This is a genomic window from Shimia aestuarii (assembly GCF_022814865.1).
In the GTDB taxonomy this organism is placed as follows: domain Bacteria; phylum Pseudomonadota; class Alphaproteobacteria; order Rhodobacterales; family Rhodobacteraceae; genus Shimia; species Shimia aestuarii_A.
This window is the reverse complement of the sequence record NZ_JAKVRD010000020.1, coordinates 1-56,491: the sequence shown is the minus strand read 5'-3', so window position 1 is coordinate 56,491 and position 56,491 is coordinate 1. Positions and strand designations below refer to the sequence as shown.

At 56.8% G+C, this 56,491-nt stretch carries 57 protein-coding genes and 2 pseudogenes (1 of these 59 cut by a window edge); 28 read left to right on the top strand and 31 right to left on the bottom strand.

Annotated elements, in window-relative coordinates; all coding sequences use genetic code 11:
* From MK745_RS16250 to MK745_RS16225, 6 genes are all read right to left on the bottom strand, one after another.
* Window positions 1-675: the start of a DUF3483 domain-containing protein gene (locus tag MK745_RS16250; protein WP_243614286.1), read on the bottom strand. 1,179 nt of this gene lie to the left of the window's left edge; 675 of the gene's 1,854 nt are visible here — the first part of the coding sequence; the start codon lies at window positions 673-675; its stop codon lies beyond the left edge, outside the window.
* Window positions 676-2,727 (bottom strand): FAD-dependent oxidoreductase, encoded by a 2,052-nt coding sequence (locus tag MK745_RS16245; RefSeq protein ID WP_243614285.1) that lies wholly within the window; start codon window positions 2,725-2,727, stop codon window positions 676-678.
* Window positions 2,728-2,814: 87 nt separating this feature from the next.
* Window positions 2,815-3,522 carry a GntR family transcriptional regulator gene (locus MK745_RS16240; RefSeq protein WP_243614284.1) on the bottom strand — a complete coding sequence of 236 codons (708 nt, stop codon included), beginning with the start codon at window positions 3,520-3,522 and terminating at the stop codon, window positions 2,815-2,817.
* Between the two features lie 744 nt (window positions 3,523-4,266).
* Window positions 4,267-5,196, bottom strand: a complete 930-nt coding sequence (locus MK745_RS16235) for a proline dehydrogenase family protein (protein WP_243614283.1) — start codon at window positions 5,194-5,196, stop codon at window positions 4,267-4,269.
* Window positions 5,197-5,482: 286 nt separating this feature from the next.
* On the bottom strand, window positions 5,483-5,947 hold the full coding sequence (locus tag MK745_RS16230; RefSeq protein ID WP_243614282.1) for a PaaI family thioesterase: 465 nt from the start codon (window positions 5,945-5,947) through the stop codon (window positions 5,483-5,485).
* A gap of 95 nt (window positions 5,948-6,042) precedes the next feature.
* Window positions 6,043-6,516 carry a DUF2000 domain-containing protein gene (locus tag MK745_RS16225; protein ID WP_243614281.1) on the bottom strand — a complete coding sequence of 158 codons (474 nt, stop codon included), beginning with the start codon at window positions 6,514-6,516 and terminating at the stop codon, window positions 6,043-6,045.
* 160 nt (window positions 6,517-6,676) lie between these two features.
* On the opposite strand from MK745_RS16225, the gene MK745_RS16220 reads away from it, so the two are divergent.
* Complete coding sequence (locus MK745_RS16220; protein ID WP_243614280.1) at window positions 6,677-7,156, top strand: Lrp/AsnC family transcriptional regulator; 480 nt, start codon at window positions 6,677-6,679, stop codon at window positions 7,154-7,156.
* A 79-nt stretch (window positions 7,157-7,235) separates the two neighbouring features.
* On the opposite strand, the gene MK745_RS16215 is transcribed toward MK745_RS16220, so the two are convergent.
* From MK745_RS16215 to MK745_RS16195, 5 genes are all read right to left on the bottom strand, one after another.
* Window positions 7,236-8,117 (bottom strand): helix-turn-helix domain-containing protein, encoded by an 882-nt coding sequence (locus MK745_RS16215; RefSeq protein ID WP_243614279.1) that lies wholly within the window; start codon window positions 8,115-8,117, stop codon window positions 7,236-7,238.
* A 70-nt stretch (window positions 8,118-8,187) separates the two neighbouring features.
* Complete coding sequence (locus MK745_RS16210) at window positions 8,188-9,372, bottom strand: CaiB/BaiF CoA transferase family protein (RefSeq protein WP_243614278.1); 1,185 nt, start codon at window positions 9,370-9,372, stop codon at window positions 8,188-8,190.
* Entirely contained in the window at window positions 9,372-10,526 is a 1,155-nt protein-coding gene (locus MK745_RS16205) for an iron-containing alcohol dehydrogenase (protein WP_243614277.1), read from the bottom strand. Before MK745_RS16205 ends, MK745_RS16210 begins: the two co-directional genes overlap by 1 nt.
* Window positions 10,527-10,543: 17 nt before the next feature.
* Window positions 10,544-11,704: an acyl-CoA dehydrogenase family protein gene (locus tag MK745_RS16200; RefSeq protein WP_243614276.1), complete on the bottom strand. Its 1,161-nt coding sequence runs from the start codon at window positions 11,702-11,704 to the stop codon at window positions 10,544-10,546.
* Between the two features lie 16 nt (window positions 11,705-11,720).
* Window positions 11,721-12,461 carry an IclR family transcriptional regulator gene (locus MK745_RS16195; RefSeq protein ID WP_243614275.1) on the bottom strand — a complete coding sequence of 247 codons (741 nt, stop codon included), beginning with the start codon at window positions 12,459-12,461 and terminating at the stop codon, window positions 11,721-11,723.
* Between the two features lie 234 nt (window positions 12,462-12,695).
* Between MK745_RS16195 and MK745_RS16190 the strand changes: the two genes are divergently transcribed.
* The 9 genes from MK745_RS16190 to MK745_RS16150 all read left to right on the top strand — a co-directional run bounded on the left by MK745_RS16190 (window position 12,696) and on the right by MK745_RS16150 (window position 23,750).
* A complete protein-coding gene (locus tag MK745_RS16190) occupies window positions 12,696-14,141 on the top strand; it encodes an NAD-dependent succinate-semialdehyde dehydrogenase (protein WP_243614274.1) in 1,446 nt (481 codons plus the stop codon).
* A gap of 8 nt (window positions 14,142-14,149) precedes the next feature.
* Window positions 14,150-16,192, top strand: a complete 2,043-nt coding sequence (locus tag MK745_RS16185) for an FAD-dependent oxidoreductase (RefSeq protein WP_243614273.1) — start codon at window positions 14,150-14,152, stop codon at window positions 16,190-16,192.
* A gap of 242 nt (window positions 16,193-16,434) precedes the next feature.
* Entirely contained in the window at window positions 16,435-17,337 is a 903-nt protein-coding gene (locus MK745_RS16180) for an alpha/beta hydrolase (RefSeq protein WP_243614272.1), read from the top strand.
* A gap of 112 nt (window positions 17,338-17,449) precedes the next feature.
* Entirely contained in the window at window positions 17,450-19,087 is a 1,638-nt protein-coding gene (locus tag MK745_RS16175; protein ID WP_243614271.1) for a flavin-containing monooxygenase, read from the top strand.
* A gap of 68 nt (window positions 19,088-19,155) precedes the next feature.
* The gene (locus MK745_RS16170) at window positions 19,156-19,911 is read left to right on the top strand and encodes an SDR family NAD(P)-dependent oxidoreductase (protein ID WP_243614270.1); all 756 of its coding nucleotides are present in this window, start codon (window positions 19,156-19,158) and stop codon (window positions 19,909-19,911) included.
* Between the two features lie 141 nt (window positions 19,912-20,052).
* On the top strand, window positions 20,053-21,252 hold the full coding sequence (gene pcaF / locus MK745_RS16165; RefSeq protein WP_243614269.1) for a 3-oxoadipyl-CoA thiolase: 1,200 nt from the start codon (window positions 20,053-20,055) through the stop codon (window positions 21,250-21,252).
* Between the two features lie 424 nt (window positions 21,253-21,676).
* Window positions 21,677-22,435 (top strand): electron transfer flavoprotein subunit beta/FixA family protein, encoded by a 759-nt coding sequence (locus MK745_RS16160; protein WP_243614268.1) that lies wholly within the window; start codon window positions 21,677-21,679, stop codon window positions 22,433-22,435.
* Window positions 22,435-23,361 (top strand): electron transfer flavoprotein subunit alpha/FixB family protein, encoded by a 927-nt coding sequence (locus tag MK745_RS16155; protein WP_243614267.1) that lies wholly within the window; start codon window positions 22,435-22,437, stop codon window positions 23,359-23,361. Before MK745_RS16160 ends, MK745_RS16155 begins: the two co-directional genes overlap by 1 nt.
* Before the next feature lie 176 nt (window positions 23,362-23,537).
* Complete coding sequence (locus tag MK745_RS16150; RefSeq protein WP_243614266.1) at window positions 23,538-23,750, top strand: helix-turn-helix domain-containing protein; 213 nt, start codon at window positions 23,538-23,540, stop codon at window positions 23,748-23,750.
* Between the two features lie 266 nt (window positions 23,751-24,016).
* Here the strand turns inward: MK745_RS16150 and MK745_RS16145 are convergent, their stop codons facing one another.
* A complete protein-coding gene (locus tag MK745_RS16145) occupies window positions 24,017-24,595 on the bottom strand; it encodes a hypothetical protein (RefSeq protein WP_243614265.1) in 579 nt (192 codons plus the stop codon).
* Window positions 24,596-24,752: 157 nt separating this feature from the next.
* Here MK745_RS16145 and MK745_RS16140 point away from each other — a divergent pair, with 157 nt between their 5' ends.
* From MK745_RS16140 to MK745_RS16080, 13 genes are all read left to right on the top strand, one after another.
* On the top strand, window positions 24,753-25,085 hold the full coding sequence (locus tag MK745_RS16140; protein WP_243614264.1) for a hypothetical protein: 333 nt from the start codon (window positions 24,753-24,755) through the stop codon (window positions 25,083-25,085).
* Complete coding sequence (locus MK745_RS16135; protein WP_243614263.1) at window positions 25,057-25,671, top strand: lytic transglycosylase domain-containing protein; 615 nt, start codon at window positions 25,057-25,059, stop codon at window positions 25,669-25,671. The genes MK745_RS16140 and MK745_RS16135 overlap by 29 nt, the downstream gene beginning before the upstream one ends.
* Before the next feature lie 20 nt (window positions 25,672-25,691).
* Window positions 25,692-25,973 (top strand): TrbC/VirB2 family protein, encoded by a 282-nt coding sequence (locus MK745_RS16130; protein ID WP_243614262.1) that lies wholly within the window; start codon window positions 25,692-25,694, stop codon window positions 25,971-25,973.
* A gap of 15 nt (window positions 25,974-25,988) precedes the next feature.
* Window positions 25,989-26,267: a type IV secretion system protein VirB3 gene (locus MK745_RS16125; RefSeq protein ID WP_243614261.1), complete on the top strand. Its 279-nt coding sequence runs from the start codon at window positions 25,989-25,991 to the stop codon at window positions 26,265-26,267.
* On the top strand, window positions 26,242-28,644 hold the full coding sequence (locus MK745_RS16120; protein WP_243614260.1) for a type IV secretion system protein B4: 2,403 nt from the start codon (window positions 26,242-26,244) through the stop codon (window positions 28,642-28,644). The genes MK745_RS16125 and MK745_RS16120 overlap by 26 nt, the downstream gene beginning before the upstream one ends.
* A 190-nt stretch (window positions 28,645-28,834) precedes the next feature.
* The gene (locus MK745_RS16115; protein WP_243614259.1) at window positions 28,835-29,941 is read left to right on the top strand and encodes a lytic transglycosylase domain-containing protein; all 1,107 of its coding nucleotides are present in this window, start codon (window positions 28,835-28,837) and stop codon (window positions 29,939-29,941) included.
* Window positions 29,938-30,717 carry a type IV secretion system protein gene (locus tag MK745_RS16110; protein ID WP_243614258.1) on the top strand — a complete coding sequence of 260 codons (780 nt, stop codon included), beginning with the start codon at window positions 29,938-29,940 and terminating at the stop codon, window positions 30,715-30,717. Before MK745_RS16115 ends, MK745_RS16110 begins: the two co-directional genes overlap by 4 nt.
* 119 nt (window positions 30,718-30,836) lie before the next feature.
* The gene (locus tag MK745_RS16105; RefSeq protein WP_243614257.1) at window positions 30,837-31,136 is read left to right on the top strand and encodes a hypothetical protein; all 300 of its coding nucleotides are present in this window, start codon (window positions 30,837-30,839) and stop codon (window positions 31,134-31,136) included.
* Window positions 31,136-32,161, top strand: a complete 1,026-nt coding sequence (locus MK745_RS16100; protein WP_243614256.1) for a type IV secretion system protein — start codon at window positions 31,136-31,138, stop codon at window positions 32,159-32,161. The genes MK745_RS16105 and MK745_RS16100 overlap by 1 nt, the downstream gene beginning before the upstream one ends.
* A gap of 3 nt (window positions 32,162-32,164) precedes the next feature.
* The gene (locus tag MK745_RS16095) at window positions 32,165-32,821 is read left to right on the top strand and encodes a virB8 family protein (RefSeq protein ID WP_243614255.1); all 657 of its coding nucleotides are present in this window, start codon (window positions 32,165-32,167) and stop codon (window positions 32,819-32,821) included.
* Between the two features lie 5 nt (window positions 32,822-32,826).
* Window positions 32,827-33,546, top strand: a complete 720-nt coding sequence (locus tag MK745_RS16090) for a TrbG/VirB9 family P-type conjugative transfer protein (RefSeq protein WP_243614254.1) — start codon at window positions 32,827-32,829, stop codon at window positions 33,544-33,546.
* Window positions 33,547-33,548: 2 nt separating this feature from the next.
* Entirely contained in the window at window positions 33,549-34,958 is a 1,410-nt protein-coding gene (locus MK745_RS16085; protein WP_243614253.1) for a TrbI/VirB10 family protein, read from the top strand.
* The gene (locus MK745_RS16080) at window positions 34,955-35,935 is read left to right on the top strand and encodes an ATPase, T2SS/T4P/T4SS family (RefSeq protein WP_243614252.1); all 981 of its coding nucleotides are present in this window, start codon (window positions 34,955-34,957) and stop codon (window positions 35,933-35,935) included. The genes MK745_RS16085 and MK745_RS16080 overlap by 4 nt, the downstream gene beginning before the upstream one ends.
* A gap of 5 nt (window positions 35,936-35,940) precedes the next feature.
* Here the strand turns inward: MK745_RS16080 and MK745_RS16075 are convergent, their stop codons facing one another.
* The 7 genes from MK745_RS16075 to MK745_RS16045 all read right to left on the bottom strand — a co-directional run bounded on the left by MK745_RS16075 (window position 35,941) and on the right by MK745_RS16045 (window position 42,052).
* Window positions 35,941-37,836, bottom strand: coding sequence for a type IV secretory system conjugative DNA transfer family protein (locus tag MK745_RS16075; protein WP_243614251.1), 1,896 nt, complete (start codon window positions 37,834-37,836; stop codon window positions 35,941-35,943).
* A 14-nt stretch (window positions 37,837-37,850) separates the two neighbouring features.
* Window positions 37,851-39,779: a relaxase/mobilization nuclease domain-containing protein gene (locus MK745_RS16070; protein WP_243614250.1), complete on the bottom strand. Its 1,929-nt coding sequence runs from the start codon at window positions 39,777-39,779 to the stop codon at window positions 37,851-37,853.
* Entirely contained in the window at window positions 39,772-40,356 is a 585-nt protein-coding gene (locus MK745_RS16065; protein WP_243614249.1) for a hypothetical protein, read from the bottom strand. Before MK745_RS16065 ends, MK745_RS16070 begins: the two co-directional genes overlap by 8 nt.
* 323 nt (window positions 40,357-40,679) lie before the next feature.
* A complete protein-coding gene (locus MK745_RS16060) occupies window positions 40,680-40,907 on the bottom strand; it encodes a hypothetical protein (RefSeq protein WP_243614248.1) in 228 nt (75 codons plus the stop codon).
* Window positions 40,904-41,263: a DUF2958 domain-containing protein gene (locus tag MK745_RS16055; protein ID WP_243614247.1), complete on the bottom strand. Its 360-nt coding sequence runs from the start codon at window positions 41,261-41,263 to the stop codon at window positions 40,904-40,906. Before MK745_RS16055 ends, MK745_RS16060 begins: the two co-directional genes overlap by 4 nt.
* Before the next feature lie 68 nt (window positions 41,264-41,331).
* Window positions 41,332-41,532, bottom strand: a complete 201-nt coding sequence (locus MK745_RS16050) for a hypothetical protein (RefSeq protein WP_243614246.1) — start codon at window positions 41,530-41,532, stop codon at window positions 41,332-41,334.
* A 172-nt stretch (window positions 41,533-41,704) separates the two neighbouring features.
* Entirely contained in the window at window positions 41,705-42,052 is a 348-nt protein-coding gene (locus tag MK745_RS16045) for a hypothetical protein (RefSeq protein WP_243614245.1), read from the bottom strand.
* Between the two features lie 65 nt (window positions 42,053-42,117).
* On the opposite strand from MK745_RS16045, the gene MK745_RS16040 reads away from it, so the two are divergent.
* Window positions 42,118-43,122 carry a DUF4917 family protein gene (locus tag MK745_RS16040; RefSeq protein WP_243614244.1) on the top strand — a complete coding sequence of 335 codons (1,005 nt, stop codon included), beginning with the start codon at window positions 42,118-42,120 and terminating at the stop codon, window positions 43,120-43,122.
* A gap of 173 nt (window positions 43,123-43,295) precedes the next feature.
* Here the strand turns inward: MK745_RS16040 and MK745_RS16035 are convergent, their stop codons facing one another.
* From MK745_RS16035 to MK745_RS16015, 5 genes are all read right to left on the bottom strand, one after another.
* Window positions 43,296-44,192, bottom strand: a complete 897-nt coding sequence (locus MK745_RS16035; protein ID WP_243614243.1) for an ArdC family protein — start codon at window positions 44,190-44,192, stop codon at window positions 43,296-43,298.
* Between the two features lie 251 nt (window positions 44,193-44,443).
* Window positions 44,444-44,992, bottom strand: coding sequence for a GNAT family N-acetyltransferase (locus tag MK745_RS16030; RefSeq protein ID WP_243614242.1), 549 nt, complete (start codon window positions 44,990-44,992; stop codon window positions 44,444-44,446).
* Complete coding sequence (locus MK745_RS16025) at window positions 44,982-45,296, bottom strand: DUF1778 domain-containing protein (protein ID WP_243614241.1); 315 nt, start codon at window positions 45,294-45,296, stop codon at window positions 44,982-44,984. Before MK745_RS16025 ends, MK745_RS16030 begins: the two co-directional genes overlap by 11 nt.
* Before the next feature lie 154 nt (window positions 45,297-45,450).
* Window positions 45,451-45,666 carry a hypothetical protein gene (locus MK745_RS16020; RefSeq protein WP_243614240.1) on the bottom strand — a complete coding sequence of 72 codons (216 nt, stop codon included), beginning with the start codon at window positions 45,664-45,666 and terminating at the stop codon, window positions 45,451-45,453.
* A 14-nt stretch (window positions 45,667-45,680) separates the two neighbouring features.
* Window positions 45,681-46,565 (bottom strand): hypothetical protein, encoded by an 885-nt coding sequence (locus MK745_RS16015; RefSeq protein WP_243614239.1) that lies wholly within the window; start codon window positions 46,563-46,565, stop codon window positions 45,681-45,683.
* A gap of 476 nt (window positions 46,566-47,041) precedes the next feature.
* On the opposite strand from MK745_RS16015, the gene MK745_RS16010 reads away from it, so the two are divergent.
* Complete coding sequence (locus tag MK745_RS16010; RefSeq protein WP_243614238.1) at window positions 47,042-47,605, top strand: ImmA/IrrE family metallo-endopeptidase; 564 nt, start codon at window positions 47,042-47,044, stop codon at window positions 47,603-47,605.
* Between the two features lie 33 nt (window positions 47,606-47,638).
* Here the strand turns inward: MK745_RS16010 and scpB are convergent, their stop codons facing one another.
* On the bottom strand, window positions 47,639-48,232 hold the full coding sequence (gene scpB / locus MK745_RS16005; RefSeq protein WP_243614237.1) for an SMC-Scp complex subunit ScpB: 594 nt from the start codon (window positions 48,230-48,232) through the stop codon (window positions 47,639-47,641).
* Between the two features lie 3 nt (window positions 48,233-48,235).
* Window positions 48,236-49,114: a DUF1403 family protein gene (locus tag MK745_RS16000; RefSeq protein ID WP_243614236.1), complete on the bottom strand. Its 879-nt coding sequence runs from the start codon at window positions 49,112-49,114 to the stop codon at window positions 48,236-48,238.
* Between the two features lie 113 nt (window positions 49,115-49,227).
* On the opposite strand from MK745_RS16000, the gene MK745_RS15995 reads away from it, so the two are divergent.
* Entirely contained in the window at window positions 49,228-50,391 is a 1,164-nt protein-coding gene (locus MK745_RS15995; RefSeq protein ID WP_243614235.1) for a tyrosine-type recombinase/integrase, read from the top strand.
* A gap of 72 nt (window positions 50,392-50,463) precedes the next feature.
* On the opposite strand, the gene MK745_RS15990 is transcribed toward MK745_RS15995, so the two are convergent.
* Window positions 50,464-51,597 (bottom strand): ParB/RepB/Spo0J family partition protein, encoded by a 1,134-nt coding sequence (locus tag MK745_RS15990; protein ID WP_243614234.1) that lies wholly within the window; start codon window positions 51,595-51,597, stop codon window positions 50,464-50,466.
* A gap of 10 nt (window positions 51,598-51,607) precedes the next feature.
* On the bottom strand, window positions 51,608-52,903 hold the full coding sequence (locus MK745_RS15985) for an AAA family ATPase (protein WP_243614233.1): 1,296 nt from the start codon (window positions 52,901-52,903) through the stop codon (window positions 51,608-51,610).
* 515 nt (window positions 52,904-53,418) lie between these two features.
* Here MK745_RS15985 and MK745_RS15980 point away from each other — a divergent pair.
* Window positions 53,419-54,105 (top strand): DnaA N-terminal domain-containing protein, encoded by a 687-nt coding sequence (locus MK745_RS15980; protein ID WP_243614232.1) that lies wholly within the window; start codon window positions 53,419-53,421, stop codon window positions 54,103-54,105.
* A gap of 265 nt (window positions 54,106-54,370) precedes the next feature.
* On the opposite strand, the pseudogene MK745_RS15975 reads toward MK745_RS15980, so the two are convergent.
* Window positions 54,371-54,487, bottom strand: a pseudogene (locus MK745_RS15975) (IS6 family transposase); the annotation flags it as partial.
* 49 nt (window positions 54,488-54,536) lie between these two features.
* Here MK745_RS15975 and MK745_RS15970 point away from each other — a divergent pair.
* Window positions 54,537-54,950 (top strand): nucleotidyl transferase AbiEii/AbiGii toxin family protein, encoded by a 414-nt coding sequence (locus tag MK745_RS15970; RefSeq protein ID WP_243614231.1) that lies wholly within the window; start codon window positions 54,537-54,539, stop codon window positions 54,948-54,950.
* Window positions 54,951-55,017: 67 nt separating this feature from the next.
* Here MK745_RS15970 and MK745_RS15965 read toward each other — a convergent pair whose 3' ends face one another.
* Window positions 55,018-55,614, bottom strand: a complete 597-nt coding sequence (locus MK745_RS15965) for a DUF6088 family protein (protein WP_243614230.1) — start codon at window positions 55,612-55,614, stop codon at window positions 55,018-55,020.
* 567 nt (window positions 55,615-56,181) lie between these two features.
* A pseudogene (locus tag MK745_RS15955) lies at window positions 56,182-56,358 on the bottom strand (DDE-type integrase/transposase/recombinase); the annotation flags it as partial.
* Window positions 56,359-56,491: the final 133 nt, after the last annotated feature.

Sequence of the window (56,491 nt, the reverse complement as noted above, 5' to 3'; positions counted from 1 at the left end):
GACTCCGTACGATGCCTCCCGCTGTGGCAACAATGACCCGACGGACGCTTTGCTGTCAAACCGGTCTGGGCGCGTATGTAAGGAAACATGCAAGGCTCCAAGCACTGCATGTCTGAACGGGCCGTGAAAGCAGCCAACGAACAACATTGCATGAACTGCGATGCCAAAGGCCAAAACCGCAAGGCCAAACGGGCTTTTCCAAGACGAAAGAGAAGAAATCTGAAGCTCAGGCAGAATAGCGACAGCGTGAAAGACACTATAAGCGATCAACAGATACGGCATTTGAGCGTATCCGCCTCCAGCCAAGCGCCGTTTCTCAGCGGCGCGACGCAAAATGTCCAATATCGCACCGATCATGCAGATGCATAGAAAAGACAGCAAGATCATGACACTTGGCAATCCATGCAATCCCATGTGCACCGCGATCGCAGCGGGAACCGAACCTAGAAATCCCCCTGCCCCCATCGCGTGCATTCGCGCTGCTATTGGTCGCCGTGCAACCACATGGTGTACATCTACAAGATACCGGCGCGGAAAGGCCACGAAACCGCGCAGTAGGCTAAATAGGCTAGGATAGTGGGGATCCGACCTCCCGCGCAACCATACGCGCGAACGCCACAATACACCCACAACTGCGACGGTGGTAAAAAAACCAAACAACAGAAGAACAGGCATTTACAAGTCCTTGCACAGACGAAGAGCGTCAAAGATAGCTGCGTGAATATTGCGGCCACTTACTGCATCCCCGATGCGAAATAGTTTGAACTCGCCCTTCTCGTTGACCGCGATGTTCTGCGGAGTACCCTGAACCAGCGCACCGAGATCAACGGCGCCCAAATTGGTCGAACTTGACTTCAAATCAAAATACAATTGGTCGTTGGGCCGGGTTCCGTAATCAACGACAACACCAGACAACTGCTGTGTTTCTAGCGAACCATTGTATTCGTTCTCGATTGTCACTTTGAGGGCGTTACCCTGTGATACAATGCGCTTCAGGCGTTGGTTGGTATGGAACTCAACTCCGTGATCATACAACCTCCGGAAAAAGGTCGGTCTGGTAGTCCGCTCCAATCGGACTCCAGGCGTGGGATCTGCGGTCACGAAATGCACCTTAGCGCCTGACTTGGCCAGAGCCTCAGCCGCAGACAGCGCTTGTTCGCCACCGTTGTCATCGAATACCATCACCGGATCAGACCCGAAATCCGTGGCACCATTCATCAGGATATCCCACGGAGTCGTCGCCAAGGATACACCTGGAATTGGAGCTTCATCGTTGTCACGACCGCCAGTGGCTACGATAACTAGATCCGGGTTCAGAGATAAAATCTCTTCGACGGTTGCAGTCGTGCTCAATCGAATGTCGATTCCAATTTCCCTGACCCGGGCCTCGAGCCAGTCCGTAATCGCGAGCAAAGGCGAGCGCCACGAAAGCGCGGCGGCAAGACGCACTTGTCCCCCTGTTTGATCCTTTTTTTCAAAGAGCGTGACATTGTGACCGCGTAACCCAAGAACCCGCGCCGCTTCCAAGCCGGCTGGCCCTGCCCCAACAACAACTGCTCTCAAAACAGTGACCGCCTTGGAAATGTCATGCGGCATGGATTGTTCGCGCCCGGTGGCTGGGCTATGCAAGCAAAGCGCCTGGCCACCTGCGTAGAGTCGATCGATGCAGTAATTTGCCCCAACGCAGGGCCGAATCTGATCTTCTCTACCGTCTTGCAGCTTTCGAACGATGTGGGGATCGGCTATGTGCGGTCTCGTCATCGCCGCCATGTCGATGTGCCCCTCCTCGATAGCGCGTGCCGCTGTTGCAACGTCTGCCAACCTCTGGGCGTGAAAGACCGGCAAACCTGTATGGTGCTTAACCGCCGCTGCCAGCGAAAGGAACGGAGCCGCAGGCATTTCCATTCCAGGGAAAATAATGGAATGCGAAGGCAAATTTTCAGCACTTCCTCCCAATACTCCAAGATAATCGAGTTGACCGTGTTCCGCCAAGGCCGACGCGACGCGCAGCAAATCTTCGTGCGTCATTCCCCCATCGAGGAGTTCATCACCGGACATACGTAGTCCAAGGGGGAAATCATCTCCAACTTCGACGCGGATGGCATCGATAACCTCAAATGTGAATCGCATGCGGTTTTCGAAAGAGCCTCCGTACGCATCCTCTCGCAAGTTCGTTTTCGGAGACCAGAACTGATCGAATAGCTGGTTGTGGGTTGCCGACAACTCTAGGCCATCCATCCCACCCGCTTGAACTCGGCGCGCGGACTGGGCAAAAGCTTTGACGACGCGCTGTATGTCCCAGTCTTCCATAACTTTCGGAAAGGACCTATGCGCAGCTTCCCGAATGCCTGAAGGGCTGATCGGAGGAAGCCATTTGTCGTTATCCCAGTTAGCACGCCGTCCCATGTGCGCAATCTGTGCAAAAACGGTGGCCCCGTGTTTGTGAATGCGATCAGCTAGCTGGTCGTAATATGGGATGATATCGTCTGATGAGGCGTCAAGGTGCAGCATGTCCGCACCAGGACTGTCCGGGGCTACTGCGGTCGACCCTCCGATGATCGTTAAACCGATCCCTCCGCGCGCCTTCTCTTCTTGGTAAGCTTGGTATTTCTCCTTCGGTTTTCCATCTTCGCTCGCCCCAGACGTGTGGGCCGTAGACATGACCCTGTTTCTGATCGTTACGCTCTTTATTTTGAACGGGCGGAATAGTGGTTCGTAGTTTGGCAATGGTCTCGACCCTTGGTCAGCAATTGCTGACCAATTTGCCAAGGCGCTTTTAACATGTCAATTTTATATTTTGGAATGTCATTTTCTCTAAGACAAATTTACCTGCCGTAGTACCGATGAGTGCTTAAGTATCTGATTAACGATATCCTGTCCGTTGGTCAGATGAACCAGTGCCTCCTTATAGGCACGGTCTCCATCACCAGCGATCAGTGCTTCAATGATTTCGAGATGCCCCTCACTCCAGACGATCGAACGGTTGCTAACCCGAAGGGACACCCACAGAATACGCATAGCAATGTCTTGCAGTCGCTCAATGAATTGCGCCTGCAGATCATTCCCCGAGGCGCGAACGATTGCCAAATGAAACTCCTTATTGGCTAAGAGAAGTTCATATTCTTCGTCTGCGTTTCCGGCAGTGTAATTTTTTGCACAAGCTTCATTCAGCCGATGCAGTTCTTCAGCATCGACTTTGCCTGCTGCCTGACGCGCGGCGTCCGGTTCGAGAATGTTCCTCAAATGGAAAACTTCTTCACATCTCGCAAGGTTCAGAGGGGCAACGAGTTGAGTTTTACTCGTTTGCAAATAAACGAACCCCTCTGACTGAAGTCGCGCCAGTGCAGACCTGATTGGCGCGCGTGATAGACCCATCGAATCCACTAGACGCCCCTCTGAAATCTTGCTTTGTGGAGGCAGGCGGTGCGTAATTATGTCTTTCTTTATAGCATCGTAAGCCACGTCTGATAAACGTTCTTTCGCCTTCGGTCCCGTCTCCAGGGTCGTGGATGGTTGACGCACTACGGATTTTCCTTTTTTCTCGACCTCTACTGCGATCCTATTGCACTTTTTTGATATGTCAAAAATCCAAAAACCTCGAATGATCGCTCTACCCCCAGAATTTTTCTGCTATAGGTGGGTAGTTTTCCCCCAAGACTGAGCTACTCTCCAATGTTTAAACAGGTTTCCGCGTAGTTTAAGCTATCTTTGCTTCTGCTGATCGAGTTGGGTTTCGTCTTCTCTTAGCCAATAGAACACGGCTGGGAGATTACAGCCAAGGGTGGAATGTGAGCGCTTGCGATTGTAGATCTCGATCCGTCTTCCGACACCCGCCGAGTGTTCCAAGAAAAGATGATGGAAGAGATGGGCCAAGCCCCCTACCCTCGGAGGCAATAGCAGTCGCGGTTCGGGTTCGATTCCGGATGGACCGTGTAACAGATGCGCCTGTGTGCCGAAACAGTGGCGTTTCTAATGGGTCGGTCAGCGACGACTGCGGCCTCAATCGCGCTCTGCGGCAAGAGCGGCTCGGTTGAGATATCTGCGTAGGGCACCCCGCGCCCAAAGGCGGCGTAGATCATGATCAGAAGGTCAACAATTAGCACCACAACAAACACGCCGAGGCGTAAGAGCAATTTCAAAATCGTTTAATCTCCGTGACCTGCCCGCGCTGGTCTCTCACCCATGACGAGAGACAGTGGGTTTGTGCTCTGCCCTCCACGGCGGAGCGCAGGCGGATGTTCGCCGTGAGTTCACAAAGGATGTGCGCTACTTAAGAAGGGCTTTCCCAAGTAGCGCGGCATTTCGCGGATTCTCGCCTATCCGACGCACGGCATGTGGCCACCAGTCTTTGCCAAATGGAACATAGAGGCGGACACGTTGACCACGCAGGGCAAGGTTTTTGGCGAGGTCTTCTCTAACGCCAAGAAGCATTTCGAATTCATATGAATCATCCGGCCAATCATTCGCCTTTGCCAATCTAATCGTGTACTCATGAAGCCTAGTGTCGTGCGTGGCCACAATTGGATAGAAGCCGTTTTCCTTGGCCCTTCGAGAGAACATGAGATCAATAATCTTTCGGGAATTTGCCTTAATTTCTGCTTGAGTTTGGAATGCGATTTCCGGTCCCGCAGCGAACGCCCCCTTCACCAAACGGACCCTACTCCCGCGAGAAATTTGGTCTTTCATATCGTCATATGTACGTCGTAGATACGCTTGCAAAGTTAAGGCAACCGGATAGCCCGAATCCTGCAAGGAATTATGGAGGGAGATAGTGGGAGCGAGAAGTGTTGCGTCCTCCATATCAAACATCAGGCAGTTAAGACCGACTCCATTGCCTTTCGCCGTTGCTATCTTCTCAGCAATCTGACCAGCAAATTCTGGTAGCATATTTGGATCAACCTGATAGCCGATTTGTGTCGGATCTACGGAGACATGAATATCTAACCCGGCCAGCCTCAGGTCCTCGACAACACCCAACTTCTGCAGGACATTCTCCTTAACCAAATCGAAATTATCCACGTACTCACCCATGTAAAACAAAGAGCTGTGAATGCCGTCGTGCTTCAAGAGATGCTGCGCACGCTGAACGCCTGCGGAGGCGTCGTCGCCAGCAACGAACTTTCTACGCAGAAAAGACGTCGCCCTCGAAGTTTGCATGAACGCTTTGACACGATCGGACCGGGCAAGCGCGATCATTGAGCTTTGCCACGCACGCCTAATCATTTCTTGCTCCACTCCATTTTTTCATCCATTTCTCTTTGCATTAGTGGCAAGCCTTGCATCTCATTGCGTGTAAGTCCCATTTGCGCTTCGAACCCACCGGTTAAACCCGTGCTATTGGCAAAAGCTGCCGAATCTTTGTTGTCCTGGAGGAATGAGTTCGAAGAACTCATCGCAGGACATGTCATCTTCAAAACTGACACTGAGTTGGAGTCAGCATATTTCTCTGAACCTGTTGCTTTTGTCAGTATTACGTAAGTTACTAAGCACGTGATCGGAGGCGCGAGAAAGTCAATGTCGCATCGGCGCACAACTGATTGTCACCAATCTCATCAAGATAAATTTTCGCAGCGCAGAACAGGGTTCTGTTACCGCCGTGGACAAGATTGGAAACACAGATGAGCTCCTTAGCAGCGCCAGGTCGAAAGAAACTAGTTTTAAATTCGATCGTTGCCATATCATCGTACATCGCCTCAACATCAAGCGAGGCTAGCGCCGTGTAGCCGGCTGTAGCATCAGCGATCATTGCGATGATACCACCTTGGACCGCTCCACGATGGTGATGCAGATCATTGGATACTGTCGTCACCGTCGCGCAAAATCCTCTGCGAAGATCACGAAGCTTGAGCCCAATATAACGGTAAGCAGGTTCTCGCGCGAATTGTGCACTGAGGTGCTGAAACTGCTTCTCTGGCAAATGTTCATAGAGCGTTAGATTGTCGAGCATACATACAGATCCTTCTGTTGGTTACGCAGGATGAGATTGGGAGTTTTCCGCGATCCAATTGGCCTATTACACGCGGGGCATTGACCTCCACTTCCTCAACGAAGGAGCTTTAAAGAACCAGTCAACGACTTAACGGCTTTTACTGGACCACACAGGCCAACTCCGCTCAGAGCTTCGTTAGACAGGGAGCGTTGTGGAAACTCATCCTTGTAATCTTTGAAAGAATGGAGTTTTCGAGCAAACTCTGGGAAGGCCACCAGCGTCAGGCCGGTTGAATGCTTGTGAGCGCTTTCCGCTATGGTCAGCATCTGAGCGGAGTCCGCTTGCAAAATTGGAACTGGACGGTCCGCAGAATTCATTATCGAAACGCCCTCACTGTCCGTAAGCGTTACATTTCCTATGCCAGGATGCACCGCCCCTATCCCAGCAGCAATTGTCGCAACTGTGTTTGCGAGATAACCGATTGATTGATCGGGTGAAACGACAATGGCCAATCGAAGATCACCCTCACCATGCAGGGGAGCATTGTGAACATTTGTCGTAGGAGAGGTTACGTTTTCTGTTGGCATAAGTTCTTCCAGGATTCCGCAAGCATGTGTGTATCTTGAAGTGAACTAAGCACATTTCACTCGAACGAATTGGTTCTATTTTGCTTGAATTTCCCAATTTCAAGGCATATTCTTCCTCACAAATTTGGGATTCAGGTAGATCATACCCAAGCGGTGAAATATGAAAAGTGTTGAAACCAAACTCCTTGATGAAGCGGATCGCCGTATTCTGCTGGCCCTTCAGTCCAATGGCCGACTTAGCAATGCGGAACTCGCCGAAGCAACCGGCATGTCCACATCCCCATGCTGGCGGCGCACTCGCCGCCTAGAAGAAGATGGCTACATTCAAGGCTATCGGGCCGTGATTGATCGCAATCGGCTCGGTTTAGGCGTTTTGGTGTATGTTTCTGTCCAAATCGATACTCATTCAGCAGAAGAGGCCAACTCCTTTGAAAAGGCTGTCGCTGACTACCCACAAATCGTCTCCTGCCATTCCGTCGGCGGCAGCGCCGACTTTCTCCTACAAGTTGTATGTCGCGATCTCGACGATTACGCAGAATTCTCAATGAATCGTCTGCGGCGGATGCCGGGAATCAAAGCAATGACAAGCAGCTTTGCACTCAAGGAAATCAAACCGTTTGAAGGATGGCCAATTCTCTAGACATCAATCAGAGCGGTTAGCGCCTAACGGTTCTTGAACTCATTTTGTTGAATTTGGGTAAGCGTATCGTTTTCGAGCTTCATGCTAGCATCCGAAATTTGCCCGGGGTTAGTCCAGTAGCTTTTCGGAAAGAACGGCTAAAGTGACTTTGATCTGAAAACCCGCAATCCAGTGCGACCACTTTCAGAGGAACATCTCCTTGTCGCAACATTTCTTTCGCTCTTGAAATGCGTCTGCGCAACACATAGGCGTGCGGTGCGTATCCGAACTCTGTCTTGAACTGTCGCGAAAAGTGGAACTGACTGAGACCAACAGTGTCGGCCATATCCTTGATGTTCAAGTTTTCATCAAGAGAGCTTTCCACCAAATCGATGATGCGTCGCCGCTGGCTGGGATTAAATTTACAGGTGGCGTCACTGTCCAAGGTAACTTGGGCATATTGGCGAAGCAAATGAACAGCGATCTGGTTGCGCAAAGCGTCTATCATTAACTTTTGACCAAGCCCACCATTCTTCAATTCGCCCTCCAAGAGGCGAACGCAGTTCACTATCACCGGATCCTCGGAAGATAGTCGGTCATTAATCTCAATGGATTGCGGATCACGATCAAAAACAGACAGTGCCGTTGTTTCGATCTCATCATGAGTGAGGTAGACGTGTCTGACGGAAATCGGATCAACCCAACGCCATGTCGACTTCTCTCCACGCGTCAGCAAAGACACTCGGCCTTTGCCCACGCGCGCGTGCTCCCAAGAGCCCCCGTCAGATCGGGACATCGTTGTTGCCGCGCAATCGTAGGCAACAATCATGTAATCACGCATAGGTGGGATATCAGCATCTTGCCCATCGTAGTTGTAACCCTTTAGGGTCAGGCCTCGCCATCCACTACCAGAACTGTCAAGCGTAGTCTCACCTGGAATCCATTCAGGTATACCGTTCGGCGTAATGAGTGCGTTATTCATCTTCACCTCCCCAAGCTGTATTCTGCTTGTCCTCTTCTAGCACAACTCCAATCTAAGCCAGCCCTCCGACTTATTGTTCAGCGCGAACGATATCCTTGCTAACCAGCTCGCCTATTTCGTCTTCCGTCAGTTTGGCTTCGCGCAGTAGCTCTATCGAGTGTTGCCCGAAACGAGGTGGCGCCGAACGTACTGTTCCAGGGGTACGCGACAATCGCGCTGGCACACCTGTGCCTCGGTACCCTTCTTTAGAAACAACCATATCGCGGTGCCGTGTGTGCGGATGGGCAAGGGCTTCATTGACATCACGGACAACACCCGCAGGAACGCCTGCATTTAATAGCACGGGTTCCAATTCGAAGGCATCATGACACCGTAAACACTCAGAGAGAAGATGCGTAATCTCTGCCCGATGGGTCAAACGGGCAGCATTGTCGACAAACCGAACGTCTCTAGGCACTTCTGGAATTCCGAGCACATCACAGAGAACCGCAAATTGCCGGTTGTTCCCAACTGCCAAATATAGTTTGCCGGTGCTTGTCTCAAACATGTCATATGGCACGATATTAGGGTGTCCATTGCCCGTCGCCTTCGGGATCTGCCCAGACATCAAGGAATTGGCCGCTTGCGGGTGCATCATGCTGATTGCGGAATCATAGAGCGGCACCTCAATGGCTTGCCCCAATCCGGATCGACCACGTTCCAGAAGGGAGGCGAGAATGGCATTACAGGCAATCATGCCAGTCCCAATGTCCACGATTGGTGTACCCATCCGAGTTGGGCCATTAGCTGGATTACCATTGATACTCATTAGCCCAGTCATGGCCTGCACAACAGCGTCATACCCCGGAAATCCGCCAAGCGGCCCATCTGCGCCAAAGCCGGTGACGTGGCAAAACACAAGCTTTGGGAACTTGATTGACAACACTTCCTCATAACCAAGCCCCCATTTTTCCAGTGCGCCAGGTTTGAAATTGTGAACCAAAACGTCCGCATCTTCTAACAGCCTCAAGACCAGGTTACGCCCTTCCGGTTGGCGCAGGTCAATGGCTATGGATCTTTTGTTGCGATTTGCTCCTGAAAAATACGCGCTAAGCTCGTCTTTGAAGGGCGGCCCCCAGCCTCGTGTTTCATCACCCTGAGGCGGCTCAACTTTGATCACCTCCGCGCCGTGGTCGGCAAGCATCTGCGTGCAATACGGCCCCCCAAGCACACGACTTAGATCGACCACCTTGATTCCTTCCAATGCTCCACTCATCAGAGCACCTCATGGTAAAGACGAGAGACATCTTCGGCCGTCATATCACGCGGGTTAGTCTCAAGCAGTCGCTTGATGCCAGTGACGACCTCATTCGCCATGCTCGGAATCGCGTCCTTGGTGACACCCAATGCAGACAGCCGTGTTTCCAACCCGCTGTCAGACAAGATTTGTTCCATCTCATCGATCAAAGCATTGGCGGCGGCAGCATTTGATTTGAAGGGCCGCGCTGGCAGAAGCAACCGTGACAGGCGGGCATATTCTTTTTCTGCGGCAGGCAAATTGTAACGCATCACAGGGCCTGCAACCAATGCGTTTCCGTGCCCATGAGGTACGTGAAATCCGGTTCCCAGCGGATAAGACAAAGCATGAATTGCTCCCACGCTGGCATTGATGAACGCCATTCCAGCCAGCGTTGCCCCCAATAACATTGCTTCGCGCGCTGCAAGGTCCGAAGGCATGTCCAAAACTCTCCTGAGATTTTGACCCAGTAGAGTAAGAGCTTTGTCGGCAAGCGCATCCGAGACTGGGTTCTTGCGCGTCCGGCTGGTTGCGGCCTCTATGGCGTGCACCATGGCGTCCAATCCCGTTGCCGCCGTTATGGACCGCGGCATGCCCAATGTGAGCTTAGCGTCGAGCAAGGCAATATCAGGCAGTAGCTGTGGAGCGTAGACCGCTTGTTTCTCATGCGTTTCCGAAGTCAAAACTGACACCCAAGTGACCTCGGAGCCGGTTCCTGCGGTTGTCGGCACTTGAACGAGCGGCAAACGTTTTCCAGTGACGCGGTCAACACCAATCATTTCCGCGACAGGTTGTTTGTTGGGCAACGCCGCTGCAACGACCTTTGCGGTATCCAGCGAACTGCCGCCCCCTAGTCCAATTACCCCATCTGCTCCAAAATCTCGAGCACATTCGATAGCGGTCTCAACAACAGAAATCGGTGGATCGGCGGCGACCTGATCAAAAACTTTGGCCTCAAGACCCTCAGCCTTGAGCGCATTGACCGTATCCCCAGAAAAACCACAAGCAACAATGCCAGGATCAGTCACGATCAACACGCGTGTGCAGGACAACCCCTGCATGAGATTTCCGATCTGCGAGAGCCCGCCGCTTTTGCAAACAATCTTTGGTGTGGAAAGAAAATTGAAGTCCATTGTATTCCCCAATTCTTTTAAGCCGCAGCGTCGCGGATCATGTTTCGCGCGATCAGTACTTGTTGAATTTGAGTTGTGCCCTCGTAAATACGGAAGAGACGCACATCACGATAAAAGCGTTCGACAGAGTATTCGGCCATATAGCCCGCTCCACCGTGAATCTGCACCGCGCGATCCGCCACTCGGCCCACCATTTCGCTTGCATACATTTTGCAGCAGGCTGCGTCGGTTGATACGTTCTGGCCGGCGTCCTTGCGGCGCGCGGTTTCTTCGATCATGCAGCGCGCAGCGAAGGACTCGGCCCTGCTATCAGCTAGCATCGCTTGGATCAGTTGCTTATCTGCAATTGGAGCACCGAATTGCTTACGCTCTGTTGCGAAATTCAGGCTCTCCTTGATCAGACGCTCAGCGGCACCCACACAAACGGCGGAAATATGCAGTCGCCCCCGGTCTAGAACTTTCATTGCCGTTTTGAAGCCCTTGTTCAGCCGCTCCGGGCCGCCGATAATGCTGGCTGCTGGAACCCGAACGTTGTCCAGAATAACGTCACAGGTGTGAGAACCTTTCTGCCCCATTTTGCGGTCAGGCGGACCTAGCGTTAACCCGGGAGTCCCCGCTTCGATGAGGAAAGCGCTAACGCCAGCAGCTCCCTTTTCGTCAGGGTTGGTGCGAGCAAAAACCGTGAAAAGGTCTGCGCGAGGAGCGTTGGTAATGTAGCGTTTTGTACCGTTTAGGATGAAATCGCTTCCGTCACGGCGAGCAGTAGTACGCACACTACCCGCATCCGATCCTGCATCGGGTTCGGTCAACGCAAAGGAGGCAATCATCTCGCCGGAGGCAAGCGAAGGCAGATATCGGTCCTTCTGCGCATCGGTTCCATCAATAATTATCCCCTGTGAACCAATTCCGTTATTGGTACCAACAAGAGACCGAAATGCCGGAGAAGTTTGGCCCAATACAAAAGCCGCCTTCACTTCCTCCGCCATTGAAAGGCCAAGACCGCCAAATTCCTCGGGGATCGACATGCCGAACAAGCCCATCATGCGAATTTCGTCCACCAACTCAGATGGAATCATATCCTCAACGGCTATTTGCTCTTCTTTGGGTATCAGCCGTTCTTTGACGAAGCGATCGAGCGCGTCGAGAAATTGCGAAAGGGTGTCTGTATCTAGGGCCATGGTGCTCTCAGCGTAGTTAAGGGGCGACCGTCGAAAGGCGACGGACAAGTTCGACAAGACGGGGGGCGACGTCGTTTTCAATCCAGTCGCGCGTCAATGTTTGAGAAGGGCCACCGCAGTTGAACGCAATGACGGGTGAGCCATCTTTGGGAATATAGGGCACGGCTACTGCATTCACGTTGTTCTTCCACTCCGTGAACGAAGTGCAGTATCCGAGCCTCTCGTAGCTTTCGATGGCGGTTTCAATGCCGGGCAGTACTTTCGACCAGTTGTCGCCTTCATGTTCCTTCAAGACGGAGAGGATTTTTGCTTGCTCTTCCGGCTCTTGCGACGCGATGTATGCGCGGCCCACAGCCGATGTCGCCAGTTTGATATGGGCACCGACTTCTATTGCCAGCGTCACAGCATTGGTTCCTTTGCAGCGTTCCAGGTAAACCATCGAATGCCTGTCACGACTGGCCATAGCCACGGGCATGCCGGTGTAGTCCGCCAGTTCTTGCATATAAGGTCTCGCCAACTGCCGTACTGGCATCCCGGCGAGGCAAGAATAACCCAGCGACAGCACAGGCGGTGCCAAGCGATAGCGAGCAGTATCCGGGTCGTAGCTAAGGTACTCGAGTTTATTCAACGTGTAGACCAGCCTTGAGATCGTCGATTTGCTAAGACCTGTCCGTTTGGCCAAATCACCATTCCCGAGAGCCTCGCCTTCGCGTCGGAATGCCCGCAGTACTTCAAGGCCACGCGCCAGCGCTGTCACGAAATCTCGATCTGGTCCTTCCGTGTCATCAGTGCGGTTCTTTCTTGGCCTCAATGCACCCCTCCTACCTCTAACGATGCTTCTTGAAACGCATCTAAACGTTCGTTATCGTCCTAGTCAATAGTGCGGTAAAGTTTTCCGCTATGCGGAATATATACAAACCCAGCACTTCGCCTCCGTGTTTGAACGCACAAAAAAATCCAGAGACAGAAAGGGCTCAACACAGTGAATTCTTTGAAATATCCCGTAATACAACACCTGATAGGACGAGAGTGGAGCGGCGCTCAAACACAGGAAGACCGCGTTGTCCTGAATCCAGCGAATGGTGAAAAAATTGGACAGATACCCCAGGCAAGCGCTGCGGATTTGGATCGCGCCGTTCGTTCCGCCGAATCAGCTTTTCAACTCTGGAGAAACACGTCGCCCATGGATCGAAGCGGAATTCTACGGAAGTTCGCAGACCTTCTGAGGGCCAATGACACGCTGATATCTGGCTGGATCACGCTTGATGAAGGAAAACCCCTGGCCGAAGCCTTAGCCGAGGTACATTCCTCCGCCGATCACGTGGATTGGCACGCTGAAGAGTGCAGACGCATCTATGGTCGAATCGTGCCCTCGCGTAGCCCACAGGTTCAACAGCTTGTCGTTCGCGAACCCATTGGCGTGTGCCTTGCCATTACTCCCTGGAATTTCCCGCTGAGCCAGGCAGTTCGAAAAGTGGCGGCGGCGCTAGCTTCAGGCTGCACCATGATCCTCAAAGCGCCGGCGGAGGCGCCGGCGGGCTGTATGGCAATAGCACGATTCCTCCAAGAAGCGGGCCTGCCAGAAGGTTGCCTTAATTTGGTTTGGGGTAATTCGGGTTTCATCTCGGAGACGCTTATTGAACGCCCCGAAGTGCGCAAAATCACATTCACTGGATCGGTGGGAGTGGGCAAGCACCTAGCCGAACTGGCCGGACGCCACATGAAGCGCGCGACAATGGAACTTGGTGGCCACGCCCCAGTCTTGGTATTTGACGATGCCGACGCTGAAGCAGCGGCACGAGCCCTTGCGACCAACAAATTGCGCAACGCTGGCCAAGTTTGCATCGCACCAACCCGCTTTTTTGTTCAGCAAGGGATCTACGACCACTTCATGGCGGAACTGGTTTCGGCCTTTGAACGCGTAAAGGTAGGTGATGGGTTGCACGACCGCATTGATATGGGGCCGCTGTGTCACCCCGGCCGCGTTAACGCGATGGAGCAGCTTGTTGAGGATGCGCGACAGAATGGCGCGCATATCCTGACCGGAGGCAGTCGCATCGGCAATGTTGGAAACTTCTTTGCGCCAACCATTGTTGACACGCCCGACGACAGCATTGCTTTGATGCGAGAGGAGCCATTCGGTCCTATTGCGGCGGTATCTCCATTCAAAAGCATCGAAGATGGCCTATCGCGCGCGAATGGATTGCCATTCGGTCTCGCATCCTACGTGTTCACCAATTCCTTGGAACGAGCGGACCAAGCCGCCCAAAATCTGCATGCGGGAATGGTCAGCATCAACCAATTCGGCCTCGCTTTACCGGAGACCCCGTTCGGCGGCGTCAGAGACAGCGGTTATGGAAGCGAAGGGGGAACAGAGACCTTTGATGGTTACCTCATGACCAAATTCATTTCGCGTAACCGCGCTCCTGTAGAATGAGATTGCAGATGCCTGTCGAATTTAGCATCGTGAATGGTTCCGCCATCCTAACTATCAACAACCCGCCCCTTAACCTGATCAATGCGGAGGTTCGAGCCGGTATCGAACGCGGAATTAGCCGAGCACACGATTCTGGCGCTAGTCGCCTGATTATCACCGGTGCGGGGACAACTTTCGTTGCGGGTGCGGACGCAAATGAATTCGGAAAGCCTCCGCATGATCCTCAGCTGAACGATGTGCTGTTAAAGCTGGCACAACTTTCGATCCCAACCATCGCGGCGATCAACGGCGTAGCACTTGGCGGAGGATTGGAAATAGCCCTAGCGTGCCGCTTCCGTATCGCTGCTCCGGCAGCCAGATTGGGTCTGCCCGAAGTCATCCTGGGAATGGTGCCCGGAGCTGGCGGGACACAGCGATTGCCTCGGCTTATCGGCATAGAATCCGCACTTGATATGATTGTCAGCGGACAGGCAGTTTCCGCCACTCGGGCCATAAACTTGGGGATGATCCAACAATTGGCCGAAGATCCATTGGAGGCAGCTCTAGCGCTTGACGCTGCTGATCTAGCGAAGGCAAGGGCTCCAGACCATCTGCCAGCACCTTTGCCGGATGACGCGGCATTGGCCGCCGCGCACACGCGTGCCAAGCGACGGATGGCGGGCCAGGATGCTCCACAGATCGCAGCGGACCTGATAAAAGCCAGTGCCTCAATGCAATTCGCCGAAGCGTTGCAAAACGAACGATCTGCTTTTCTGACCCTGCGCAAATCGGATCAAGCTCGCTCCCTTCGCCACGTCTTCTTTTCCGAGCGTGCGGCGGCAAACAAGGCACGCATTTTCCCATGTTCTTCAAAGAAAATTGAAACCGCGGTTGTAGTTGGTGGCGGCAATATGGGGGCCGCCATTGCCTATACACTAGCATCCGCAGGGATTTCTGTGACGGTCGTAGAACGCGATACTGCATCGGCTGAATGGGCTTCCAACAACCTTCATGAGCTCGTAAACCAAGGCGTCAAGCGAGGGGTGTTGCAGGATGAGGCCGCACAGGCCATTGTCTCTCGTCTGGCCACAGCAGTTGGCTATGCAAATCTTCCTCAGGCCACTCTAGCTATTGAGGCCGCATTCGAAAACTTCGATGTAAAATGCGCAATTCTGAACGAACTGGAAGCCGTGTTGCCACATGATGCCGTGCTTGCGACCAATACATCTTACCTTGATGTCAATCGACTAGCGGAAGGCCTCAAGAATCCTGATCGTTTCGTCGGTCTACATTTCTTTAGCCCCGCTCACATTATGAAGCTTTTGGAAATTGTCCGGGGCAATCAAACCTCGGACAACACCTTAGGCATTGCATTTGACCTGGCTAGCCGACTTAATAAAGTCCCCGTTCTATCCGGCGTATGCGACGGCTTTATCGGGAACCGGATCTTATCGAGCTACCGGCAAGCCGCCATTCGCCTTCTAGTAGAAGGCGCCTCGGTCGAACAAATTGATACCGCAATGCGTGACTTTGGCATGGCAATGGGTCCATTTTCAGCGCAGGACATGTCAGGCTTGGACATTGCCTATGCGAATATTCAGAGGAGGTCCGCCAACAAAGGACTAGACGAGGATCACGTTCCACTGGTTGAACAGATGGTTGAGGAACATAATCGCCTAGGACGCAAATCTGGCGCAGGGTGGTATGACTATGACGCAGAAGGTCGGTCTTCAGCTTCAAGCACAGTCGCAGCGGAAATTTCCCAAATTTCAGAAGACCTGACCATTCCACTTCAGACATTTCGCTCTGAGGAGATTGTTGACCGGCTTGTGCTAACAATGCTGACAGAAGCTTGCGACATCCTTGAGGAAGGCATTGCAGAGCAACCACGGGACATCGATCTGGTGATGATCCACGGCTACGGTTTCCCTCGCTGGCGAGGTGGTTTGATGCACTACGCTCAGAACGTCGGCGAGGCTCGAGTAAGGGCGCTTTATGATGCGTGCGCAGAAAAGACCACGTTCAGTTGGAAAACGCCACGCAACCTAGATCTGGTTTTCGCTTCCGCCTAACTCATAAACACTTCTCATCAAAACTGAAGGCAGGCAATTTAGCCCGTTATCACACTGTGTTTGCCTGCCTTTGCATCGACTGAGCAAGAAATGACAATACCCAAAGCACGACTGTTCAATACATAAGACTCCTGCCCGTTTACTCAGAAACTCGAGGCAATCTCAGCTGTTCGTGCAGCCAGGTTGGACTTGAAAGACAACAGGCGGCGTCTGAGCCGCATGAGTAAACTGGGAGGAAGACAATGCAAGTCAGCAAAGAAGCAGACACGCTCCGAGCGCTTTATCAGAACTGGACAGACCAGATGGTCGAGAACCCAGACCTGACGATCGCAAATCTGCGCAGCATGTTCGACGAATGGGGTCAGCCCGCGCTTGAGCCCGAAAATGTAAGCTACAAAAGCGACCATGTGGGAGGGGTCGAAGCTATTTGGGCGCTACCTGAAGGCGCTGATAAATCTCGCGTGATCGTTTATACGCATGGTGGCGGCTTTGCCGTAGGATCTGCGGACAGCCACAGAAAAATGGCAGGTCACCTTGCCAAGGAACTGGGCGTAATTTCCGTGATCTTGCATTATCGCCGAGCGCCTGAACATCCGTTCCCGGCTCAGCTTGAAGACGCAGTCGCAGCGTACAAGGCACTTTTGGAGCAAGGCTATGAACCAGCAAAGATTCTGACGGCAGGTGACAGTGCGGGTGGCAATCTTGCCGTCGCAAGCGTACTCAAGATGCGTGAACTTGGCCTGCCGCTGCCTGGGGGTGTTATCGCGTACTCGCCTTGGCTCGACATGGCGATGCGTGGCCCATCACTGGAAACTAACGCCGAAACCGACGCCCTGGTTGGAAAGCCAATCCTTGAAGCAATGGCGGGCATGTTCCTGGGAGAAGAGACAAACCCGTTGAACCCACTCGCCAACCCGTTGGAGAATGATTTCTCGGGCTACCCACCACTCTATATCAATGCTGGCGGCGCAGAAACTTTGCTCAGCGACTCTGAGCGCCTTTACAAAAAGGCAAAAGAACAGGGTGTTAATGCGACGCTCTCTGTTGTTGACGGTATGCAGCACGTTTTCCCCGCCCTGTCGGGACGCGCACCAGAAGCGACAGAGGAACTTGGTCGGATCGCGGCCTGGTACAAGGGCCTCTGACCATTTTTGGCCCGCCTGATATGCAGCGCGGGCCAGTTTCCAAAAACAATCATCAACCGACTTGTCACTCGCATAGCGCGAGATCGAGAGGTCATGCTCTGGGAGGAGTGAAATGAACGTACAGACAGAGATTACCAAAACAACAGGCGCCGACTACGATGCGGTTGTAATTGGTGCAGGTTTCGGCGGGCTTTATGCCGTCCACAAGCTTCGCAACGAACAAGGAATGAACGTACGAGGTTTTGACAGCGCCAGCGATGTTGGTGGCACATGGTGGCACAACCGCTATCCAGGCGCACTTTCAGACACGGAAAGCTATGTCTACCGATACTCCTTTGACAAAGAACTTCTGAAACGTGGTCGCTGGAAAACCCGCTACCTGACGCAACCCGAAATTTTGGACTACATGAATGAAGTGGCAGACCATCTGGATCTGCGACGCAGCTATAAGTTCAACACGAAGGTTGACGGTGCGCAATACAATGAAGAAACGGGGCTGTGGAGCATCACGACAGACTCCGGCGAGACTGTCACCGCAAAATATCTGGTGACCGGCCTCGGTCTGCTGTCCGCAACAAACGTTCCAGCCTTCAAAGGTGTTGATGATTTCAAGGGGCGCATTTTGCACACAGGCGCCTGGCCGGAAGATGTCGATTTGTCGAACAAACGTGTCGGCATCATCGGCACTGGTTCGACTGGCGTTCAGGTCATCACTGCGACGGCCCCTGTTGCGAAACACCTGACGGTTTTCCAACGGTCTGCTCAATATGTAGTCCCTATCGGCAACACGCCCCAGGACGAAGCAACTATTTCCGAGCAAAAGGCAAACTACGACCAAATCTGGGATCAAGTAAAGAACTCAGCCGTGGCATTTGGCTTCGAAGAAAGCACTATCCCAGCGGAAACGGCGACTCAGGAAGAGCGTGAGCGCGTGTTTGAAGCTGCATGGCAGCGCGGTGGCGGCTTTTACTTCATGTTCGGGACCTTCTGCGACATTGCAACGAGTCAGGTTGCCAATGACGCAGCAGCCGACTTCATCAAAGGCAAGATCCGCAAGATCGTAAAAGATCCTCAGATTGCTGAAATGCTAATCCCAAATGACCTCTATGCCAAACGCCCGCTCTGCGGAAATGACTATTTCGACGTCTACAACCGGGACAATGTGACACTCGCAGATGTAAAGTCCGATCCGATTACAGAGTTCACCCCGAACGGTATTCGCTTGGAGAGCGGAGAGGAGCATGAACTTGACGTCGTAATCTTCGCCACCGGTTTTGACGCTGTTGACGGCAACTACGTGAAAATGGATCTCCGAGGCCGCGGCGGTGTGACCATGCGCGACACATGGAAGGAAGGCCCCCTGGGTTATCTTGGAATGATGGAAGTCGACTTCCCGAACTTCTTTATGATCCTTGGCCCAAATGGCCCATTCACAAACCTACCCCCAAGTATTGAAACCCAAGTCGAGTGGATCTCTGAGACGATCAGCACGATGGAAGAATCGGGCGTCAAGAGTGTCGAGCCAACCGTGGAAGCACGGGATGCCTGGGTTGGCACGTGTCGAGAAATCGCTGATATGACCCTCTTCCCTAAGGCAGAAAGCTGGATCTTCGGCGCGAACATCCCCGGCAAAAAGAACGCGGTCATGTTCTACATGGCTGGGATCGGGAACTATCGCGCGGCCATCGGTGCGGTAAAGGAGGAAGGCTATCCGTCTCTGATCCGCGACCGAGAAACCGCCGAAGCATAAGTAAATTGCCGGGGCTTCTTCGATGCCCCGGCAATCGCTGATTAGCAATCAAAAAAGGGAGAAAGAGAATGGGACGTATTTCAGGTAAAATTGCCCTGGTAACAGGTGGTGCGATGGGCATGGGCAAAGCCCACAGCGAATTGCTAGCTCGCGAAGGCGCTCAGGTCTTTGTAACTGACCGTGATGCGGAAGCGGGTGAAACCGTAGTTAAGAATATTGTAGCGTCCGGTGGCCAAGCCGAATTCATCCAACATGACGTAACACAGGAAGCCGAGTGGGCCAAAGTCATTTCCGCGGTACAATCCAAAACAGGTCGTTTGGATATTCTAGTGAACAACGCAGGCATTCTCATTCTGAAGCCTCTTCACGAGACTACACCTGAAGAGTTTGACATGACCTTCGACGTTAATGTTCGCGGTGTATATCTGGGCATTCGCGCCGCTGTGCCGTTGATGAAAAAATCTGGAAACGCTTCGATTATCAACATTTCATCAATTTATGGAATTGTCGGCGCCGCATCCGCAGGAGCTTACATTGGCTCAAAAGGCGCGGTTCGGTTACTGACCAAATCCTGTGCCGTCGATCTGGCAGACAGTGGGATTCGTGTGAACTCTATCCACCCCGGCGTTATCGACACCCCGATGACCAAGGATCTGCTGCACAGCGACGAAGCAACGCGTGAAGCTATTCTTGGTGCAACCCTACTGAAACGTCCAAGCAAGCCGGAAGAGGTTTCTAACGCCGTGCTGTTCCTAGCGTCTGATGACTCATCCTTCGTTCACGGCGCAGAAATTGTCGTCGATGGCGGATACACAGCGAATTGAATTCACTGTTGCTTTCCCCCGCAAGGCTTGGTCCTTGCGGGGGCACTTGTGCAACCCTGCAAAAAAAAGAAGCCGAAGAATTTCGATGAACCACACCGCAGGTGCTTTCAGCTAGTTCAAGGCAGATCAGGAAGTCCACAAATGACTGATGCTTTCATTTGCGATTACATCCGCACACCAATTGGCCGGTATGGTGGTACTCTTTCGTCTGTACGCGCAGATGACTTGGGCGCAATTCCGCTTAAGGCGCTGGCCAATCGTAACTCTTACCTTGATTTAGAGGCCATCGACGAGGTGATCTACGGTTGCGCCAATCAGGCGGGCGAAGACAATCGCAACGTGGCGCGCATGTCGCTTTTGTTGGCGGGCTACCCGGAAACCGTTCCTGGAACAACGATGAATCGTCTATGCGGATCAGGTATGGATGCGGTGATCACTGCGGCGCGAGCAATCAAATCTGGCGAAGCCGAAATGATAATTGCTGGCGGCGTCGAAAGCATGTCTCGCGCGCCGTTCGTGATTCCAAAGGCACCTGCCGCCTTTACAAGGGCAAACGAGGTGCATGACACAACCATCGGGTGGCGTTTCGTCAACAAGCTTATGAAAGACCAATACGGCGTCGACAGTATGCCCGAAACCGCCGAGAACGTGGCGGAAGACTTCAACGTCAATCGCGCGGATCAAGACAAGTTTGCGCTTTACTCGCAGCAGAAGGCAGCAAAAGCGCAAGCCAATGGTCGCCTCGCCAAAGAAATTGTACCAGTAACTATTCCTCAACGCAAAGGCGATCCGATTGTCGTTAATACCGATGAGCACCCGAGAGCTTCAACCACATTTGAAGGACTACAGAAGTTGGGTGCCATTGCAAAGGCGGGAGGAACTGTAACAGCGGGCAATGCTTCTGGAGTCAACGACGGTGCAGCTGCACTGATCCTCGCCAGCAAAGAAGCCGCAAAGAAGCACGGCCTCAGGCCCATTGCGAAGGTGCTCGGCGGAGCGACCGCGGGCGTGCCACCACGCATAATGGGTTATGGCCCGGCGCCAGCGTCGATCAAACTCATGGATAGCTTGGGTTTGAACCAAACCGACTTCGCGAGAATCGAATTAAACGAAGCATTTGCCTCTCAAAGTTTGGCAGCGCTGCGCGCGCTCGGAATTACAGATAACGACCCCCGCATCAACCCACACGGTGGCGCAATCGCTTTGGGCCACCCGCTCGGCATGTCAGGAGCGCGAATAACAGGAACTGCCAGCTTGGATCTTAAGGCCGGGGAAAGAGCATTGTCGGCTATGTGCATCGGTGTGGGTCAGGGCATAGCCATAGCTTTAGAGGGCATTTGAACGAAAGATGAAAAGACAGATTTGTCAGCGTTTGGAACTACAATTAGTTGGTTTGAAACATGTTATCTAACAGAGATCGCCCACCCACCTCCCCACGGGCGATCAACTCGCGGCACCAGCAGTGCTGGTGCCGCTCTTATGACCAAGACTTGAGAACACACTGAGAGCTCAACGGCCTACAACCCCAACACCATCGGCCTCAAGATCGATGTCATCGATTTCATTGCAGCCTCTACAGGATAGAATTTGGTTAAGCGCGACCTCATCCTCAACAATTTGGACAATGACAATGGAAACCTGCATCCAGATTTCGCTCTACACCAAGGGCCAAGCCATCGACGCCTCATTGGGAAGCCGGACCAACGCAAAGAACGTATTCGTCGAACTGGATAGAAAATGAAAATGGAAGAGGAGTCCAACGCCCATGAAGGTGCTCGTACCTGTCAAGCGCGTGATTGACTATAACGTGAAAGTCCGCGTGAAAGCGGATGGCAGCGGAGTTGATCTCGCCAACGTGAAAATGTCGATGAACCCGTTTGACGAGATTGCGGTCGAACAGGCCATCCGTCTGAAAGAAGCAGGTCAGGCGGACGAAGTCGTCGCCGTTTCGATCGGCGTCAAGCAGGCGCAGGAAACCCTGCGCACCGCTCTTGCGATGGGCGCCGACCGCGCGATCCTGGTGGTTGCGGCGGACGATGTGCACACCGACATCGAGCCTCTGGCCGTCGCCAAGATCCTGGCGAAAGTCGTCGAAGAAGAGCAGCCCGGCATCGTTCTGGCCGGCAAGCAGGCCATCGACAACGACATGAACGCCACCGGTCAGATGCTGTCGGCGCTCTTGGGCTGGTCGCAAGGCACCTTTGCGTCGGAACTGGAAATCGAAGGCGACAACGCCAAGGTGACCCGCGAAGTCGACGGCGGCCTGCAAACCATCAACGTGAAGATGCCCGCCATCATCACCGTTGACCTGCGCCTGAACGAGCCGCGCTATGCCTCGCTGCCGAACATCATGAAGGCCAAGAAAAAGCCGCTGGACGAGAAAACCGCCGCCGACTACGGCGTCGACGTCGCTCCGCGTCTTGAAATCGTCGAAACCAAAGAGCCCGAAGCCCGCGCCGCCGGCATCGTGGTGGGGTCGGTCGACGAGCTGGTAGAGAAACTCAAAGAAGCGGGGGCTGTGTAATGGCTGTTCTTCTTCTCGCAGAAGTTACCAACGGCGAACTGGCGCTGGACGCCACCGCCAAGGCTGTCACCGCCGCCAAGGCGCTGGGTGACGTGACCGTTCTGGCCGCAGGCGGTTCCGCCGCAGCCGCTGGCGAAGCCGCCGCGAAAATCGACGGCGTCGCCAAAGTTCTGGTCGCCGAAGACGCGTCCTTGGGCCACCGTCTGGCGGAATCGACCGCAGCGCTGATCGTGTCGCTGGCCGATGGCTTCGAGCACATCGTCGCTCCGGCCACCACCGACGCGAAAAACGTGATGCCGCGCGTCGCAGCCCTGCTGGACGTGATGGTGATCTCGGACGCGACCGCAGTGGTTGACGGCAACACCTTCGAACGCCCGATCTACGCCGGCAACGCCAACCAGGTTGTGCGTTCGTCGGATGCGAAAAAGGTCATCACCTTCCGCACCTCGACCTTCGACGCCGCTGGCGAAGGTGGCTCTGCCTCGGTCGAAACCGTGTCGGCAGCCGCCGATCCCGGCCTGTCGAGCTGGGTTGAAGACAAGGTTGCCGAAAGCGACCGCCCCGAGCTGACCTCGGCTGGCGTTGTTGTGTCGGGTGGCCGTGGCGTTGGCTCGGAAGAGGACTTCGCCCTGATCGAGAAACTGGCCGACAAGCTGGGCGCCGCCGTTGGTGCGTCGCGCGCAGCTGTTGACTCGGGCTATGCCCCGAACGACCTGCAAGTTGGTCAGACCGGCAAGGTTGTTGCCCCGGAACTGTATATCGCCGTGGGCATCTCGGGTGCCATCCAGCACTTGGCTGGCATGAAGGACTCGAAGGTCATCGTTGCGATCAACAAAGACGAAGAGGCTCCGATCTTCCAGGTTGCCGATTTCGGTTTGGTCGCCGACCTGTTCCAGGCTGTACCGGAACTCACCGAGAAACTGTGAATCCTCCCTGACTGGGTCGGCCAGCCGAAATGTTGTGCCGACCCGCTTTTTTGGAGACATTGGACTGACAGAGCGATTCAAACACCAATTTGCATTTCTTATCAAAGTTGCCTTCGCTCCAGAATGTATAGTATATCGCGTGGTTAAATACTGCTCTTCATGTCCGTTTTCTGGGCATGAAGCTACGCGACCGAGTTGCCCTCAACATCCAGGATTTACGCCGCGCGCGTGGGCTGAGCCAAGAAGAACTCGCCCTGCGCGCGGGTGTGAATCGAGGCTACATGGGCAAGCTCGAAAACGCCAAATACGCGGCATCTTTGGACATGTTGGAAAAGATTGCTGCAGCTCTCTCTGTCGACCCATCAGCGCTGGTCGCCCCGCGACGCTGATCCTGTCAATAGCGTTCGATCCAACCTTCAGATAGTTCATTAATTCATTCACGGGAGTTTTCCCCAATGCCCCCTCCTCGCCTCGCTGCACAACCTATAGCCGAAGGCTTCTTGCAAACTTCGTCCGGGTCAAAACTGGTCTGGCGCGAATTCCAGTGGAATACCGGCAAGACAAGCAAGATGTGGTTTGTCGATCCCGAAGCTGTGGACGAGGACCAAATCGAAATCCGCCAGCTTGACAGGACTACAAGACCGGCAAAAGAGACCTAATATCGATACCACTCCGAGTGATCCATGTTGCCTTCGTAGTCGCCGAATTCGACCATCACAGCTCGGTGGAAGAAGTTGAAGCGACCTCCACCGCCGGGAAACGATATTGACTGGCCATTTTCGCTGACAAAGTTCGCGGGCCAAGGCGAATGTGATCCGTAGACGCGGACATGATATCGACAGTTCCGGTTCTCATGATCGCAGGAGCGTACATACCAATCCCACTGGCGAGGATCGTCTCGTGGCTCATAGGACCTTCCGTAAAACCAGAGAACCCGCGTTTTTCTCAGCCATGCGTATTCCGGGATGGATATGTCCAACTCCCCTTCCCCGCCCGGTCCTCCAAGCTCTACTGGCACGGCAGCGAAGGTGCAGATCCCGAAGGGTGGCCTCACCGGCCAGGGGGTTATGCGTCGAATCATTTCCGCATAGGCGGCGGCGCACACCGCGCTCGATGGAAACCCACCGGCCATACACAGCATGATTGCACAATCCATGTCGTAAGCACGCGCAGGTTTTGTGCCAAACGCTCCAAAACCAAGCACAATGATCAAGCCCATCAGTAACCGGTGCATAAGGTTCTCCAATAATTTGTGCAATCTATCATTTACTTAGCAGGTATTCAGCGGGAATCTATCTTTTTTCTATTTTCTACGTTTTATATATATTGACTCTATCTGCGGTTTTCGTGTCATTTGCATGATGTATGAAGGTCTCTCGAAGGGAGAGACCATGCCGATAGCAAGACATCTAAGCCTGATCACGCTCGATGGAGTGAAGGATCTGATCGCCAGAGGCGTTGAGTTCACATGTCGGTACGAACTCGTGAGAGGCACAGGTGACGGCAAGCCGCTTTACCATTGCATCTACACGGTCGGGGATGAGGAACTCATCCTGGTCGCGGCAAAGGTGCAGAAGCACGGGCCCAAGGTGCGCGAGTTCGCGCTTTGGCCGGGGCTCGTCAATCACCACGTCAATTTTGGCGATGGCCACCCTGTCAGCATTGATCTCGATATCCGCAACGCCGAGGACGGCGATGGCGGACCTGATGGTGATCGGATCTGACGGCAGCGTCAGAACTTCCGGCTGGAATTATCACGGACGAGAGACCGCAGAGCCTGCTGTCGCGCGTGTAGACGGCTCCGTTCTTAAAGGTCGCCACTCGATCCTCACTGCCATCCGTGCGACCTCCGAACGGCATACGCAAAACCGCAGCCTGCATTCCGTTGGCCTGTCACCAGCTGAATGGCATATCCTGTTCCAAGCCCTTGTCGAGGCTGAGAGCGCCTACAACCCGACAGCCGTCAGCCCAAAAGGTGCCTATGGGCTTGGTCAGTTGATGCCTGCGACGGCGCGAAGCCTAGGGATCGACAGAAGTGATTCTGGTCAGAACCTCGAAGGGGCTGCCCGCTATCTGCTCGCTCAGCTTTCGGAATTCCGTGACATCGACCTGGCGCTAGCCGCCTATAATGCCGGTCCACACCGTGTCCGAGAACATGGCGGCATCCCGCCGTTCAAAGAGACGCGGAATTACATTGCACGCATTCATCGCATCCGCGCACGTCTTTCCGGGCAACCCGCAGAGCAGCCCGTCATCCGCGTTTCCACTCGAGGAAAAACGCGGACCTCGGTCGTTATCGACTTGAACTGATCTCTTTAAAGGAATTCCAAATGAAAAAGCCTCGTCTCCGACATCTATTGTCTGCCGCCACAACCCTGGCGTTTCTGTCGAACCCTGCCTTCGCGCAAGACCTCTCTCCAATCCAGACCATGCTGGAAACAGTCGAGGCAGCACTAACAGGGCCGATCGGCATCGCTGTTGCGACGCTCGCTGTCATCGGCACTGGCTTCATGTGCATGATGGGACGTCTGAACTGGGGGTGGTTCGCGTCGGTGATCATCGGCATCGTGTTGATCTTCTCGGCCGGCACCATCGTCGACGGCTTTACCTAAGGCGCGGATAGAGCAGTGGTAGAACGATCCCCCCTTTTCCTAGGCCTCGCACGCCCGCCGAAATATCTCGGCCTCCCCGTCGGCTACCTCATGGTGCTGGCCATGGGGGTCGTTCTGCCCTTCATCTGGACCAAGTCGCTGGTGTTCTTCCTGATCGGGATCATCGGCTACCCAGTCCTCTGGTTCGTGGCCGATAAGGAGCCCCATTTCTTCGAGGTTCTGCGGGTTTCCTATGGAACGGTGCGCTCGACGAAAAACCGCGCATTGCATGGGGGTGACAGCTTTGGCGCCTGATGGATCGACCTCTGTCTCCCCTGCCCTGCAGGCGGCTGACGGCGAGAGTTTTTCGCGGGAGAGCTTCCTGGCGGAACACTTGCCGTGTTTCTCGCGCGTTGCAGATGACGTGCTGATCACACGCGACGGTGATCTGATGGCGACCCTGCGCCTCGATGGTCTCAATCCCATGACCACACCCGATGCGGAACTCGATGCCTTGCGCCGGGCCGTTGCCGCTATAGTCGCCCAAACCGGCGATCTCTTCGGCTTCTACGTGCACCGGATTTCCGTTCCGCAGGATCTGGCATTGCAACCCATAGACGGCGACAGCTTTGCGGCCGAGATCGATCGGCGCTGGCAACACCATGTCACAGGTCTTCAACCCAAGAAGAAACAACTCTACCTCACCATCCTGCGCCGCCCCGAGCTGACCTCGCGCCTGCCCCTCCTGCGTGGCCTCGCCCGCAATGGTTGGATCAAGGATCGCGCGGCGCGGAAGCAGGAGCTCAACGAGGTTGTCGGGTTTTTCGAGGTCGCGCTCTCGGCGGCAAAACCGGTGCGTATGACGTCGCAGGGCGGAGAATGGCTCGGATTTCTGAACACGCTCAACTCCGGCAGCTTTGCCCCCATCGCCTTCGGGCAAGCCGCCTTGCCCCTTTCGCATTCCCTTTCGAATGTCCGCACAACGTTTCAGGGCGATACAGTTCAGGTAACCGATGGCGTTACGGGCGAGACCCGCTATGGCGCGTTGTTTAGCATCAAGTCTTATCCGGCGCTCACCGATGTCACCCTGCTCGACGGTCTGGACCTTCCACTCGACATCGTGCTGACGAATTCTTTTACGCCGATCCCGACCAATATCATGGCCGAACGCATCCAGCGGATCATCCGCCAGATGCATGCCTCCGACGACGCCGCCGTCTCATTACGGGAACAGCTCGCCATCGCCGCCGATGACCAGGAAGCCGGGCGCATAGCGTTCGGCAATCATCACCTGTCGGTCGCGGTCTATGCTGAGAGCCGCGACATGCTCGAGCGCGCAGCCGCCCAGATCAAACGCGCAGGCCAGGAGATCATGGCCGTGATCGTGCGCGAGAACATGGCGCTCAAAGCCACCTATTTTGCACAGCACCCGGGCAACTTCGGCTACCGGGCACGGCGCACACCGATCTCTTCGGTCAACTTCGCGGATTTTGCCGCCCTGCATGGCTCGGTTGAAGGACGTGATGGCAAAGACAGCCCCTGGGGCGAGCCCGTTACCGTGCTGCCCAGCGTTGGCATCTCTGGCTACAGGTTCAATTTCCACGAGGCAGGTAAAATCACGAAAGAACCGACAGTCGGCCATACGCTGGTTCTGGGCCGCACTGGCTCCGGTAAAACCCTGACCACCGCTTTTCTGGCAGCACAATCTCAACGCCTCGGCACCCGGCTCTTCTTCTTTGACAAGGATCATGGGCTGGAAATGGCGGTGCGAGCTCTTGGTGGAAAATACCACGAGGTCCGGGCTGGCGTGCCGACGGGCTTGAATCCCTTAAAAACCGAGACCGACGAACGTGGACAGGCCTGGCTCTCTGACTGGCTCGGCACGCTTCTTTCCGCGCACGGCCCCCTTTCGGGGGAACAATCCCGCCACATCCAGAGCGCGGTGCGCCAGAACGCGGAGGCCGGGGCTTCTCTGCAATCTTTCGTGAGCTTCGAGACGCTCTTTCGGTCCCTCGACGATGGTGGCGAGTTGCAATCCCGCGTGGGTGAATGGGGTCCGGGTGGGCGTTATGGCTGGGTCTTTGCCGACGGTAATACTGGAAACGAGGATGAACCCGCTCTGGCGCTGGATGGTGACATTGTCGGGTTCGACATGACCGAGATTCTCGACATGGCCACCGAACGCATGGCGGTGCTCTCATATATCTTCCGCCAGATCGAACGGGTCGTCGAAGACCGCCGCCCCACCATCATTGTCCTCGATGAAGCATGGAAGCTGCTGGATGACGCCTATTTCGGGGCACGGCTGGAAAATTGGCTGGTGACGCTCAGGAAGATGAACTGCGTTGTGATCATGATGACGCAATACCCCAGCCAACTGCGTGACGCCCGGGTCGGAAAAACCATTGTCGAAACCGTCCCGACCCAGATCCTCTTCCCCAACGATCGCGCCACACCGGCCGATTACGACTTCCTGCGTGTCTCGGAAAAGGAGGCCGCCCTGCTCACTCAACCGACCGCTGGCCAACGGATCGCGCTGGTCAGATCGGCGGGCGACAGCCTCTTTGTCGATACCGATCTGTCGGCTCTTGGGGATCTGCTCCCAATCCTCGGCGGCGGGCGCACCGGTGAGGCACATGTCGGGTCCGATTGGCGCAATACCTCTGATTTCTGGAGATCAAAATGCGAGTAACTTTGTTAATGATGGGCCTTCTCAGCGTGGCAGCTTGCGAGCGCTACACCGAGAAAACCTCACCGTGTTTCGGGAAGACTGGCGAGCCGGTTGTTTCCCGCAATGCGACGCCGCCGCTCGCACTTTCCCTTTCGACGACGTCACCGGACCAACCCAAGGACTGTATATTTGAGCCGGTGAACGGCATCTGATGCATCGCGCACTCCTCATATGCGTGGGACTGAGCTGCACTCCCTCGATTGGTTTCGCACAGGGCGTTCCGACCCAAGACAATTCCGGGATTGGCCGACTTGTGACGATCCTGGGCAGTCTTGGCGAGGACATGTCGATCCAACGCGAAACGGCATCCACCCAGGACCAACTGGCCGAGGTTCAGGCCGAGCAGTTGCGCTTGCTTGAAGAGATGACAGCCACCATGACGGGTTCCGGGTTTGATGTGGCCAGTCTTGAAACCGGCGGCAGCTTTCCGGCCTCAAGCATCTATCCTGCGTTCAGCAATCACCCGATGGACGCCCGCCTTTTCGGAGAGGGGCGTGAGACGATCGAGATGATGATCGTGCGCGTCGCAGGTGAATTCGTCAGCGCGCCGGGTGTGGCCCGGGCGGGGCTGTCACCCACCCAATGGCGCTGCCTTTTCCAGGCACTGATCAAGCAGGAGAGTCGGTTCAGTGTGGCCGCCGAAAGCCCGGTCGGCGCCTATGGGCTTACCCAGCTCATGCCCGGCACCGCCGCCGATATGGGCGTCGATCGCTATGACGTCATGGACAATCTGCGCGGTGGTGCGCGCTATATCACAACCCAGCTCAACCGCTTTGGCACAATTCCGAATGCGTTGGCCGCCTACAATGCTGGCCCGGGACGCGTCATCGAATATGGTGGCGTGCCACCCTTCAAGGAAACCCAGGGCTACGTCCGCAACATCTCGAAATTCTACAATGAGTACCTTGCCGTGATTGGTGGGACCGACGCGCTTGGCACCCTCACGCCGGCCGACATGGCGCTGGCCGAGTATTCCAACATCTCGGATGCGAGCCTTTACTACGCGGCAGATGCGCACGCGACGACCGAACAGGTCGTCAACCGCCTCGCTGCCATCATTCGCCAGATCGATGCGCAGCCCAACGTCAAAGCGGCGATGGAACTCAACACCTACGCGCGGGCGGAGATCGCCCGCATCCTCTCACTCCGGACGCGCCTGATGGCCGCGAACCAGACCCGCGAGGCAGCGCATGCCCAGCATCTGATGGTGGACCGGTTGGAGGAGCGCAAATTCATGGCCATGGAGGTATCTGAATGAAACGCTTTCTACTTGGTGCGAGCGCAGCGGTTGCGCTCTCCACATCCCCTGCTTTCGTCATCCCGGCCCTCGCCCAAGGCGTGCCGACCTTCGACGGCCAGCAGCTTCGCCAACTGGTCCTGCAGATCGAACACATGGCCGAGGACCTGAATGTCCAGCTCGAACAACTCGCCACCATGCGCCAGGAGCTGGAAACCCAACTCTCCCAGCTTCTGAATCTCGAGGCCCAGCTCCGATCTCTGATCGAGGGCTCCGGAGTCGGAGAACTGTTTGCCACCATCGAGGAATTCGAGCGCCTCAAGGGCAAGCTTGTCGCCCCCTTGACCACGCTGCAATCGCTGGCGGAAGGCGATTTCCTGTCCGGCTTTGTCGATGGTGCCGATCTCTCAGGACAGGTTGAATCGGTTCTGCGCGGCTCAGGCCTGACGTCGGAAAGCCTCGCCACCCTGTCATCATCATCCGAGCCCGCAGACACGCGCCTCGCCACATCCGCTGGGGCCAGCGCCATGCTGTCGGTTGCCGCCCAGGAAAGCCATGAAGAAGCCGGCGCCAGCCTGGAACGTATCGAAACCATGGTCGGTCTCATTGACGATCAGGACGGGCTTCGGGCCGCCGTTGATCTCAACACCCGTGTCACGGCGGAGCTCGGGATCATCATGACCCAGATATGGCGTCTGGAAGCGGCACAGGGCGTGAGCGCGGGCCAGCTCGGCGTTGTTGATGCCGCCACCCTCGCCGCCGAGCGCAAATTCCGCTCCATGGAGGTCCCCGAATGAAACGGTGCGCCGTTAGCGGGTGGAACGTCCACATCAGTCTAAGCGCGGCAGCCGCCATTGGATGCCTTTTGGCCTTCACGACGCCTCTCGCCGCGCAAACCTCAGATGGGTTTGATTCCATGGCACAGCCCCAAGAGTCAGCTCAGGCGTGTGACGCGCCACGCCTGCCCCGCGACCTGCATTCCTTCGCCTATATCCGGAACGGGTACCGGGAGATCTTGCGGATCATCGCCGTCGAACACGCAATTAAGGCGCAATTCTGTGGCTGCCAATTTGACTTGGTTGATTGGGAAGATGCGGTTCTCGCGATCGACCGGTTTCAAACGTCTGACAACCCGAAACTCCCTTTCGATGTCATCGCGCTCCGCAGGCAAGCCGATGCAGCTGAAACCACGCTGAAAGAGGCCTGCACCGAGTAATGGGAATCATTCGCGACATATTGGGTGAGGTCGACACTGCCATCGATACCGTCGCCGAAGCAGGGTTTATCCAAGCTGCGGGTCAAGTTGGTGATGTGATATCCGTGGGATCCGGTGTGCTACTGATCCTGCTCGGCATCAATGTGGTCATGCAACTTCGACCGATGACATTCGGAAGCGCTTTCGCCTTCGGCATCAAACTGGCCCTGGTCGGGATGTTCGCCCAGAGTTGGGACAATTTTTCCGTCATCTATGGCATCGTCACCGATGTACCGGACGCAATTGGCGCGCGCATTCTGTCGCTCACGGCCTCCGGTGACGAGGCGGGTGTTTACGAAAGCCTCGATTCCATGGTGAACCGCATCACCGCCTATGGCGACGCGATCGGAGACAATGCGGGCTGGGTCTTCGGTGCAGTGCTTGGCGCAATCTTCTTCGTGCTTTCTGCCATCTTCGCCGCCGTCACCGCCGGGATCATTGCCTTCGCCAAGATCGTCTTCACGCTGATGATCGTCATCGCGCCGTTCATGATCCTGGCGTCTCTGTTTAAACCCACCCAGTCACTTTTCGAAGCCTGGTCCCGCGCCACCATCGGTTACGCGCTCATGCCCGTGGCGGCGGCGGGCGCGGCTGGGATCATCGTCGCGATTGCCGAAAGCATCGGGGCCTCTTCTGCCGACCCTGACAATGTCGCCACGATCAGCCTGATCCTGCCCTTCCTCGTCATCCTGATTCTGAGCGCGGGCATTATGGCCTCGGTGCCCTACATCGCCTCAAACCTGACCGGTGTGGTCGGCATCGCCTCGAATGCCATCGGCCTTACCGGTCTGGCACGGCAAGGCGTCGTGAACGCTGGTGAATATGGAACCGGTGGGGCCGCCCGCATGGCCACGGGTAAAACGCCCCATGAGTTGCGCCACGCTACCAGCGACGGCCTCGTCAAAACCGGCCAGGTCATCCGGCAAACCCCCGGTTCGATGCTGGCGCGCGCCAAGTCTTTCCGCAATTCCAACGAGGCCACCTGATCCATGAGCAAAGCACGCGACGCCTTCGAGGCGGATTTCATCTTTGGACCACGACGACGAGAACGGTTTGCGTATTTCATCGCTGCAGCAGGCGTGATCGTCGGGCTGGCAGGATTTCTGGGAGCGGTCTCCCTCTTCCCGCTGAAGTCGGTCGAGACCTTCGTCGTGGTGGTCGACAAGGAAACCGGCGAGATGGACCGCGTCTCGCAGGTCGCCGCCCTCACCCTCGATGAAAGCGACGCCATCATCCAGGCCAATCTGGTCGCTTACGTCGATGACAGGGAAACCTATGACCTCACTGATGGCGAACAGCGTATCAACTCGGTGCTTGATCGCTCTGACAGTGACGCAGCGCGCACTCTACGCGATCTCTGGTCTTCCACCAACGAGGATTACCCGATCACAGTCTACGGTCGTGAAGCCAAGATCGACGTGGTCATTCGTTCGGTAAACCAGATCGAGCCGGGCGTTGCACAGGTCCGTTTCACCCGCACGCTTCGGCGCGAGCGCGACACCCGCACTGTAACCCGACCTTACGTCGCCACGCTGGCTTACGAGTTCCGCCCGGAAACCCGCCAGCGTCTGCAGGATGTCTGGGCCAATCCCCTTGGCTTTGTCGTCACCTCCTACCGCGTCGATGCTGAAACCCTCGAGAATTGATCATCATGAATTTGCTGCCCCCGCTTCTATTGGCAATCGCCTTGCCAGTCACCGCCCTCGCCGAGGCCACGCCCCAAGGTGGACCGCTCGATATCCGTATCCGTTACGCTACCTACAGTGAAAACCAGGTGTTCCGGATCGAAACCGATCTGCGCCACTCAACCACGATTCATTTCGGGCGCGGAGAACGGTTCGAAGCGGTCATTGTCGGCGACACGGAAAGTTTCCAGGTCGATCCGATCCCCGAGCTTGGCAATGTGCTGACCATCAAACCGCATGTGGCCAAGGCTTCGACGAATATGACGGTGATCACAAACCGGCGCAGCTATTCCTTCCATCTGCGCGAGGGATCGATCCCGAACCGGACGGGCATGTTTTTCGAGGTGCGGTTCAAATACCCCGAAGAGGCTCGCCGTTCGCGTCCCAGTTTAGCAAAAGGTTTTGAGGCGCCACGCAACTATGCCTATCTTGTCTCGGGCGAGAGTGATTTTCGACCGGCATTGGTCTACGACGATGGGCGCTACACCTATTTCACCTTCCCGGAAAACACCCGACAGCCAGCCATCTTCAAAGCGGACGACCAAGGCCGCGAGCGTACCGTCAACTGGACACAGGATGGCAACACCGTCCGCGTGCTCGGCGTGAACGACTACTGGACCCTGCGGATTGGTGACGAAGCGCTCTGCATCGCGCGGGATTCCGCCGCCATCTACGTGAGCAATTGATCATGGCTGACGATCCTGATCTGCAAAAACGCCTCAACACGTTCAAGGATGGCAAAACGAAACCCCGATCCGGTGGTCTCGGCGTAGGGGCATTGGCCATTGCGCTCGGACTTGGTGGTGCTGGTGTGGCCTATTGGCTGGCCACCGCAGCACAGGACGGCCCTGCCCCGCTCGAAACCTCCGAAGTGACACCGTTCCAGGACGGGCGACCCGGATCAGGGCGCTTGGAGTTCCCGCCAGATGAAACCGACCAACGCGTCAATGACGCGTTGATTGCAGTGGAAGAAGCCCTCGACGTGCCTGCGGCCCCTGCCCCGGAAACGAGCCAGGAGGTCCTGAACGAACTGGCCCAACTGCGTGAGGCATTGGCGGCCAGTCAATCAGCCCGCAACGCGGAAATCCAGGCCGCCGTTGGGGATTTACGCGAGGCCTTTGATGCCCAGACCAAGGCACTGGAGGAACAGATCGCGGAACGGGAGCGTGAATTGACAGCTCTCGAGCGCGAAAGCGATACAAAGCTTTCTGGACTGCAAAGCCTGCTTGATGCCGAGCGCGCACAACGAGAGGCACTGGAAACCGAGCTTCTGCAGGATGCTCTGATCGCTGATCAACGGTTGTTGGAAGAACGACGACGGCAAGAAGAGGAACAGCGCCGCCGTGAAGCCGAACGCGCGGCCGCGGAGTTGCTCACGGCTCAGATACGATCGCCCGCAGTCGTGTATTCGGATGGTCAGGGGAGTTCCGCAGCTTCTGGTGCAGCGGTTTCCAGCACGGCGGACGCAAGTGCGCCCCTGAATGAAAACGAGGCCTACTTGCAGACCGCCGCACGCCCTCTTGAGATCGAAGAGGCCGCGCGTATGGAAATCCCGGATCGGACCCTCGCGCAAGGCTCCGTGATCCAGGCCGCGCTGCAAACCGCTATCAATAGTGACCTGCCAGGCAATGTGGTGGCAGTCGTCTCAGAACCTGTTCCGGCCTTTTCCGGAGACCGGATCCTGATCCCACGTGGGTCGCGTCTCTTCGGACAATACCGCTCTGGCATCGAAGTCGGCCAGAAGCGAATTCTGATCCTCTGGACCCGTCTCCTCACACCCGACGGAACCTCAATCAATATCGCCTCTGTCGGCGCTGATCGGCTTGGCCGCTCCGGCATGACCGGCCTCGTCGACACCAAATTCCTTGAACGCTTCGGTGGCGCCGCGCTGATCTCGATCATCGGGGCTGCCCCCTCCGTAGCCGCAGATCGGGTCAGCGATGAAACCGCATCCGATGTTCTGGCAGACATTGGCTCGGACCTGTCTGACGCCACCAGTTCCGTCATCGCCGATCAGGTCTCGATGTCGCCGACAATCTATGTGGATCAGGGTGCGGGTGTGACCGTACTCGTAGACAGGGATGTTGTTATTCATTGAATATAGAAGCTCTCCCTTCCTCTTATCTCGAACGCTATCTTGCGCCCTTCGAACACTGGTTAGCCGATGAAGAAGTTATCGAGCTGGCCATCAATCCGGACGGTCGGGTGTGGGTCGAGCGACGTGGCTCCATTGCGATGGAATGTGGTGACACGGCCGTGAACCCGGCTGATGCAATCAACCTCGGCACCACCATGGTTGGCGACGCAAAGGCTAAAGTCTCCGAAAAGAACCCGCTGGTGTCCGGGAAAGTCGAGTTCCGGGGGCGACCACTGCGTGTACAAGTTGTGGTTTCGCCCGCCGTGGAGCAAGGGGCCGCGATCACCATCCGGCTGTTTGGGCAAACCAACATTCGCAGCTATGAGCCCACCTACCTTCAGGGCAAAGCAGTTTCCTTGACCGATATTCGGGCGGAGAAGCTAAAAGCAATTTCGAAACAGGCAGAAACCGATCTGACCGGAGCACTGCAGCAGCTTGTTGAAAACCGCCTGAATATCCTTGTGAGTGGCGGAACTTCGACAGGTAAGACCACCTTTGCCCGCCATCTCCTGACATATGTTCCCGACAGTGAACGGCTCATCACAATTGAGGATGCGTTCGAGCTGTTTCCGCGTCAGCCAAATTCAGTCTGCCTGCTTGCGGATCGGGCCAAGGACAGCCCGCGCTCAGCTGGGGCATTATTACAAGCTTCGCTCAGGATGCGACCTGATCGGATCGTGGTCGGCGAATTACGAGGGTCTGAAGCGCTCACCTATCTCGAGGCGATCAACACCGGGCATGGCGGGTCCGTCTCGACGATTCATGCCGAAACAGCAGAGCTCGCCATTGATCGGCTGGCGATCATGGTGTTGCAGGCTGGAACACCGCTGACCTTTGCAGAAGTGCAGACCTATATTCGAAAATCGATCGATGTGATTGTGCAGTTGGGGCGGGTCGAGGGGAATCGTGGAATTGCCGAACTGTTGGTATTGGGGTGAAACAGCTATTCCCCCAACAAATCCTCAATGAAACTCTCCTGCCGATCCAACACTTGCTCCCACTCCGGCGGCACCCCGTCGTCACGGTCCATATCCTCCGGCTGCAAATCATCGGCATTGGATTTCGCAGCCACCGCCCGCATCGCGCGCGCCTGTCGCCGCCGCGACCTCAGAGTGCTGGCTGCTTCCTGTTCTTCATCAACGTCGCCGTCATCGCCACCATCGGCCCAAGGCCCCACCCCTTCCACACTCGGGGGATAAGGGTAGCCCCTGCCCTCCTGCTGCTCGACCATCCCTTTGAACATCGGATCATCATAATACTTGATCCGCTGCGCCTTGATCGGGTGCTGCGGCGAGGCAAGGATGATAACTTCATCCGGATCCAAAAGCCGCGCCTCCGTTTCCGAGAGCAGCGGTCGTTCTTCCAGCCGCGCGCTGGTCGACGTCGCCCCGAGGATCCCTTTATTACGCCCATACATGCGCGTGACGGCCTCGCGGGTTGTGCTGCCAACCGCCGCCGATACTTCTCGCACAGTCCGCTGATCCCGCGGCGTGATGTAGAGCTTGAGCCCTGCCCCGTTTTCCAGACTCTCACGGCCCTCAGAGCCATAGATGCGGTCCAGCGCCGCCAGGGACTGTGCAATCATCGCCACACGCCCGCCATAGCTTGCCAGAGAATGGATCGCCCGCTCCAGATAAGGCATCGCCCCCATCTGCTGGAATTCATCGATCATCATCATGACCGGCCAGGGCTCGTCGGTACCCGGCTCGTTCAAACGCAGGCTGGCGATGAGGTCGGCGAACATGAGCCGCAGAAGCGGCGCCAGTGTTGCGATGTGATCCTCGGAGACCACGATGTAGAGCGAATGCGGTTTGCGCCGGAACTGGCCAAAGTCGAAGTCACTCGCCTCGGTCGCAGAGCGCACCGCCGGGTTGTCCCACTGCTTGAGACCTGCCGTCATCAGGGCCTGGATGTTCGAGGTCAAAAGCCGGGACGAGGCGCTGGCCGCGTTGGTCCAGAGCTCGCGCACCACCTCTTCCTTCGCCTCTTCGGCATAGGCGCTGTACTGGGCGTTCTTGTAGTCCCCTGCCGAGACGATCTTGTTCACCTCGCCCAAGGTGGGCGTGCCGCGCTGGATTGCCAGCAGACAGGCGGCCACAAAGATCGACTTACCGGCCTCGGAGAAGGTATCGAGGGTCTTGTTGTCTTTGTCGAGGAAGAGATCGGCCAGGATAGACACTTCCGTGAACTGCTGCGCAAAATTGGGATAGGCTGCAATGCGGGCCAGCGGGTTGTAGCGATGGGTGCTGTTGGCCCAGTCAAACGGGTTGAACCGAAACACCTCGTCGCCATTGAGCGCCCTCAACCGTGAGGTCTTGTCGAAGTTCTCGCCTTTCACGTCGAGCACCACGACCGAGCCCGCGAAAGACAGCAGGTTCGGGATCACGAATCCCACGCCCTTACCGGCCCGGGTCGGCGCCACCATCATCACATGCGGGATTTCGGTGGAGGAGATGAACTCGGATTTGGATTTCGGCTTGCCGAGTTTGCCACAGACAAAACCTGTACCGGGACCTTGCAGCATACCGTTCTTTCGAAGCTCCGCCTTGGTCTGCCAATGAGCCGAGCCATAGTCGTCCTGTTCCCGTTTCCAGGTCCAGGCGGCGGCGAGAACGCCAAGACCGAGTGCCCCGAACCCGACAGCCCCAAACGCCACCTTGAAGGCGTCTGGATGCGCGAGGCGCAATCCTGCACCGGCACGCCAGACGGCAAACATGTCGAACTGGCCAAAACCAGTGCGTAGCGCCAGCGCCAGGTAGATGCTGGCAACAATGGTGCCCAGCAACGTGCCACAGATCAGACCGAAGGGCACCGCGGCCCAGAGAGGGATGGGTTTCATGGGTAGTGCTCCGATCAGAAGGACATTTCGTCGTCGAGATCGCGGCCCATATGTTGACTGTGATCACGGGATTTGGCCTGCTCGGCTTCCATCTGCCGGGCCACCTCCGTCACCTTGTCCTTCTGCAGGGCGGCAGCACGGTCAGTGAAGACCTGATCGCCGGTTTCCTCGTGGGTCATCTCGAGGAACTCCTGCGTAACCGTGATCTGGTCGATCTTGCCGGGCAGCGCCTCTTCTAGCACCGTGTAGTTGCCGCGCCGCAGCTCGGCCAAGCCTTCCTCTCCCAACTCCTTGAAGAGCTCTGCCTGCAAAGTCCGCTCGACCACCTCTTCCTGCTCCTCGGTGAGTGTGCCTTCTTTCAGCATATCCGCCAATTCCTGCAGGTAAGCATTCGGTCCTCTGTCGGCATCGTCCACGAGAGAGAGGTCATGCCCATCCTCAGCATTGAGCCCCGCCCCGATCGGTACACCCAGTCCCCGTGCCCTCTCCATGAGGCGGTCCATCACGCCATCAACCTGTCCGAGCGCCGCATCGAGTTGGTTATCATTGGCGGTTTCAACCGTAAGGCCGTCCTTCGCCAGCACGGCGCCCATGTCCCGCTCGACCCAATCTTGGGCCAGCCCGTAATTCGTGGTGCCGCCTGAGACGATGCGGGCGGTGAGATCATCACCGTCGATCCCCGCATCCCGCGCATCTGACAGGATGCCCTCCAGAGCTTCATCCCGCCCGGATTGCAGTGCTTCGATCAGGCGCGCATCTCCTGCCCCCGGCGGATAGGGCTCGGCCAGGTCACGGCCGAACCTCGACCGCAGATCGGGGTCCGGCACCATCTGTGACAGGTCGCGGATGATCGGTGCCGCTTTCACCTCGAAGCTGGCACGTGCCTCACCGTCCAGTTCCTCGGCCTTGAGCCGCAGGGCCTCGATGGTGCGTTCGGAATACTCGATCGCATCCCCGACGGTCTGGATATCCTTCATATCAATCTCTCCTGCGGTGAACTGGTGAACGGTATTGGTGCCAAGCCCCTTGGCCATAGCCCGCACGGCGCGGGCAAGGTGACGCTGATCCATACGATCCAGAAGATCGGCGAGCTTGGCATAGTCCTTGGCAAAGCCCACAACCTGAGCCTGGGCGATGGCGGACTCCTCCGGCGTCATTGCGATCTCGCGCGGCAGGCGCGCCTCTTCCTTGGCCCGGTAGATTTCTTCGATGCCAGGGGCCTTGGCGAAGATGCCGCGCTCGAGCCGGGTGGTGGCGTCCAGCATCACGCCATAGCCCTCTGCGATCTCCGCCTGCTTCTCGCGCATGAGCTGGGGCGACATTACCCCCTCAGCCCAGCAGGAGAACCAGGTCCCCTGCTCTCGGCCGCGATTGTTCAGAACGATATGGGCGTGGCGGTGTGCGCGGTCGTCATGGACCGCCAACACGTAATCCCACTGGTCGCCATATTCGCCGCTCTCGAAGAAATGCTCCGCCCAGTCGAGCGCGATGTCACGGACTTTCTCGGTGCCGACATCTGTCGGGAAGGACAGAAGCATATGCGAGGTGAAGCCAAGCTTGGTGGTGCCGCGCCAGGTCTCAGACCAGCCCTCGATGATTTCGTCCTTCTGCTCGCCCGTCAGAACCGCTGCATTGTCCAGCGGGTTGGTCATGGTCGAATAGGTAAAGACCGCCTTGTCGTTGATGTAGGAGAGCTGGTTGCCGAGCGAGGCGCGCGTTTTGCACCCCCCTGCCCTGATCCGCTTGAACACTGCCGCCCGGCTCTGACCCGATGCCGCCTTGGCGATGTTGCGCACCGAAAGCCGTCCGACACGCGCGTAGCTGCGGCCCTGCCGACGCCCTGCCAGCCGCGCGTCGATCCGCGCCTGGGCCTTGCCCCGGATGCGCTCGTCTTCCCAGAGACGCCCCATGACCGACGTGTAAAGGGAGAGCGGATCAGCCATTGGCTACGACCTCCCCACCACTACCTGCCACGCCTGACTCGACAAGATTCGGCAGCCCGGCCCCGCGCTGCACCTGTGCCAGATCCTTCATCGCGCCAAGCTCGCGGGTCATCTTCTGTGCCAACTCGACAAGCTCGGAAACCAGCGCCCGATCCTCGTCCGTGAGCACCAGCCGCCCCCGCCGCACCTCCTTGGCGAGAGCCATTCCTGCATCGGTCAGATCGCGCGATTGACGCCAGGCTCCGACAAACCCATCGATCCGGTCCGCTGTCACATCCATGAATCCGCAGCGTGCCCGCACCACCGCCTTCAGCGCCTGACTGCGATTGGCGAAACCTCGCGCCTGCCACTCCGCATCGAAGGCCTGAAGATCGGATTGGGAGGCGCGAAAGGTGACAACCTCAGAAGGGTCGCGGACCGCAACACCCTCACCGATCTCCTCTTTCGCCAGCCGCGAGATGTGCCGCACTGACACACCGAACTCCGCCGACAAATCCCGCGCTGCCTCGCCCGTCTGGAAGCGCCGTGCGATCTCGATGCGCTGTTCGATCGTCAGGTTTTTGCGCGAACGCTTCACTTCAGACCCCTCGGACAAAATGTGTATACATTTGCCATATCCTGCCAATGTCTCCCTTTGCTACGGTTTATATATTTCATACCTTCATGTCAATTCGTCTTTAGCTGAAACAGGGTGAGTCTGGGAGTCGAATGAGCGTTTCAGAATACCCTCAAGGTCCAATCCTCGCTGACCGGATTGGCCTTAGTTCACTTGGGAACGAAGCGCATTAAGAAGCCACCAGCTCTGTCTGAGGCACGTGTAAAACTGGGGGCAACAGGCATAGAAAAGGCCACCCGCAATGGGGTGACCTTATAGGTTTCATGACAAACTTCAGGGGTCAGTCAGGCGGCGGTTCCGTCGTGATCCGTGAGCACTATGCCTTCCGTGACACCGACAAAGAGCGGTGTGACCTGGTACTCGCCGTCCTCGATTTCCGGCGGCGTCACGGCAACAATCGCAACCGCTGGTTCGCCGTCAAGGAAGCAGGAGAACAACGCGAAATTGTCGTGCTCTCCCGAAGTCAGCGCCTCGAAGGCGCTGATGTGTTCGGGGTGGATGTTGGTGCTCATGTGACGATCCCTCCGACCTCGCGGGCGCGCTCGGCATAGGTGCTGAGCGGCGCATCGGCTTCGAAGTGGAGGTCCCGCTCGATCGGCAGCCCGAGGCGACCGCAATGTGCCTTCAGGACGCTGAGCCGAACGGAGCCCAGTTCGGGATGGCCCAGGCCGAGATCGGCGAGTCCGAAAGCGATGTCGGGATCCTCTGGGTCGGTTTCGCTCAGGAGCCAGGTAGCACCGCCATCGGGCGTGAAAAGCTTGACCACAGGATGGTGGTCGATGGTGTCCTCGCCAGCTTCGATGCGCTGTTGGTTGGTGCGGCCATTGGCGGCAAGTTGGTCCAGGATGGGTTGCGGCAGAAGTTCCATTGTGTCTGTCCTTCGTATGAGGTGTCGGTGATGTCGGCGGGAGGAGCACGAGGCCCCTTCCCGGCAGGTCATTCGGTGACCTGGTTGTCGTCGGCGTCAGCTTTCGGCTCGAAGAGGACGAGCTCGCCATTCACCGGGTTTGCGAAGAGCTGCATGGTCATGAAGGACTTGGCGCCTTCGTTCTGCGGGAAGGCGACACCCACCTTGTGGAAGCGGGTCTTGCCATCCTTGCCGGTGTCGGGGGTGGTGACGGTGTAGTACTTGGTCATATCGGTTCTCCTTCGTTTTCGATGCAAACGGGAGACCGTGACCGCCCGGACCGGCTGTCAGGCTGAACTTTGGCGCGCGAGGAATGACTGCGAAGTAGGCAGGGGAAAGTTCTGCTTGAAGGGGGTGGCTGAAGGCTGCGCCCGGCAGCCGGGCCAGGTCACGGAGATTGCATCAGGAAGAAAACGAGAGGGAGCCGAGGTGGCCGGGCTGCGTGACGATCACACCAGACTGCAAGAGAATTGGATACGTCCACGATGGATGACGTCTGAACTTGGATGAAGCGGTAACGGCCGGAATGACCTGTCCCTGCGCAACCTGATTTGGCGGGGCACGATCAAGCTTCGGCCCATTGCTGATGACGACCCGGTGCTGGACCAGTCCCGGCTGCTTCAGGCCATGGAGCTCACCTTCGCCTATGCCGACATACACGGCGGGATCAGGCTGACACAGACGAAAGCTCTCAACAGGAAATTCGGTCAGTTCAATTCGGCCGTTGCCTTCCGGCTGGGGCTCAGCCAAGTTCATCTAAAACAATGAAATAATGCCTGAACGCACGTAACGGTTTAAGAAATTGGTTAAACATCATGCCTGAAATCATCAGCTTTCAACATGCGATAGAAGCCACAAAAGGCGAAGATAAGGCTCTTCTGATCGGCAACGGCTTTTCTGCGCAGTATTTCAATTACGCGAACCTTCTGACGGAGGCGCAGCTGGAAGACGGCAGCCCCGTAAAAGGGCTGTTTGAACGACTTGGCACAGTAGATTTCGAAGCGGTTATCAGGGCTCTCGAGGACGCATCCATTGTCGAGCGGGCCTATGGCAACGAAGTTCATGCCAATGAACTCGAGGCCGACGCTCAAAAGGTAAGGGAGGCCCTCGTCAATGCCGTCAACGCGACACATCCCGCCCATAGGGAAGACCTCGAATTCCAGTATGAAAGCGCGGCAGCGTTTCTGAAGCACTTTAGCAAAGGCCGAGTCTTCACGTTAAACTATGACCTACTGCTCTATTGGGTGAATTTGGAAAAAAGTCTGCTAACTGACGGGTTTGGCCTTGGCGAAGACGTAGACGATGGCCGTTTCAAAGGCCCTTTCCAAGAAGGTGCATACTGCCGAACTTTCAACCTACATGGCGGTTTACACCTTTTTCAAGACGGAGTCGGAGATGTCTACAAAGCTCTGAACGATGGCGATGGAGTCATAGCGAACATTACGCACGAGATTGCAAAAAACGAGCGGCTTCCTCTTTATGTAGCTGAGGGCACTTCGACATCGAAACTGCGCAAGATCAACTCCGTCGAATATCTCCGCCATTGCTATCGCGCATTGCAGGAAACCACTGCCGCCGTTTTCGTGTTCGGGCACAGCGCAGATTCGAACGACGCCCATATTTATCATGCAATTTTCGGATCAAAGGCTAAGCACGTCTATTTCGGCGTCTTCCAACCAAACGACGAAAAGGTCACGGCTTTGGATGCCGAACTGGCAAAATACAAGAAGCTCGGAGGGGATGGCGTCCACTACAGCTTCTTTGACTCTGAGACCGCGCAGGTCTGGGATGGACCGCCAGAGGTAGAAGATGCAGACTGACGATCATGCTGTCGAAGAATTCCTGGCGGACGGACGCTGGTTCTTGCGCACCCAGACAGGGCGCCCAGATTGGTGTGACTCCATCGTTGCGCATGCCGACGTTGGACATCATTGCTGCTAGTGTTTGCAGTCTGTGCGCCACACAATGCCTAACCACCTCGAATTGAGGCCGCCTATGCGGCGACCTCATCCGTGTTTGGTTGAAGCCCGTGCAGGTAATCAACAGCTTTCTGCGCATGTGCGGCAGCCTGGAAGATGAACCGCTTGTCATTTCGCAAACCACGCAACCAATGCGCAATGTAGGACGCGTGCTCATCACGCGGTTCAGGTGAAAGGCCCAAATCAGCTGCCAGAAACGCAGCCCCAAGCTCGGCAACCAGTTCTTCCTGGGCATAGCCTTCGTCGCCCCAGCGTTTGCGACCGAAGCTGCGGTCAAGGCGCTTCGGGTGACGAGTCCAGTGTGTGATCTCATGCCCGAGGGTTGCAAAATACGCCTCTTGGGATTCAAAGGTCTCGAAGGGCGGCATCTGAACGTAGTCGGGATGAACTGCATAGAAGGCTTGGTTCCCACCATGGCGAATTTCGGCTTCGGTAGCAGCAAAAAATGCCTCCGCTGCTGCGTCACGCTCAGCTGTCTCGAGCATCGGCTCAGCCACCTCGTAGTAGGTCTCGGGCAGTCCCTCGATCTGATCGACGTTGAAGACGGTGTAGCCCTTCATGAAGGGGATCTCGATCTCGCGGTCCTCTCCGGCGTCATCGATCTCGGTCTTGCGGAGCTTGTCAGCGTAGATGACAAGTTGACCCTTGGACCCTTTGCGGACTTGCCCGCCGAGTTCGAGTGCTTGGCGATAGGTCATCCAGGTGGGTGCGGTGTAACCGTGGGCGACGGAGGCTGCCCAGAGCAGGATGATGTTGAGGCCGCGGTAGGCAATGCCGTTGTGGCGTAGGGGTCGGGTGATCTGACCGGCGAGGTGCTCTGCGTTCCAGGGCTTGTGCCAGGGCCGGGTACTAGCTTCGAGATCGGCGATGACCTTTTCGGTGATACGGGTGTAGATGTCGGGCTTTGCCATGTGATCCTCCATTGTCTCGTCCCCGTGCGGGACGCGGGAGGAAATGGCGGACGCGACTAGCCGCCCGGGCATGGTCAACACGGGAGCGTCAGCGAATGGAGCGGGCAGACCATTGCGCGGGCGGCGGCGTCCGCCAGACGCGCGATCCCCTTGCTCGCACGGGGATGAGACGAGGGAGGTTTGGCATCAGAACGATCTACGCCGTCCCCACCGAGAAAGTGATGACTTTGGAGTGACGGCGCAAAGGGGATTCAGCCGGACAGCGCTCTCACGGTCTGTATTGGCATGAACAGGCGCAGCGGCTGATCAGGCAGCGGTATGAACCCGAAGGACTCGTAGTAGGTTTTCCGCCGCGCGACGGTTTCGGGATTGCCGCAGTCGAAGACATCAAGCAGAACTGCGCAGGTCCCGATCTCGTCTGAAACACGCCCGATGCGACTGAGCGCATCAGCAAGTAATGCACTCCCTAGACCCTGCCCCTGCATTGATTTGTCAACGCCGATCATCGAAATGAATGCGGTCGGCAAAGCTCCGTGTCGGGGTGCCTTTTTGGCTAAGGCTTCCGGCATTTCGTCCGCGGCAACGGAATGCATGTTGATGCCATAGAACCCAACGATATGGCGCTCATCGTCCAGCACGACCCAGACGCGGATTACATCCGCCTTGGAGCCCTTTTTTGCTGTGAGCTTGAGGTAATTGTCGATCTGTAGCACGCCACAAGAGAAAGCCGCTCGGTCCTGTGTCTTGGGATCGAACGGCTCGATTGTGTATTTGGCTTCGACGGCGGCGTCAGTCGGCATTCGTGATTAGCTTCTCACGCAACGCAAAAGCCTGCTTCAGCCGGTCATTCGGCTGCGGCGGATTCTCGAGAGCACCAAAGAAAGCGGCACGATCCGCTTCACTCTCCAAAACTGTCACCTTGTGCGCTTCGATTGTCGTCTGCGCGGCCTTGTATGCGGCACTCACAACAAAGGAACTCACCTCTACGCCGCTCAAGGTCGCAGCACGGCTGATCGCGTCCTTCACCGAAGGCTGCGTGCGCGCTTCAAGCCGAGCGCTCTTGGGCTCGTCGATAGCGACAGTGCTATCCTCAAATGCCAACATGACGACCTCCTTAGTTTAGCATTGCTCGTTTGCAACTGCGTTGCGAGAGAGCTTCCCAAATGCATGTACGGCATATAGGCGTACATGTCAAGTGTACGGCAATCTACCGTACGCCCCCTCAAGCCCTGCATCATTGTTGCAACGAAGAAGGAAGTCATTTTTCCCTTACCGTGGTGTGCGGGCTGGCCTTGCCATGTTTCGCGGTCACGAAGCGACCGGTGATGGCACTACGATAACTACCGCCAGTGGACCCGCTTTTACCGGGTGCTTCTTTCACGGTCGTGCGCGGATGCGATTTCCCATAGGCCCTGGTCACGTAGCGCCCTGATTTCGCACTGCGGTAGCTCCCGCCCTTGCCTTTGCCTGCCATCTGAATTCTCCTTCTCAAGTCTGGCGTATTGTCTGTCCCCTCCGATTTGGAGGGCTGGTTGGGTTCCATACAAAGCGAATGACCTCTACGGGGGGCCTTCTGGTGTTCATCGCGAAATTCAGCAGGTCGGAGCCGGTGGTGTTTTCCTGATCAGACGGCTTGCAACACCGGGCATAAGTTCCGAGCGGATATTCACATCCACAAAATTCGTCATCACAGAGCTCGAGCAGTCGTTCGGCTGCAATGGGAACCGACTGTCGACCCGGCCATTTTCCGTATTTTTCGAGATACAGATGCCGCACCGCCCACAAGCTGTAGAGATCAAGCAAAGTGATCAGTGACTGGCCCGGTACCCACGTGCGGTCCCTCGGTTCAAATGCGCAAATCGAACCGTCTGGAAAATTCGTGTGCCGCGGTCCGATCCAAGATTTACTGACTGCGGTCGTCCAAAATCCCCAGGCTCGAACCGGCTTCTTGGTAGTATAGGGAAGTTGAACAGCAAATGCGGCTCTCCGACCGAAACCTTCGATCAGATCGCTCTCAGCGAAGAGCCACATTTGCTTCTCTTGAGGAAAGGAAAGGAGACCCGGGTAAGCATCCCGGCATTCCCCTACGCCTTCCGCATAGCGAAACCGTAGTCCTGGCTGGACGAACGGTGCTCCGGAATCGGACGCCCCGGATTGTCCGGGCGTCCCTTGCCCTCCGGCGGTCCGTTCCCACGGTCGGGTTGTGGATCGTGTCGATTGTTGCCCTGCATAGGCTTTCTCCTGGCCCGAAGATTTCAAGGCAACCGTAGAGGTCTCGGGCCGTATGACCCCTCGGTTGAACACAGTCGGCAGAACACCAACGTCAAGCCCCGCGCCGATGGCCTTCAGATCGTCTTCGATGCTCTTCCTCATTTTGACGCGTTCCTTTTTGCCGCAGCGTCTTGCCTTTACGGACTCGCAACAGCGTTGCTATAATGAAATTCTCAAACCACACGAAGGGAGTCAACATGAAAATTGCAAGAGTCGAACATTATGCCTAATGTGCAATTCGACGGGAGCAGCTTCTATTCCGCGTTGGACGCGGTAAGGGAGGAAAGGAAGCTCACCTGGAGAAAGGTCGCGGAGCAGTCGAGCGTGAGCGCTTCATCACTCACCCGTATCTCACAAGGAAAGCGGCCGGACGTCGATAGTTTGGCGTCGCTCTGCGCTTGGGCGAAACTTAGCGCTGATGACTTTATGCGAGAACCTGGCGCCAACACCGATGACGAAGCATCTTCCTTGACCAAGGCACTCATGCTTTTCCGAGCGGATCCCAATCTCGGGAAGGAACAGGCGGATGCCTTGGAGCGGATCATTCAGTCCGCCTATGAAGGACTGAGAGCTCACTAATGGCACTACGGCGAGGCTTCAAAACCGATGCAGAGTGGTTCGCACAGGATGTTCGTCAAGAACTCAATCTGGCGAAAACGGATCCTCTGTGCCCTTGGAGTCTCGCCCAAAAAATGGATCACAAGGTAGTTGATCTCTCTGCCTTTGAGGAAGAGCACCCGCTAGAAGTTGCGCGTCTTCGGCGTTGCACAGGGGCAAACGGCTTCTCGGCTGTGACAATCCACAAAAGCGGCGCCAGGCTCGTCATACTCAACGACGGTCACGAAAAGCCGCGACAAACAGCCGATCTAGCTCATGAACTAGCACATGGCCTTCTGCATCACATCCCTTTGCCCCTCGAAGACAGTTCCGGTGTCAGAACCTTCAATGCCCGAGACGAAGAGGAAGCGCATTGGCTGGGACCAACACTACTTGTGCCACAGCCAGCGGCGGTAATTATTGCGCGCCAGCGCATGCCCCTTGGTGTTGCGGCAACGAGATACGGTGTAAGCGAACAACTCATGCGGATGCGGCTCAACATGACTGGGGCGTTGAAAAGAGCAAAAGCGGCAGCATGGCGATAACACCGCGTCGCGTCGCACATGTCGTGTACCTCACTACGCTGCCGAGACTCCCGCATCCTCAAGCTGTTCCCGATCCGGTAGGTCACGCAAGCTCTCCAGTCCGAAGGCGACTAGAAACTGCTCAGTGGTCACGAAAGTGTAGGGCGCGCCACGTTTGGGCGCGCGGGGCCCGGTGCTGATCAGACCACGTGCGTGCAAACGTCCGATCAGGTCGCGGCTGATTTCCTTGCCGAAGATGTCTTTCAAACCATCCCGTGTGATCGGCTGGTGATAAGCGATGGCCGCAAGCACCGCGACGTCGAACTCATTCAGGTCCAGAACCTGCTCTCCCACATCCGCCGCCGCGCGGATCGCAGGAGCATACGCGGCCCGCGTCCGAAACATCCAGCCGCCCGTCACCTCGGCGATTTCGAAGGCCCGGCCCTCTAGATCGGCAGCGAGGTCATCGACCAGCAGGTCGATCGAGGCGCCCTGCCCCACCACGAGGGCCAGGTCTTCGCGCGGAACTGGTGAGGCAGAGGCAAAGAGAACCGCTTCGATCCTGCGCATCCATTCGCGCCAGCGTAGATCGCGTGGCAGGTCCTCGAGCTCTCTATCCAGATCGGGTTCGGAGCAATCCTTGGCCATAGTTCAGACCCCGTAGAACCGGAAGGTGTCGCGCCCGGTCAACTCACGTACCGCACCCAATTCGACCAAGCGGTCGCAGAACCTACGCGCGGCCCGATCTGAATTCAACGAGGTGAGCGCTGTCGGCGTCACCGCGTCACGGCTCATAAATATCTCGACAGCCTCCCCCGCCCCCTTAGCCCGTAGTTTTGGTGCAACCGCAGTCAACCGCCCCGCCCTGCGGGCAAGATCCGTGGCCAGTCGCGACGACTCTTTAGTCGAAGAGACTACGGCACGATGACAAGCCAACCGCAAAACCTCGCCCCGCTTGCGCAGATCGGCACGTTTCAGACCCGCGGCCAGAAGCGGTACCAGATGATCCCAACCCAACGCGTGGGCCAAGGCAGCATCCGCAAGGACCAACGCCGGCAATTCCCGACGCGGGGCCTCGGTCAGAACGGTGTCCAGCACCTCAGCGGCCCAAATGACCGGCGCGCCCTGCCCCGCATCCAGCCATCCGGCAATTTGCCCGGCCTCAAAGTTGGGCAGCGCCCGATGCAACGCCTTGACCGAGGCCGGCCGCTCCACCGCGCGTCGCCAAGCCAAGTAGCTCTCCCCGGCCGGACCAGGCAAATCCCCGGGGCGCAGCAAATGAACTGCATCCCGCAAATCCGCGGCCCTTTCAGGGCGTCCGGAATGCGCAACGCAGGCCTCCGCGGCACGCAGCGCCAGCCTCTCACGAAACAAGCTCTGGGGCACCTCTTCACGCTCCACCACAAGATGCAGGTGGCTCAACGCCGCCCCTGACAAAAAGGCCACATCTTCAAGGGCTTCGGCCCGCGCCGAGGTGACCCAGGAGGGCATTCTGGGTAGGGTATCGAAGTCGCCGCGGGCATATGTCATGCCACAACACTAATCCCTCACGGCGCTTTTGGCCACTACATAGTGTAGAAACCGCCCCGCTTTGCTGGTTCTAGTTATGTCCAATAAGTTTGCATTATCGGACATCAAGTAATATGCTCAACGACATGTCGGAAAACCACGAGAAATCGAGCTCAGAGCCACCAAACGGGTCTTCCATCGACGAGGACAACGAGCGAGATCGCCCAGACAGAGAGGAGATCACCCTTCCCTCTCATGTGCCCGGTTCCGGGACCTTGGATCGGCTGGTTGATACAGCTCGCGACTATGCGAGAGCTTCGACGGCCGAGAACACCAACAAGGCCTATGCCGCCGATTGGAAACACTTCACCCGCTGGTGCCGCCTGAAAGGAACAGAGCCCCTCCCCCCGTCACCTGAGTTGATCGGGCTATATCTCGCGGACCTGGCCTCAGGATCGGGCCCTTTCCCTTCGAAGTCCGCGTTCGGACCCCAGTCGGCGTCCCGGCCCCTGTCGGTCAGCACCATAGATCGCCGCCTGTCCGGTCTCGCCTGGAACTACGCACAACGTGGGTTCGCACTCGACCGCAAAGATCGTCACATCGCCACCGTGCTGGCCGGAATCAAGCGCAAGCATGGGCGTCCGCCGGTGCAGAAACACGCCATCCTGCCCGAGGATATCCTCGCCATGGTCGGCACCCTGGGGTTCGACCTGCGTGGGCTACGCGACAGAGCGATTCTACTTCTGGGATATGCCGGTGGTCTCAGGCGCTCGGAAATCGTCAGCCTTGATGTCGGTAAGGATGATATCGAACACGGCGTCCGTGCGCCAGACAGCGGTGGTTGGATCGAGATCTTCGACGATGGCGCGGTGCTGACGCTGAACGCAAAGACCGGTTGGCGAGAGGTCGAAATCGGGCGTGGGTCCACTGACCAGACCTGCCCTGTCCATGCCCTCGAACAATGGCTGCGCTTTGCCAAAATCGACTTTGGTCCGGTCTTTGTGCGCACCTCGCGAGATGGCAATCGCGCGCTTGAAAACCGGCTGTGCGACAAACATGTCGCCCGCCTGGTCAAGCGTACCGTCCTGGATGCGGGCATCCGATCCGACCTGCCCAAGAAGGCCCGCCTGGCGCTGTTCTCGGGCCATTCCTTGCGTGCCGGACTGGCCAGCGCGGCCCAGGTGGACGAGCGTTTCGTACAAAAGCATCTGGGCCACGCCAGCGCCGAAATGACCCGCCGCTACCAGCGTCGCCGCGACAGGTTCCGCGTGAACCTGACCAGGGCCGCAGGGTTGTAGATATCTAAACCAGCAAAATGCAAAAGACCTTCCCCGCGGGGAAGGTCTGTTCAGTTCAGGCAGAGGGCGGGTTTAGTCAAGATTGTCCAGCATCTGCTGCACCGCCTGTTCCAGCTTACGCCGGTCGATGGTGGTGAAATCGCGATTCAGGCGGATTTCCAACCGACCCGAGGCCGCGGTGCATTTCGCCCTGCCCTCGCGTCGCTCCAGCTGAAAACTGGTCTTGGCCTTGCCTGCGGCGGGGGCTTTGGGCTTGGGCGCGGCGGTCTGCACCCCCTGCCCGTCCTGGACCGCGCCCAGCCCCGCCGCACGACGCAGCACGCCCAGCTCATCCATAACCGAGCGGTTCTCCCAGCCCTCGAGATCACTGCGAATATGACCAGCCAGCGCGGGGTCCTGATCAAGTTGTTGGGCCAGCGCTAACCCGAGGGCACGGGGGATCTCGTGCGGGTAGATCAGCGCCCCACCGATCCGCCCGATCACCTTGATGAAGGTGCGGATATACGAGCGTTTCTGATAACCCGCCGACTTGAACAGAACGGCCACAGCCTTGTCCGGGTCGGTTTCCTGTGTGCCAGGTTCGGCGGCATAGTCCACGGCCAGCTTGGCCATCTCGGCAAAGGAGATGTCCTTGCGGACCATGTTTTCGTCGACCATGCGGCGATAGAGCGATTCCAGGCTATCCCCGCGCGGCGTGATCGCCGCCGGGATGCGGGCCCAGAGATCATCGTCTGTTTCCTCGTACAGCGCGCGATAGGCCGAGAGCCGCCGAAAGCCCTGGATCAGCTCGAACTTGCCATCCTCGCGCGGTTCGACCCGGATAGGGTTGGACAGACCGATGTCCTGAATCGACTGCTTCAGCTCGTCCAGTTCGGGGTCGGGGCCGGGGGCCCGGTCGCGCGTCAGCTTGTAGGTTTCCACGGCGTCCAGCGGCAGCACCTCGAGCACGAGGCCCAGCTTTTTCAACCGGACATGCTCGTGCGCAAGGGCGTCGTTCTCGGCGCGGATCTGCGCCTCCACCTGTTGACGCTCACGCGCAGCGCCAGCGGTTTCGCTGATCGCGGTGGCCATCGGGCCGCGCCGGGCAGGGCGGTCCTCCTTCCCCGCGGGGAAGGTTTCGGTGGCTGGCTCGGCGCTGGGATCGGGCAAGTCGTCGGGCAGGTCATCGGGCATCGAGATATCGAACATGCGGCGTTTGCGGCTCATGAATGTCTCCTTAAATCTTGTCCCAGGCCTGCACGACCGAGGCTTTGAATTCGTCGTACCCCCGATCAAAGGTCGCACGTGCACGGCGCCAGGTTTCGCGGGTCATGTCGCGATAGTCGATCTCATACACCGACGAAAGGAAGCGGCCGGACTGTTCGACCGCGCGAGTCATCTCGATCGGGTGCTCTGTTACATGATCGCCAAAGACCTTACGAAACGCCTCGAGCATCGCGCGGTGCAATTCGTTGCCCGGCTCGAACCGGGTCATGACAAACCGAATGTCGGCAAAGGCCTTAGGCAGGCCAATCTTCCCCGCGGGGAAGGTCGCGTCGAACCCGTGGCTCAGATCCTCCAGCGCTTCGGACAGCTGACCGATAAAGCTGGTGGTCGAGTCATACTCCCAATAACCAGGGCCCGACGGCACATACAGCATGTCCGCAGCAAAGACCGCATTCATCGACTGATACCCAATCGCCGGCGGGCAGTCGAACAGGATCAGATCATAGTCGTCATCGTTCAGCGTATCGAGATAGCGCGACACCGCTGCAAAGAACGACCATTCCGGGTTCAGGTGGCGGTACTGGGCGCTGGCAAACTCGACAAAGGCGGCGTTGGCACAGCTGGGAATGATGTCGATCGTGGACCAGGCGGTCGGCTTGATGAAGTCCGGCGTGCGCAGGTTCTCTAGCCCCATGTCCCGGATCGAGGTGGGGATGCGGCGCTGGGGCAGGGCGGCCCCGCTGGCGGCCCCGGTTACGGCGGCGTTCATGCGGTCGGTTTCCCGGATCAGGTCACGCGCCATGATGCCCCAGACGGTATAGTCTTCGGCCACGTCGGATAGCCCCATCGAGTGGGACAGCGTCGCTTGCGGATCAAAGTCAACCACCAGCACACGATAGCCATCCAGCGCGGCGGCATGTGCCAGGTGCAAGGCGACGGTGGACTTGCCAGAGCCGCCCTTGAAGTTGGCAACGGCCGCACGAAAGGCGCGCTTGCCAGCGGGGCGCGGCGGCATCAGCGACTTGCGGTTGACCTTCATCCGGCGGCGCAACTCGTTGATCTCCTCCAGGCTGAACCAACGCTGGCGACCATCGGGTTCGACTTCCCCGCCAGGAAGGTTCGGCTCGGCCGCCAGTCGCCCACGAAAGGTGGACTGGTTGATGCCCAGGATCAGCTCGGACACCTCCCAGCTGGAGAACCGCCGCAGCCGCTTGGTGTTCTCTGGGCTGAAGGTCTGCTGCCTTATCCAGCTTTGCATCTTGAGCGACTGCGCCTGCAACCGCGCGAGGTCTTCGTGGGTGTACATGAGTGCCTCCTTAGAACTGAACGTAAAAACTGCCTCATTCCGCAAATACGACGGATTTGCCGAAATGGCAAAGAAAAGATTTAATGTCCTTAACCTTCCCCGCGGGGAAGCTGTATCCCTGGGAACAAGGGATTTGGGCGCGAATCGGCTGCGCAGCGTCGACAGAGGGGCAGGGGGCCTGAAACGTCGGTGAGGCCGCAAAGTTTAGGGGACATGCCAAAGCGCCCTACAGTATTTAGAGTGACATTCTTGACCAAATGGGGGACACCCTGTATGTCCCCCATAACCATAGAACCTCTTCTTTCTTTCGAAATAAGGATTAGAGAAACACCCCGCCCCGGAACCGCCCTTGACAGAATCGAAGTTCTGGACGCAAATTGGCGAAGATTGGTAAAGAGCGTTGGAAGCGCGCGCCGTTTACTGATTTTGAGGCAGATACACCGTCGGTAACATCCACGGATATACGGACCCGGAACGCATCACCAAGATGCGACGGGCAGGCAAAGGAGAATGCGATGCAGATCGCAAAGCCAGTGGGACGCGAGGCGGCCAGTCGCAAATACGACATCTTGTCTGCGCTAATGGCCTTTGCGCTGTCTGAGGACCGGACGATTCAGCGGCAGGTCATGCGAATGATGGCCCTGATCACGACCCGCTACAACTGGCAACGAGACGAGCTGTCCATGGGTCAAGAGGACATCGCCCGTCTATGGTCCGTCGACACCCGTACCGTCAAACGCGAAATGGCCAAGCTGCGCGCCAAAGGCTGGCTGGTTCTGAAGCGCCAGGGCGCGCGGGGCAGGGTCAGTGTCTATGGACTGGACCTGGAACTGATGCTTGAGGATACGCGGCACGTCTGGAGCCATATCGGCCCGGATTTCATTGACCGGTTGACGCCTGACCAGCCGTCTCAGAACCCGACCCCTGACAACGTGGTGCCGCTGCATACACCTGCGCGCAGCCCTGTGGCCGATGGCTCGCTTTGGTCCGAGGTGCAAAAGGAGCTGCATCAGATCGACCCGGCGGTTTATGGCGCCTGGTTCCATGGGCTGAGCGAGGCTGGCGTTGGGGCAGGGCGGCTGCATCTGATGGCGCCGTCACGGTTCCACGCGTCATATGTGAAAACCCACCTGATGAGCCGCGTGTTGGCCGTGGTGCGCCGGATCGATCCGAGCATTCATGACGTGGTGATCGAATGCTAGACTCAACTGCTCTGTCGCAAATACTGTTTGGACGCACTCCGCCTTGAGGACTTGATGGCGCTGCTAGAGCATTCTGTCCGTCTTTCAGCAAGACATACGCCGGAGAGCCGTTTTTCAAGTTTGTGCTGCGTCGGCTTGTCTAACGTCAGCGCCAATGGGACAGTTTAGGGTGATTTGATAAGAGAGGGTTTCTGGCACATCGTAACCACCGAGGAGTGAAGATGAGACAGAAACCCGGAACCCGCAAAAGCCACGGCGAGAAGGTCAGCAGGTCACGGACGTCGCGGCACGACAGCGGGTAGCGACAGTACCAGCGCACCGCCAGAAGGATGATCTTACACGGGAACCGATGACGTTTGAACGGGTTCTTGCGTTGCGCCATTGGCTACTCCACCATCATAGACACAAAGCCTGCTGCGACAGGCGCGGTAATGCAACTGACCCGATTCAGGGACCAGATCTATACGTTTCAGGAACTTAACTTGACTGGGGCAGGGGTGGCGGTACGGGCCTTCACATTGCACGAGATCATTGCTGAGAAGCTCCGGGCTTTGCTTCGGCAGCCCATAAGAAACCGAAACCGTCGTCAGGACGTGTATGACATTGCCTATTTGATCGAAGAAAACGAGCTGAGCGGTGAAGACCGACGGGTCATCCTACAAACGCTGATCGAGAGTTGCCGTACCCGCGGCATTGAAGCTAGCGCGGATTCCATCGGCAACCCCAGAGTTCGCCAGAGAGCCGAGGCTGATTGGAACACACTTGCTCTTGAAATCGGTGATCTCCCACCTTTCGAGGAACGATTTGCGACGATGCAGGCGTTGTATGTGTCCCTACCTTGGTAGGTGGCACACCTATGAAACCGGTCACTAGCCAGCACATTTCGGAGTCCGCCAACAACCTAACCAACGGTCAATCACATGAAATGATCTGCTGCACGATAGGATGCATCCAGGCTGGCACATGTCTGCTTTGCTTAGCAAGTAGCATTCGGTCTATGTCATCCAGAGCACGGGCTAGTTCTTCGATCACCTGATCATCGACCCGGTCCTTGCCGACATAACGCAGTGCCTGAAACACGACACCGGTTTTCTGGCCCGCGCCAACAAGCGTCTTGGAAGACGCATTTCTGAAACGGACCACCTGCCGACCGAATGTCTTGGTCTGTGTCGGGCCATCGGTCATGTAAGTGGGCTTGGATGGAACCTGTGACGAAAGCCCAAGTTGGTTGGCCGCCATTGCAGGAGAGGGCTGCAAAACCTGGTTGTTCTTGCGGGTTACCGCTAGCGCAATATCGTGGACTGACAGTGGCAGATAGCCAAAGCGCGGGCTTTTCTTGGGATAGTCGTAGAGACCGCGCGTTAAGCGACGGATCGTCCCCTGATCGGCCAGACGGGACAACGCCTTGTCCACACTTGTTCGAGACCCAATGTCCAAAAAGTCCGATGGTACAAAGATTGCGCCACGTCCCCTCCCAATGATGCGTTTTTTGATCTTCAATGTGATCATGATTCACCTCCTCGCCAGAAGTTATGGTGTGTTCTTCTGAAACCCAATGTTGAATGGTGCACATACAATGCTGTCTTGCGGCGGGAAGGTGACCTTTGGCAATTTCTGCACTGAGATCCGCTATGCGGGACAAAATCGCCATCCGATTTCTGCAAACGAATGGCAGCTTTGTCGCTTTTCGCCTTCGGGACGCTATGTGCGCGACCCTTGATATGCGCTCAGGGGTTCAGGCGGTTGCCTCCCTTTCGTCGGGCTGGTGCATTCCGGCAACAGCCAGAACAGTCAATCCAAGGACCATGTAGTACCAGACTCCGAGGCCGGAGAAGCCAAGGGCAATTGGGGCGACAACAAAGGCGATGCCGACCAGACCATCAACGGCTAAGTGAAATCTGTACGGAACACGCGGATCGAACCCAGATGGTGGTCGGTCAGGATGGTGAGCGCCAATGCCGCCGCGCCAGTAGTGATGGAGAGCCAGAGCGCCAGGTTGTTTTTGCACCCAAACCTATCAGGAACGGTATTGCGAGAAGACCGAGCGCAACCGGATAGTCGAGGTAGGCATGCAACACCATCCTGATCGACGGCACGCCAGAGCCAGAATGACCGGCCCGCGATCTTCACCACGACTTCATCCAGATGCCAGACATCGCCAGGGCGCGCCTGCCGGCGGCGCAGGTTCCTCGCGATCTGCGGCCTGAATTTGGTTGTCCAGCGCCGAACGGTTTCATAGGACACGTCGATACCAGGGGTCTGATGCCGGAGAGTGCAGAATCCTACGCTAAGGCTATTTGGTCATCTTTTGGGCCACCTGTATTCGCCGGTGAGAAGGATGTGCGCCCACCCGAGGGGTGAGATATGCGCTAGCAGGTCTGCTGAG

What these genes read in the sequence shown, in the direction of transcription:
- MK745_RS16235 (WP_243614283.1), bottom strand. Translation starts at nt 5,196, where the DNA reads ATGATCGCGCTTGCCCGGTCCGATCGTGTCAAAGCGTTCATGCAAACT.
- MK745_RS16225 (WP_243614281.1), bottom strand. Translation starts at nt 6,516, where the DNA reads ATGCCAACAGAAAACGTAACCTCTCCTACGACAAATGTTCACAATGCT.
- MK745_RS16000 (WP_243614236.1), bottom strand. Translation starts at nt 49,114, where the DNA reads ATGACATATGCCCGCGGCGACTTCGATACCCTACCCAGAATGCCCTCC.
- MK745_RS15965 (WP_243614230.1), bottom strand. Translation starts at nt 55,614, where the DNA reads ATGATCACATTGAAGATCAAAAAACGCATCATTGGGAGGGGACGTGGC.
- MK745_RS16060 (WP_243614248.1), bottom strand. Translation starts at nt 40,907, where the DNA reads ATGAGCACCAACATCCACCCCGAACACATCAGCGCCTTCGAGGCGCTG.
- MK745_RS16015 (WP_243614239.1), bottom strand. Translation starts at nt 46,565, where the DNA reads ATGAGGAAGAGCATCGAAGACGATCTGAAGGCCATCGGCGCGGGGCTT.
- MK745_RS16185 (WP_243614273.1), top strand. Translation starts at nt 14,150, where the DNA reads ATGCCTGTCGAATTTAGCATCGTGAATGGTTCCGCCATCCTAACTATC.
- MK745_RS16020 (WP_243614240.1), bottom strand. Translation starts at nt 45,666, where the DNA reads ATGGCAGGCAAAGGCAAGGGCGGGAGCTACCGCAGTGCGAAATCAGGG.
- MK745_RS16120 (WP_243614260.1), top strand. Translation starts at nt 26,242, where the DNA reads ATGGGGGTGACAGCTTTGGCGCCTGATGGATCGACCTCTGTCTCCCCT.
- MK745_RS16025 (WP_243614241.1), bottom strand. Translation starts at nt 45,296, where the DNA reads ATGTTGGCATTTGAGGATAGCACTGTCGCTATCGACGAGCCCAAGAGC.
- MK745_RS16205 (WP_243614277.1), bottom strand. Translation starts at nt 10,526, where the DNA reads ATGGACTTCAATTTTCTTTCCACACCAAAGATTGTTTGCAAAAGCGGC.
- MK745_RS16220 (WP_243614280.1), top strand. Translation starts at nt 6,677, where the DNA reads ATGAAAAGTGTTGAAACCAAACTCCTTGATGAAGCGGATCGCCGTATT.
- MK745_RS16200 (WP_243614276.1), bottom strand. Translation starts at nt 11,704, where the DNA reads ATGGCCCTAGATACAGACACCCTTTCGCAATTTCTCGACGCGCTCGAT.
- MK745_RS16175 (WP_243614271.1), top strand. Translation starts at nt 17,450, where the DNA reads ATGAACGTACAGACAGAGATTACCAAAACAACAGGCGCCGACTACGAT.
- MK745_RS16155 (WP_243614267.1), top strand. Translation starts at nt 22,435, where the DNA reads ATGGCTGTTCTTCTTCTCGCAGAAGTTACCAACGGCGAACTGGCGCTG.
- MK745_RS15995 (WP_243614235.1), top strand. Translation starts at nt 49,228, where the DNA reads ATGCTCAACGACATGTCGGAAAACCACGAGAAATCGAGCTCAGAGCCA.
- MK745_RS16140 (WP_243614264.1), top strand. Translation starts at nt 24,753, where the DNA reads ATGCCGATAGCAAGACATCTAAGCCTGATCACGCTCGATGGAGTGAAG.
- MK745_RS16095 (WP_243614255.1), top strand. Translation starts at nt 32,165, where the DNA reads ATGAGCAAAGCACGCGACGCCTTCGAGGCGGATTTCATCTTTGGACCA.
- MK745_RS16070 (WP_243614250.1), bottom strand. Translation starts at nt 39,779, where the DNA reads ATGGCTGATCCGCTCTCCCTTTACACGTCGGTCATGGGGCGTCTCTGG.
- MK745_RS16150 (WP_243614266.1), top strand. Translation starts at nt 23,538, where the DNA reads ATGAAGCTACGCGACCGAGTTGCCCTCAACATCCAGGATTTACGCCGC.
- MK745_RS15970 (WP_243614231.1), top strand. Translation starts at nt 54,537, where the DNA reads ATGCAACTGACCCGATTCAGGGACCAGATCTATACGTTTCAGGAACTT.
- MK745_RS16145 (WP_243614265.1), bottom strand. Translation starts at nt 24,595, where the DNA reads ATGCACCGGTTACTGATGGGCTTGATCATTGTGCTTGGTTTTGGAGCG.
- MK745_RS16010 (WP_243614238.1), top strand. Translation starts at nt 47,042, where the DNA reads ATGGCACTACGGCGAGGCTTCAAAACCGATGCAGAGTGGTTCGCACAG.
- MK745_RS16085 (WP_243614253.1), top strand. Translation starts at nt 33,549, where the DNA reads ATGGCTGACGATCCTGATCTGCAAAAACGCCTCAACACGTTCAAGGAT.
- MK745_RS16160 (WP_243614268.1), top strand. Translation starts at nt 21,677, where the DNA reads ATGAAGGTGCTCGTACCTGTCAAGCGCGTGATTGACTATAACGTGAAA.
- MK745_RS16105 (WP_243614257.1), top strand. Translation starts at nt 30,837, where the DNA reads ATGGCACAGCCCCAAGAGTCAGCTCAGGCGTGTGACGCGCCACGCCTG.
- MK745_RS16030 (WP_243614242.1), bottom strand. Translation starts at nt 44,992, where the DNA reads ATGCCGACTGACGCCGCCGTCGAAGCCAAATACACAATCGAGCCGTTC.
- MK745_RS16170 (WP_243614270.1), top strand. Translation starts at nt 19,156, where the DNA reads ATGGGACGTATTTCAGGTAAAATTGCCCTGGTAACAGGTGGTGCGATG.
- MK745_RS16130 (WP_243614262.1), top strand. Translation starts at nt 25,692, where the DNA reads ATGAAAAAGCCTCGTCTCCGACATCTATTGTCTGCCGCCACAACCCTG.
- pcaF (WP_243614269.1), top strand. Translation starts at nt 20,053, where the DNA reads ATGACTGATGCTTTCATTTGCGATTACATCCGCACACCAATTGGCCGG.
- scpB (WP_243614237.1), bottom strand. Translation starts at nt 48,232, where the DNA reads ATGGCCAAGGATTGCTCCGAACCCGATCTGGATAGAGAGCTCGAGGAC.
- MK745_RS16115 (WP_243614259.1), top strand. Translation starts at nt 28,835, where the DNA reads ATGCATCGCGCACTCCTCATATGCGTGGGACTGAGCTGCACTCCCTCG.
- MK745_RS16055 (WP_243614247.1), bottom strand. Translation starts at nt 41,263, where the DNA reads ATGGAACTTCTGCCGCAACCCATCCTGGACCAACTTGCCGCCAATGGC.
- MK745_RS16135 (WP_243614263.1), top strand. Translation starts at nt 25,057, where the DNA reads ATGGCGGACCTGATGGTGATCGGATCTGACGGCAGCGTCAGAACTTCC.
- MK745_RS16050 (WP_243614246.1), bottom strand. Translation starts at nt 41,532, where the DNA reads ATGACCAAGTACTACACCGTCACCACCCCCGACACCGGCAAGGATGGC.
- MK745_RS16210 (WP_243614278.1), bottom strand. Translation starts at nt 9,372, where the DNA reads ATGAGTGGAGCATTGGAAGGAATCAAGGTGGTCGATCTAAGTCGTGTG.
- MK745_RS16040 (WP_243614244.1), top strand. Translation starts at nt 42,118, where the DNA reads ATGCCTGAAATCATCAGCTTTCAACATGCGATAGAAGCCACAAAAGGC.
- MK745_RS15985 (WP_243614233.1), bottom strand. Translation starts at nt 52,903, where the DNA reads ATGTACACCCACGAAGACCTCGCGCGGTTGCAGGCGCAGTCGCTCAAG.
- MK745_RS16180 (WP_243614272.1), top strand. Translation starts at nt 16,435, where the DNA reads ATGCAAGTCAGCAAAGAAGCAGACACGCTCCGAGCGCTTTATCAGAAC.
- MK745_RS16215 (WP_243614279.1), bottom strand. Translation starts at nt 8,117, where the DNA reads ATGAATAACGCACTCATTACGCCGAACGGTATACCTGAATGGATTCCA.
- MK745_RS16035 (WP_243614243.1), bottom strand. Translation starts at nt 44,192, where the DNA reads ATGGCAAAGCCCGACATCTACACCCGTATCACCGAAAAGGTCATCGCC.
- MK745_RS15980 (WP_243614232.1), top strand. Translation starts at nt 53,419, where the DNA reads ATGCAGATCGCAAAGCCAGTGGGACGCGAGGCGGCCAGTCGCAAATAC.
- MK745_RS16075 (WP_243614251.1), bottom strand. Translation starts at nt 37,836, where the DNA reads ATGAAACCCATCCCTCTCTGGGCCGCGGTGCCCTTCGGTCTGATCTGT.
- MK745_RS16090 (WP_243614254.1), top strand. Translation starts at nt 32,827, where the DNA reads ATGAATTTGCTGCCCCCGCTTCTATTGGCAATCGCCTTGCCAGTCACC.
- MK745_RS16230 (WP_243614282.1), bottom strand. Translation starts at nt 5,947, where the DNA reads ATGCTCGACAATCTAACGCTCTATGAACATTTGCCAGAGAAGCAGTTT.
- MK745_RS16110 (WP_243614258.1), top strand. Translation starts at nt 29,938, where the DNA reads ATGAAACGCTTTCTACTTGGTGCGAGCGCAGCGGTTGCGCTCTCCACA.
- MK745_RS15990 (WP_243614234.1), bottom strand. Translation starts at nt 51,597, where the DNA reads ATGAGCCGCAAACGCCGCATGTTCGATATCTCGATGCCCGATGACCTG.
- MK745_RS16100 (WP_243614256.1), top strand. Translation starts at nt 31,136, where the DNA reads ATGGGAATCATTCGCGACATATTGGGTGAGGTCGACACTGCCATCGAT.